Genomic DNA, 57,671 nt, shown 5'->3' on the forward strand with positions numbered 1-57,671 from the left:
TCCGCCACGACGACGAGATCGCGCGGCCGGACTTCTACCAGGTCACGCTGCAGAACGGCCTGATCGCGCAGATGTCGCCCACCGACCACGGCGGGATCATGGCGTTCACCTTCCCGCCCGGGCAGGCCACCGGAAGCCTCGTCTTCTACAACGGCACCTTCGCCATCGGTACGGACGGCACCTTCACCGGCTGGGTCGACAACGGAAGCGGCCTGTCGGCCGGTCGCAGCCGGATGTTCGTGTCCGGCACCTTCGACCGGGCGCCGACGACGTCCTCCGCCACGTCCGCCACCTTCGACACATCAGGGAACCGGCGGGTGACGCTGCGCATCGCGACGTCATTCATCTCGGTCGACCAGGCACGCCGGAACCTCGACCTGGAGGTCACCGGCAACACGCTCGACCAGGTCCAGGCGGCCGCCACCGCGGCATGGGAGGACCGGCTCGGCCGGATCGACGTCCAGGGCGCGACCGAGACGCAGCTGGTGACCCTGTACTCGAACCTGTACCGGCTGAACCTCTATCCGAACTCGCAGTCGGAGAACACCGGCACCGCAACCGCGCCGCACTGGCAGTACGCGAGCCCGGTGTCCCCGCCGACCGGTGCATCGACCGGAACCCGGACCGGTGCGAAGGTCGTCGACGGACAGCTCTACGTCAACAACGGGTTCTGGGACACCTACCGCACGGTCTGGCCCGCGTACTCGCTGTTGTACCCCGACGTCGCAGCCAGGATCGCCGACGGGTTCGTCCAGCAGTACCGCGACGGCGGGTGGATCGCCCGCTGGTCGTCGCCCGGCTACGCCGACCTGATGACCGGCACCAGCTCGGACGTCGCGATGGCCCAGGCCTACCTCAACGGCGTCGAGCTGCCCGACCCGCTCGGCGCGTACGACGCGGCGGCCAGGAACGCGACCGTCGCGTCCGGGCGCAGTGAGGTCGGCCGCAAGGGCATCGAGACCTCGCTGTTCCTCGGATACACGCCGACCTCCACCGGTGAGTCGGTGTCGTGGGCGCTGGAAGGCTTCATCAACGACTACGGCATCGGCAACTGGCCGCGGCCCTCGCCAAGGATCCGGCCACCCCGAAGTCGAGGCGTGACCGGCTCAACGAGGAGTCACGGTACTTCCTGCAGCGCGCTCGAAACTACGTGAACCTGTTCGATGCGAAGACGAAGTTCTTCCAGGGACGCGACGCGGCCGGAAACGTCCTCGCCGGCGACCCGCTGGACTGGGGTGGCGTCTACACCGAGACCAACGGGTGGAACTTCGCGTTCACCGCGCAGCAGGACGGTCAGGGGCTGGCCAACCTGTACGGCGGGCGGGCGGCGCTGGAGCAGCAGCTCGACCAGTTCTTCGCCACCCCGGAGAATGCCGACCGTCCGGGCGGGTACGGCGGAACGATCCACGAGATGCTCGAGGCGCGTGCGGTACGCATGGGCCAGCTCGGCATGAGCAACCAACCGTCGCACCACATCCCGTACATGTACGACTTCGTGGGCGCGCCGGCCAAGACGCAGGCGATCGTGCGGGAGATCCTGCAGCGCCTCTACGTCGGCAGTGAGATCGGCCAGGGCTACCTGGGCGACGAGGACAACGGCGAGCTGTCGTCGTGGTACATCCTCAGTTCGCTGGGCATCTACCCACTGCAGGCCGGCTCGGCCAACTGGGCCATCGGTTCGCCGCAGTTCACCCGGATGACCGTCCACCGGAGCAGTGGTGACATCGTCGTCAACGCGCCGAACAACAGCACCAGGAACGTCTATGTGCAGAGCGTGGAGGTCAACGGGAAGACCCAGCGCGGGGTGTCCATCGATTCGTCCGTGCTGGCCCACGGCGGCACGATCGACTTCCAGATGGGCGCTGACCCGTCGCCCTGGGGCACCGGCAACAACGATGCGCCGCCGTCGTTGACCAAGGGCAACGCGGTGCCCAGGCCGTTGCAGGACACCACCGGCCCTGGTCTCGGCACCGCGACAGCGGGTGGCGGGCAGGACGCGTCGAAGCTGTTCGACGACTCCTCGATCACGCAGCTGACCTTCAGCTCCGGAACACCGCAGATCAGCTGGGCTTTCCGCGGGGGCAAGCAGACACCGATGTACTACACCCTCACCTCGGGGGCGAGTACGGGCGACCCCGCGGAATGGCGGCTGCAAGGCTCCGACGACGGCTTCACCTGGACCACCGTCGACTCACGCAACGGTGAGGTGTTCACGTGGCGCAACCAGACCCGCCCATTCAAGATCAGCGATCCAGGACAGTTCGCGCAGTTCCGCCTCGTCGTGACGAAGACCGTCGGCGCCGCACAGACGAACCTCGCCGAGATCGAGTTGCTCGCCGGAGGCGACCTGCAGCTCGGCGGCGGCGCCATCACGGTGACCGCCGCGGACAACGTGCCCGCCACCTCCGGTGCTGCGGTGTCGGTGCCGCTGGCCACCGTCACCGGGGGCACCGCCACCGGCTACCGGGCCACGATCGACTGGGGTGACGGCTCGCCGGTCACCGCAGGCACCCTGACCCTGAGCTCGCGGGCCGTTTACCGCGTCAGCGGCTCGCACACCTACGGCACGCCGGGCTACCACCAGGCGAGCGTCACGGTGAGCGACGGCACCGGCCAGGGCTCGGCGACGGTCGGCGTCGACGTGGCCTACGCGCCGGGCTCCGGCCTCACCGCGGCATACGACACCGTCTGCATCGGCGACGACGGCGTGCTCGCGGCGAACTGCGACGCCAAGTCGTGGGCGTACTCGCGGGCCGCCCTGGCGGCAGCCGGCGTGACCCAGGGCCAGCGGCACCAGGTACCCGGAACGGCGCTGCACTTCACGCTGCCGACGATCCCGGCGGGGCAGCCGGACGACGCGACCGGCAACGGCAGGACGATCGTTCTCAACCTGCCGGCCGACGCCAGGAGCATCTCGTTCATCGGCGCCGGCACGCAGGGCAACCAGAGCACCACCGGCACGGCGACGTTCAGCGACGGCAGCACCGCCAGCATCCCGATCCAGATGAGCGACTGGACCCTGGGCGGCAACGCCAACGGCACCCCGTCCTACGGCAACATCGTCGTCGCCAAGGCCGCGTACCGCCTGAGCGGTACGAGCCGGGACGGCGCACAGCCGTTCCTGTTCGCCACCACGCCGTACCAGATCCCGGCGGGCAGGACGCTCGTCTCGGTGACCCTGCCGACCCAGACCGGCGACCCCGGCTCGTCAGGCAGGATCCACGTGTTCGCCATCGCCGACGACGGCACGCCGGCCGTCGCGCTGGCGACCACCGCCCCGACGGACCAGACGGCAACCGCCGGGCAGGTCCTCTCGGCGGACCTCGGCTCGGTGACCGGCGGCGTTCCCGACCCGGCGGGCTACCGCGCGCGCGTCCAATGGGGTGACGGCACGGTTCCGGACGACGTCACGATCGACTCGTCCGGTGCGATGAGCGGACAGCACACCTACGCGCAGGAGGGCACGTACACGGTCCACGTGACCGCCTGGGACACCCGGTCGAGCAGCACCAAAACCTTCACGGTGACCGTCGCGCGTGGTGATCTCCCACCGACGATCGCGGTGTCCTCGTCCGCCACCGTCGCCGCCGGCGACTCGATCACCGTCAAGGGCAGCGGGTTCGCCGCCGGCGAGCCGGTGACCGTGACGCTCGGCACCAGCCCGGCCCGGACCATGACGGTCACGGCCTCCGCGGCGGGCGGGGTGCAGGCCTCGATCGCGACGTCCGGTGACGCGCAGCATGGCCGGTACTCCGTCACCGCGACCGGCGCGTCCTCGCGGACACCGGCGACGGCGACCGTCCAGTTGACCGGGCAGCCGGAAGCGCCGACATACCAACCGGAGGTAGCGTTGTCGACCACGTCGGGACCGCCCGGTACGTCGATCACGATCGACGGCTCCGGATTCGCGCCGAATGAGGCGCTCACGGTCAGCTTCGGTGACGGCCTCGCACCCAGCACCGTACGCGCGAACGGTGACGGCGTCATCTCCGGCGTGACCGTCAGCGTTCCCGGGACGGCGAGGGCGGGCTCGACCAGCGTCACGCTGGCGGGTGCCAAGTCGGTGACGCGGGTTGCCCTGCCCTTCACCGTCATCGGCCCCAACTGAGCCGGGGGTAGCAAACCCAACCTGGGCGGGCCGTGATCACGGCCCGCCCAGGGCCGGGCAGATCTGCGTGAGCCAGCCGCCGATGTGGTTGGCCACGCGGGTGGCTCCACCGGCAATCGGTGCGCGACTATCGCGAGGTCGCGCGAAGCACGTCAACGACGAAGCGGTGGTCCTCCAGTTGCGGGAGCCCGGAGACGCCGAACCACCCCACCACGCCGGTGGCGCGAACGCGCAACGGCACGGCGCCCCCGGCGGCCGCATACCTTGAGGCCGGCAGTCCGAACTTCTCCGTCAGCGTCACCTGCTGGTCCCGGCAGAAGCGTGCCATGTACAGCGACGAGTGCTCGAACCGCATCACCACCCGGCCCTTGCGACGCAGCCATCCGTCGTTGTCCAGCGTCGAACCCGGCAGGCCGCAGTGGAACAACTGGCGCCCGGCCCGCCACACGCCCACCGCGATCGGTAGCCGCTGCTCGCCCGCGGCGGCCACGGCCCGCATCCCCAATTCGTACGCGTCCGACTCCGACAGGCCCGGAAGCTCCAGCTCGCCCTCCTCGAGCAGCAGCTCCTCCCGCGTCGGCCACTGGTCATGGTCGAGTGGCATGCGCACCTCCTCCTTGTCGAGTCGACGTCCCCGGCTTGGTTCACTCGCCTGGTGGAGCGCTTCAGGCCGCGTGTCCGCGGCTGTCGATTCTCGCAAACTCGAAGGGTGCGTCCTCCGCCGTATGAGGCCTCGCCTCAACGCGGGTGGGTGCCGTGGGGGGAGGCCGGCGCCGGGCGGTCAGTGGCCGCGGTAGAGGGCGTCGATGTCGGCGGCGCGATGCCGCTGCACCACCTCGCGTCTGATCTTCAAGGTGGGGGTGAGCTCACCGTTGGCCTCGGTGAAGTCGTCGGGCAGGATCCGGAAGGTCTTGATCGCCTCCGCGTGGGAGACCGACCGGTTCGCCCGGTCGATCGCGGTCTGGATCTCGCCGCGCAGGGCGGGGTCTTCGCGCAATTCCGCCACCGAGGCGCGCGGGTGACCGTGCGCGTCGCGCCACCGGGACCACGCCTGCGGGTCGATGGTGACCAGGGCGGCGACGTACGGCTTGCCGTTGCCGGCCAGCATGGACTGGCTGACCAGCGGGTGTGCGCGGATCCGGTCCTCGATGGGGGCGGGAGCGATGTTCTTTCCCTCCGCGGTCACCATGATCTCCTTGGTACGTCCGGTGATCCGCAGATAGCCGTCGTCGTCGAGACTGCCGAGGTCGCCGGTGCGGAACCAGCCGTCGGCGGTGAATGCCCCGCTGGTCGCGGCCGGGTTGTTCCAGTAGCCCTGGAACACGACGTCGCTGTGGACAAGGATCTCCCCACCGTCGGCGATGGCCAGCTCCACGCCGGGCAGCGGCTGGCCGACGGTGCCGATCCGCATCGCCGTGGGCCGGTTCGCCGCCAGCGCCGGGGACGTTTCCGTCAGCCCGTACCCCTCCAGGGTCGTGAGGCCAGCGCCACGGAAGAAGTGCCCGAGTCGCTCACCGAGGGGGGCCCCGCCGACGACGGCGACCCGGCAGCGGCCGCCGAACGCGGCCCGCAGCTTGCGGTAGACCAGCAGGTCGAGGAGGCCCCGCAGCAGCCGGAGGCCCACCCCGGGGCCGGACGGCGTGTCGAGCGCCCGGCTGTACCGCACCGCCACCCGGTCCGCGACGTCGAACAGCCACCCCCGATGCTGTTCGGAGGCCTTCTGCCGCGCCCCGTTGTACGCCTTCTCGAACACCCGCGGCACCGTGAGGACGAACGTCGGCCGGTACTGGCGTAGCTGCTTCAGCACGTCGTGCGCGCTCGGGCTGTGCACCATCGTCGCCCGGGTCTGCACCATGCCCACCTGGATCATTCTGGCGAAGGCGTGCGCCAGCGGCAGGAAGAGGACCGTCGACGCCGTCTGGTTGAACAACTCCGGCAGCGCCGCGACCGCGTTGCCGACGTCGAGGTGGATGTTGCGGTGGGTCAGCACGCAGCCCTTGGGCCGGCCCGTGGTCCCGCTGGTGTAGACAATCGTGGCCGGGTCCGCGCCCGACACCGCGGCACGCCGGCGCTCGACGGCCTCGTCGTCAATGGCCCGACCCTGCTCAGCCAGCTGGACCAGGTCGCGGGAGTCGATCTGCCACACCTGGCGCAGCTCCGGCAGCCCGTCGCGTACGCCGGCCAGCAGCGCGGCGTGGTCGGCCAGCTCCACCACGCACGCCACCGCACCCGAGTCGGCGAGGATCCAGGCCAGCTGCTCGGCGCTCGACGTGTCGTACACCGGAACGGTCACCGCGCCGATCGCCCACACCGCGTAGTCGACCAGGGTCCACTCATACCGGGTGCGGCTCATCAGTCCCACCCGGTTCCCCGGCGCCACGCCCGCCGCGACCAGTCCGCGCGCCACGGCCAGCACGTCGTCGCGGAACTGCCGGCAGGTCACCACGGACGGGTCACCGGACTGGTGCGGCCACGACCGGGCGTCCGGGTCCGGGCGCCGGAACTGCACCGCGCCCGGGTCCCGTCGCGCGTTGTCCCACACCACGTCGGCCAGCCCGACCGACTCCCCTCCGGTGATCTTCGGCTCCACCCTGACGTTGCGCCGCATCACGCCCCTCGGCTCTCCACCAATGCGAGGTCTCTGTTCGCGCCGACCGCGTACCGGTGGCGCCGGAGGCAGTCCTCCGGCGCTACCCGGACCCGGCCGGCAACGGGTCGAAACCCGATGTCCTACCGGCTTCTCTTGAGCTGGTCGCAGAGCCGTTCGGGATCACGGACGAAGTCGATCCCCTTGTCGCGCACGCGGGAGAAGTCGTCGATCATGTGCTGCACCTCGCCGGGGGTGAACCGTCGGTCTTCGTCGCCCGACTTCTTCAGCCAACCGATCACGTCGTCGTAGCTCTTCCAGTCCCGCTTGCCCATCAGGCGCTCGATGTCGGTGACGTCGTAGTCCTTCTGCATCGCCTGACTGGACGGGTCGTGGATCTTCATTACTGCTCCTCCCCGGGTGATGGTGGTCTGCCGCGCGATTGCCCGAGGCGTCCGGCGGCAAACGGCCTGCGACATGATCCGCAGCGCCGCCGTCAGACGCCCGACGGATACGTCTCGGGCTCGGCCAGGCTGGTGGGCCGCACGCGCAGCGGCCGGACCGCCTGGGTCTCGTCGATCCAGCAGAAGGCGTCGTAGCGGTCGCCGAGCACCGTCGGAACGTAGTTGCCGAAGCTCTCCCGCTCCGGGTGGTAGACGACTCCGATCGCCCGGTGGTCGAGTTCGGCGGTGAGCACGTCGGGCTTGCCGTCGGACGGGAAGACGAACAGGGCCTGCGCCGGCGCGGCACCGTGCAGGACCTCTTCCAGGGAGTGCCGGCGGCTCGGTGGCACCGGCATCACCTCCATCGGCGCGCCCCAGGCGTCACCGGCCACCACCGTGCCGTGGTGGGTGCCGAAGCCGACCAGCACGACCTGGTCCGGACCGTATCGCTCCCGGGCGAGTTGGCCGATGTTGACCTCTCCGGCGTCGGCCATGTCGGTGGCGCGGGCGTCCCCGACGTGGGTGTTGTGCGCCCAGACGACCGCCCTCGACCCCGGCCCGTAGTGCCGCAGCAGCCGGTCGAGGGTGTCGTCCATGTGCCGGTCGCGGACGTTCCACGACTCCCGGCCACCGCGCGCCATCGTCCGGTAGTAGCGCTCGGCCCCGGCGACGATTTCGGCGTTCTGCCAGGCCCCGAAGCGGCCCGCGCCGCCGGCCATGGCCCGCTCGCGCAGCCCGACGAGCAGGTCCACCACCTCGTTCTCGCAGTTGTTCGGCACGAATCGGGTCGCCAGCGCGTACTGCTGCGGGTCCTCGTCGTACGGTTGGAAGCAGCGGTACGCGGCCAGCGCCGCCGGCACCTGCTCCGGGTCGTGTTCCTGCAGCCAAGTGATGATCTCGCGCAGCGACTCCCACAGCGAGTACACGTCCAGACCGTGGAACCCGGCGCGGTCCGGCTCGTCCGCCCCCGCGTTGCGGGTACGCAGCCAGCGGGTGAAGTCGATGACCTCCTCGTTGGCCCACATCCAGGTCGGCCAGCGGTCGAAGGTGGCGAGCGCGTCCCGCGGGTCGCTGGGCGCGGCGCCCTGGCAGCGGACGCTGCGGTCCACCCGGTCGCAGTCGGGCCAGTCGCCCTCCACGGCGACGAACGAGAAGCCCTTCTCCTCGATCAGCCGCCGGCTGATCGCCGCGCGCCAGGTGTAGAACTCGTGCGTGCCGTGGCTCGCCTCGCCGAGCATCACCACCCGGGCGTCCCCGATCCGGTCCAGCAGCACGTCCAGGTCACCCGGGTCGGCCAGCGGCGCTGCCAGCCCGGTCACCTCGTCGTCGTAGCGCCCCATGTTCACCCCCGCCGCGTCAGGTCCCGGCCCGTGGTCACGCACTGGCGTACCCGGCCCGGCATCAGCCATGCGAGCCAGGGGAGCTGGTCGGGAAGCCCGCGTCACCTCGACATGCAACCAAAGGTTGCGCGCCGAGAGGCGGCTGTTGTACGTTGACGCAACCAAAGGTTGCGAAAGGTTGGTGGGCATGGAGCACGGATCCATCGAGCGCGACATCCACGTCGATGCTTCGCCCGAGGTGGTCTTCGAGGTGATCAGTCAGCCCGAGCACATGCGGGAATGGTGGCCTGACGACGCACGGTTCGAGCCGGTCGCGGGCGCACCCGGCGAGCTCGTGTGGCGCGACGCGGCGACCGGCGAGACGACGACCGTCGCACTCGCCGTCGTCGAGGTCGACCCCCCGAGGAGATTCTCCTTCCGGTGGTGCTTCTCGGAGCCTGACCGCAGCGGGCAATCGTTGCTCGTCACCTTCGACCTGGTGCCGACCGGTGAGGGGACCCGGATCCGCATGACCGAGACCGGGTTTCGCGAGATGGGATGGGAGATCGCTGTCCTCGAGGCGCAATACCACGACCACGAGAGTTCCTGGGACCACTACATCCCCGCGCTGGGCACCTACGTTGCGCGGCTGGTCTCCACCTCATGAGCGCGGCGGTCGATGACGACCTGTGGTCGGCGATCGGCGACCCCATCCGGCGCACGATGATCGACCTTCTTCTTGCCGGGGGACCAGGCACAGCCACGTCACTGAGCGAGCGACTGCCCGTCACCCGGCAGGCCGTCTCGAAGCACCTGGCCGTCCTGGACCGGGTCGGTCTGGTTCACGCCGCGCCGGCCGGTCGCGAGCGTCGCTACCAGGTCGACGAGGCGCAGCTCGCCCGAGCTGTCGCCCAGTTGTCAGCGGTCGGCGGCACCTGGGACGCCCGACTCCGCCGGATCAAGCGGATCGCCGAGGCGATCGAACGCAACCGCCACAACAACGAAGGAGAATGAAATGGTCGACATCCTGCACCGGGTCGGCGTCGTCGCTCCGCTCGACGACGTCTACCGCGCAGTGGCAACTCCAGAGGGCATCGCCGGCTGGTGGACGACCGACACCGTGGGCAAGAGCGAGGTCGGCGGGCAGTTGGCTTTCCGGTTCGGCGACGTCGGTGGCTTCGACATGGAGATCCTGGAGCTCGATCCCACCGGCCGCGTACGGTGGCGGGTCACCGGCGGCCCCGAGGAATGGATCGGAACCGAGATCGACTGGCGCCTCGACCAGCGCGGCGAGTACACGATCGTCCAGTTCAAGCACGAGGGTTGGCGCGAGCCGGTCGAGTTCATGCACCACTGCAGCACCAAGTGGGCGATGTTCCTGATGAGTCTCAAGGAGCTGGTGGAGACCGGGCGCGGCAGGCCGGCGCCGGACGACGTCAAGATCAGCGATTGGCACTGATCTCGGCGACAGGGCTCCCGATTGAGGCGAGGGCGAGCATCGATCGGGAGCCTTGTCACGACGTCTCAAGCCGCCAAGTCTGCTCGGTGACGCCTTCGGCGGGGCCGATGGGGTCACCGAGCAACCGACACCAGCCTTGAGCGGGGCAGCGCCAGCCAGGATGATCCACCAATGGATCTCGTCGCTGTGCTGCCTGCCTTCGTCGTTGCCGTTGTGCTGATCTCGGCATCTCCAGGTCCTGCGATGGCGCTGATCATGCGTCGGGCCGCGCTGCGTGGATTCGCCGGAGCGGTGCCGACCGTGCTGGGCCTGGAGGCCGGTCTCTACCTCTGGGCGTTGTTCGCCGCCGCAGGACTGGCAGCCATGGTTGCCGCTTCGGAAGCAGCCTTCATCGTACTGCGGGTGATCGGGGCGGGATTCCTGATCTATCTGGGAGTCAAGGCGTGGCGGACCGCGTGGCAGAGCCGGAAGCTGGGGTCGGTCCGGGAGCCGTCTGAGGACGTGCTGTCCGACCCGAAGCGGGGCTGGTGGAAGGCCTTCGGCGAGGGTGCGGTGGTGATGCTCGCCAACCCGAAGGCCGCCGTGTTCATGATCGCGTTCTACCCTCAGTTCGTGCCGGCCGACCGGCCGTTGTTCGCGACCACCGCTCTCCTCGCACTGCTCCAGGTAGCCGTCGAGATCGTCCTGTACCTCGCTCTGGCGGCCGTGGTCGGGCGAGCGGGCGCGTGGTTCCGTCGACCGGTGATCCGCCGCCGACTGGAAGCGGTTGGCGGCACGGTGCTCATCGCCCTGGGGCTTCGGGTAGCCGCCGCGACCCGCTGAGCGTCGCGAGCCGCCCGTAGCTCCAGCGGGTGGTCAGCGGTCGTGCTCGCACAGCCACCCCGCATAGTCGGCGACGGCCGCGTCGATGTCGTACCTGGGGGCGAAACATCTCGCGAGCACGCTTGAGAAGATCATCGAGCAGATGAGCTGAGCAAGGGTGAGTTCCCTATTGCCTGGTTGGGTCGACGGCGGCAACGCCATCGATCTCGACGCGTACGCCCTCGCGGACGAGTTGTGTGACGACCGTTGTCCGGGCCGGTAGCACCGGACAGTCCGCGAAGAAATCCTGGTACACGCGGTTGAACGTCGCGAAGTCCCGCCTGTCACCGAGGTAGCAGGTGCACTTGACGATCAGGTCCTTCCGGCTGCCCGCCGCGACGAAGACCGCGACGAGGTTCTGCAGCACCTGCCGCACCTGGGTGGCGAAGTCGTCCGATATCGCGTTCGTAACCGGGTCCAGGGGGCCTTGTCCGGACGTGAAGATCATGCCGTCGACCCTGATGGCCTGGGACAAGGGTGGCTCGGTGCCGTCAGGGAAACGCGCGAACGGGGCGTCCTCAGTGTGGATGGCTTTGATCACGCCCGTCATTCTCCTCGCACTGTTCCCTGGCCGGGGACCCTCGACGAGGCGCCGCCGGCGAAGGCGAAATCACGGTGCTTCAACTTCGCCCTCCGGCCGTCCGGATGGTGCCAGACGATGCCCTCGTACTGAGGGTGCGCCAGCAGCCAGTTACGCAGGCCGTCCAAGTCGCGCGGCACGTCCAGCTTCTCCGCGTCGTCGTGCGGCACGAGCTCGTGGGCCCGTACGCCCTCGGGGTTTCCGTTGATCTTCGGGCCGATCAGCTCGTAGGTGCCGGGGCGGCGCCGTTCGGGCGAGTCGGCGACGGCCTCGGCGTGGTACCTCGCGTACGGCGACTGCTCGATCGGTTCCCAACCTACGGTCTTGCCCGTGACCTCGTCCGTCATCACCGGCCGGTAGCCGGGCGGCCGCGTCCGGCCCGGCCGCACCTCGCGCCGTGCCCACCAGGTGCCGTTCTCGTCGAGCATCACGCAGGTGCCGTCGTACTTGCGCGTCGGCGTTCCCTCGCCGTCGAGGACCCACCGGCAGGCCGGGTTGGCCTCGGGTAGGACGCGTTTGCGATCGTCCGGGTCGCGGCGGAACACCGTGGGGATCTTGTTCACGCCCGCATGGTCTCACCGGCGCAAAACGGATATCTGCTTGCCCGTCCCCACCGGCACCCAGGCGTCCTCGATGGTCGTCGTCCTCAACGGACAGACATCCGGGTCACGAGACGTCGCTCAGAAAGGCGGCCAGTCCGAATCGGGGAGAGGTGTGCCCTGCACCCGTGTCCCGAAGACCCGCATCTCCAACGGCCAGCTCTGGTCGATCACCTCCGCGGCCTTCTTGCAGGCTTGGCAGGCATCTTCCCATTCGGGTACCCACGGGTAGGGCGAAGGCAGCATGCCGTCCTGCTGCATGCCGCAGAGGGTCCTACCGAAGTATCCGTAAGCATGGGGGACACCAGCGGGCAGCTTCCCCGAGTCTGCGCGTTCCCAGCGTAGGTTTACGGGCGCGTACTGAGGCCGTGAGACCTCGCCCAGGCTGGTCCCCAGCATGGTCCATGCATGGCACCAGCCACAAAACCACCGCTCCTTCTCCTGCGGGTCCGGTGGCACCCGCCGCATCTCGTGTCCACACACGTCACAGGTCACCGCCTGATCGTTCCAGGCGGCACTAACCATCCAGTCCAGCGGTACCGCTGGCAGCAGGCCCCTGAGCCGGATCTCAGACGGCGCCGCAATGACGCCAGCCCGCAGCCCGCGTCGTGCCCTCGACGGCCCCGAGAACTCTCCCGCTCGGGTACGCTGGTGCCGTCGCAGTGCGCGCCAAGCTGACCGGCTATTGCCCTGAGTCGCTAGTGCGTCCGGAGTAGGTTCCGCCCGTCATTGTCCGCGTTGGCTGGCCCGGTCGACGCCCTTGTGCACCCGCACCGTGCGGTCGATGAGTTCGCGGAGGGCGGATTCGTCGACGTCGTCGAGCCGCTTCAGATAGAGGCATCCCTTACCGGTCTTGTGTGGACCGAGCCGGGTGAGCACCGACGCGTGTCGTTCCTCGAACCCGCCCGCCAGGTAGACGACGAGCTGCTGCTTGCGCGGCGAGAAGCCCACCAGCGGCCAGTCGCCCGTGCGTCCGGTCTGATAGGTGTAGCGGTAGCTGCCGAAGCCGACGATGCTCGGGCCCCACATCACCGCGGGCTCGCCGGTCACGTCGCGCAGGATCGTGCAGAGGCGCTGCGCATCGGCCCGCCGGCGTTCGTCGGGGACCGCGGCCAGGAAGTCGTCGACGCTGGCGCCGGTCGGGACGGTCACCGGCTGCTTCGATGTCGCCATGGGGCCATGCTCCCACGGGCGTACGACGACCGGAGCCGGGCAGGCGGCTCTCCGCCTGCCCGGCTCCGACGTCACGGCTTGACGGCGAGGACGGGCCGGTCGGCGTCGAGCAGAATGCGCTGCGCGGCGCTGCCCAGGAACAGTTTGCCGACCGGTGAGCGGCGGCGCAGACCGATGACGATCACCGAGGCGTCCACCTCGTCGGCGACCCGGACCACCTCCTCGGCGACGTCCCCGGTGTGCGCGTCCTGGCGGATCTCGACCTCCACACCGGCCGTCGTCGCGCGCTGGACCAGGGTCTCGACCGCGGCCTCGCTGGCGACGACGGTGCTGACGGGTGCGCCCTCACGTGGGGTGTTGAGGACCACCAGCCGTTCGTTGCGGCGTCCGGCCTCCTCGACGGCGGCGGTGAACGCCGCGTCTCCCTCGGCCGTGGGGAGGTAGGCGACGAGAACGGTCACACGAGCTCCTTGGTGTCATGAGATGCGGTGGCGGGGTGGGACGTGGCCCGCCGGCGGGTGAGGGCGGCCCGGATCGGCGGAAGCAGGGCCACGAGCAGGAACACCACGAACAGGGTCCCGGAGATCGGCCGGGTGAGGAAGCCGGTGGCGTCGCCGTTGAAGATCAGCAGCGAGCGGCGCAGCGAGTCCTCCAACAGCGAGCCGAGGACGAAGGCCAGCACCAGCGGGCCGGGGTCGAAGCCGAGTTTCTTCATCAGGTAGCCGAGGGCGCCGAAGACGATCACCAGCACGATGTCGAAGACATCGTTGTTCACGGTGTAGACGCCGACCAACGTGATCAGCACCGTGATGGGCGCGAGGATCGTGGCCCGGACCCGCAGGATCTTCACGAACAGACCGACCAGCGGGATACTCATGATCAGCAACAGGATGTTGCCGATGTACATCGAGTTGACCACACCCCAGAACAGCTCCGGCTCCTGGCTGACCAGCTGCGGGCCGGGGCTCACGCCCTGGATGAGCAGCGCGCCGAAGATGACCGCCATGGTCGCGTTGGCCGGGATGCCGAGGGTCAGCAGCGGGATGAATGACGACGTGGCGGCCGCGTTGTTTGCCGTCTCCGGCGCGGCCACCCCTTCCACCGCGCCCTTGCCGAACCGCTCGGGGTGCTTGGCGCGGCGCTTCTCCAGCGCGTACGCGGCCAGTGAGGAGAGCGTGGCACCGCCGCCGGGCAGGATGCCCAGCACGAAGCCCAGTACGGATCCGCGGCCGATGGCCCCGGCCGACTCGCGCAGGTCCGCCCGCGATGGCCACACGTTCGCCACGGCCATCGGCGCCTGCACCGCGCGGTGGCGTTCCTCCAGGTTGTAGAGGATCTCGCCGAGGCCGAAGAGTCCCATGGCGATGGGCACGAAGTCGAGGCCGTCGGCCAGCGACAGGTTGTCGAAGGTGAACCGCTCGGCGCCGGTGAAGGCGTCCCGGCCGACCGTGGCGAGCAGCAGGCCCAGACACGCCGCGGTCACCGCCTTGAGGCGCCCGCCGCTGCTGACGGTGGCGACCAGGAGAATGCCGAGCAGGGCGAGTGCCGTGTACTCGGGCGGGCCGAAGTCGAGGGCGAAGCCGGCCACCACCGGGGCGACGAGCGTCAGCGCGATGATCGAGACGGTGCCGCCGATGAACGACCCGACGGCGGCGATGCCGAGGGCGGTGCCGGCCCGGCCCTGGCGAGCCAGCGCATGGCCGTCGAAGACGGTCACGACCGAGGACGCCTCGCCGGGGAGCCGGAGCAGGACTGAGGTGATGGTGCCGCCGTACTGGGCGCCGTAGAAGATGCCGGCGAGCATGATCACCGCGGTCACCGGCTCGATGCCGAAGGTGACCGGCAGCAGGATCGCGATGGTCGCCGCGGGACCGAGCCCGGGCAGGACGCCGATCAGCATGCCGATGACGACGCCGATCAGGCAGTAGAGCAGGTTGGTCGGTTCCAGTACGACACCGAAGCCGTCGAGCACCGGGGCGAAATCCACGGACCCTCCTAGAACAGGTGCGGGATGGGGACCGAGAGGGCCGCCACGAACAGGAGATAGAAGGCGACCACCACAGCCACGCTCGTGACGATCGACGTGCGCCAGCCCTCCCGGCCGAGGAACCGCAGCCAGACGAAGGCGAGCAGGGCGGCCGGGATCTCGAAGCCGATGACCTGGATGACCGCGACGAAGACGACCATGGTGGCCAGGCCACCGAGAACCAGCCAGCTGGCGGGGGAGAACCGCTCGGCGTCCGTGGTCCGCCGGGCCGTGGCGAGCAGGCCGAGGCCCAGCACGACGAGTGCGCCGCTGATCAGCAGCGGCCAGGTGCCGGACTCGGGGCTGCGGATGGTGCCGAGCCCGAGCCCGCTGGAGCCGACCAGCGCGGCGACGCCGAGCGCGACGACCGCGACGGCGGTCAGCACATTGCTCAGCGCCCCGGCAGCAGGCGGGCGCCCCTCGTGCTCGGCCGCTTCGACCTGGTGGATCGCCTCGTCGAGGCTGAGCGCCTCGTCGGCGGGAGCATTGCCCAGGGGGGTGGCCCCGGCGGCCGTGTCGCCGCCGGGGCTGCCCGTGTTTCGTGTCCCGTCGTGGACGGAGCTCACTTCGCGCCGCCGAGCTGGATGTTGTACTTCTGCACGACGCCGCGGTACTTGTCCAGGTTCGCGGTCCACTGCTTGCGCAGTTCCTCGCCGTCGACCTCGTTGGGGGTGAGCTGGTTGTCCGCGTTGAACTTCTTGTACGCCTCGGCCTGGAAGGCCTTCTGGAACGAGGCGTGGAGGGCGTCGAGGACCTCCTTCGGCGTACCCTTCGGGGCGAAGATCGCCCGCGACTGCTGCACCGGCACGTCGTGGCCGGCCTCGACCGCGGTCGGGGTGTCGGGCAGGTACGTCGGCCGCTTCTCGGCGAACGTCACGATCGGGGTGAGCTTGCCGGCCTGGATCTGCTCGATGGCCTCGCCCAGCTGGATCGAGCCGACGTCCACCTGCCCGCCGAGTACCGCGGTGAGGGTGGGCGAGCCGCCGCCGAACGGAACGGCCTTGGCCGGGATGTTCGCCTGGCGGAACAGCAGCTCCTGCGACAGCTGGCTGCCCGTGCCGACACCCGTGGTGCCGAAGGTGATCTGCCGCCCGGCCTTGGCCAGGTCGTCGACGGTCTTGAAGCCGGACTTGGGCGCCGTGACCAGCACGTAGTCGTCCTGGCTGATGCCGGTCACGATCTCGTAGTCGGCCATGTCGGGCGCCTGGCCGGCGGCGACGGCCAGCGGCGTGATGTACGCCAGGCTGCCGTTGTAGACCATCAGGGTGTGCCCGTCGGCCTTCTTGGCGGCCAGTTCCTTCGCGGCCAGGGCGCCGTTGGCGCCGGGCTTGTTCTCGACGGTCACCGGGACACCGAGGTCGTCGGAGACCTTGTCGGCGAGTGCCCGGGCGATGAGGTCCGTGCTGCCGCCCGGGTCCTGGCCGACGAGGATGGTGATCGGGGCCTTACCGGGGAACTTGCCGTCGGCGGAGGATCCGCCGCCGACGTTGCCGCCGCAGGCGGCGAGCGAGAGCGCCAGAGCGATGCCGGCGCCCGCCGTCGCCCAGCGGCGCATGCGGTGGTGGAGGGTCATGTCTTTCTCCTCAAGGAAAAGGCAATGTTGTGGCCGAGGACGGGGAAGCTGAATTCCGGCCGAGAGTGCTGTGAGTCGGGTCACTGACCCTGACGACGCAGCGTAGGAAGCTCCCCTCATGCCTGTCCAAATCCAATCCAGCATTGATTGATACCTTCCCGGCATGACGTTCACCCTCGAGCAGCTTCGTGGCTTCGTGGCGGTCGCCGACGAGCTGCACTTCGGCCGCGCCGCCGCGCGGCTGCAGATGACCCAGCCCCCCTTGAGCCGACAGATCCAGAAGCTGGAACGCGCGATCGGCGCACAACTGCTGGAGCGCGACAACCGGCGGGTCACCCTCACCGCCGCCGGCGAGGTGTTCCTCGGCGAGGCTCGCCGGCTGCTCACGCTCGCCGACTCCGCGCCGGAGCTGGCTCGCCGGGTGTCGTCCGGCGCCGCCGGCGTGGTGCGGATCGGCTTCACCGCTGCCTCCGCGTACGGAGTGCTCGGCACGTTGCTGAACGAACTTGCCCGGGCGCTGCCCGAGGTCGACGTCGAACTGGCCGAGCTGGTGACCCGCGAGCAGGTGGCCGGCCTGCTGACCGAGGAGGTCGACCTGGGCCTGGCCCGCCCGCCCTTCGACGAGCAGGCGTTCGGCTCCCGGCTGCTGCATCGGGAGGCGCTGCTCGTCGCCGCCCCGGTGGGCCACCGGCTACTGGCGCTGGGCCGACCCGCGGTGGCCGCGGACCTGGCGACCGAGCCGGTCATCATGCACTCGCCGGTCAAGGCCAAGTACTTCTACGACCTGGTCGCGGGCGTGGTCCCGATCGCCGCCGAGAACACCGTGCACACGGTGAGTCAGGTGCTGACCATGCTCTGGTTGGTGGCGGCCGGCCGGGGCGTCGCGTTCGTTCCCGAGTCGGCCGCCCGACTGCCGATCGAGGGCGTCGGGTTCGTCCGGCTGGAGACGCCCGTGCCGCAGCCGGTCGAGCTGCATCTGCTCTGGGCGAGGAACTCGAAGAATCCCGCGCTGTGGCGCACCCTCGCGGCGCTGGAGCGGCCGGACAGCGGCGAATGATACCGGCCGAGCATCGCTCGATGCGGAACTGCTCTTGGACATGCATCGTTCGTGGTTCCTACGGTGGCACCGACCACCCGCCCGCACGCCTGGACCAACCACGTGCGGGCCTCGGACCCAAGGACACGATCTCCGTGACGCTGCTGCCCCCGGACGTTCTCGCTGACCGGCTGAAGTCTGGCCTGCTCTCCTTCCCCGTCACCCACTTCGACGCCGAACTGCAGTTCGACGAGGCCCGGTACCGGGAGCACCTGAGCTGGCAGGCCAGCTTCGACGTCGCCGGCCTCTTCGCCGCCGGCGGCACCGGTGAGGGCTTCTCGCTGACCTCGGCGGAGATGGACCGCGTGGTTCGCGTCGCCGTCGACGAGGTCGCCGGCAAGGTGCCGGTGCTCGCGCCGGCCACCGGCGGCACCGCCGTCTCCATCGCTCAGGCGCAGGCCGCGCAGGCCGCCGGCGCCTCCGGCGTCCTGCTGTTCCCGCCCTACCTCACCGAGGCCGGTCAGAAGGGCCTCATCGAGCACATCAGCGCCGTCTGCCGCGCCGTCGACCTCGGCGTCATCGTCTACAGCCGGGCCAACGCCGTGCTCAACGACGTCACCGTGGCCGAACTCGCCGACCGTAACCCCAACCTGATCGGTCTCAAGGACGGCGTCGGCGACATCGAGCAGCTGACCCGTACCTACGCCCGGGTCGGCGATCGGCTGATCTACATCGGCGGGCTGCCCACCGCCGAGACGTTCGCCTTGCCGCTGCTGCAGCTCGGGGTGAGCACCTACTCCTCGGCGCTGTACAACTTCCTGCCCGAGTTCGCGCTCCGGTTCTACGCGGCCGTCCGCGCCCAGGACCGGGCGTCGGTCTACCAGATGATCACCGACTTCGTGATCCCGTACCTGGACATCCGGGACCGGGCCAGGGGGTACGCGGTCTCCATCATCAAGGCCGGCCTGACCGCGGTCGGGCGGGACGGCGGCCCGGTCCGGCCCCCGCTGTCCGACCTCAGCGCGACCGAGCTCGCCGAGCTGACCGCCCTGATCGAGAAGATCTCCTGACCGAGCCCACCGAGACCGAGAGGACGGCGATGACCGGCCGCACCCCGACCGTGGCCCGTGTCGAGGCCGTGCCCGTCGCCGGGCACGACAGCATGCTGCTCAACCTCAGCGGCGCGCACGGCCCCTTCTTCACCCGCAACATCGCCATCGTCACCGACAACGAGGGTCGGGTGGGCGTCGGTGAGGTGCCCGGCGGCGAGGCGATCCGGCGCACCATCTGCGACGCCGGCGAGCTGCTCACCGGGCAGCCGGTCGCCGAGTTCGGCCGGCTGCTGCGTACGGTGGCCGACACCTTCGCCGACCGCGACGCGGCTGGGCGCGGCCTGCAGACCTTCGACCTGCGGACGACGGTCCACGCGGTGACCGCGCTGGAGTCGGCGCTGCTGGACCTGCTGGGTCAGCACCTCGGCGTGCCGGTGGCCGAACTCCTCGGCGACGGGAAGCAGCGCGACAGCGTCCCGATGCTCGGCTACCTCTTCTACATCGGCGACCGTGACCGCACCGACCTGCCCTACCGCTCGGAGGCCGGCCCGGTCGACGACTGGGAGCGGCTGCGCCGGGAACCGGCGCTGACCCCCGAGGCGATCGTCGCGCTGGCCGAGGCGGCGCAGGCCCGCTACGGGTTCACCGACTTCAAGCTCAAGGGCGGCGTGCTGGCCGGCGAGCAGGAGGTCGCCGCCGTCCGTGCACTCGCCGAGCGGTTCCCCGACGCCCGTATCACGCTCGACCCCAACGGGGGCTGGCTGCTCGCCGAGGCCGTCGAGCTCTGCCGCGACCTGCACGGGGTGCTCGGCTACGCCGAGGACCCGGTCGGCGCCGAGGGCGGCTACTCGGGCCGCGAGATGATGGCGGAGTTCCGGCGGGCCACCGGACTACCGACGGCCACCAACATGATCGCGACCGACTGGCGCCAACTGGCCCACGCGGTCCGCTCGGACGCCGTCGACATCCCGCTCGCCGACCCGCACTTCTGGACCATGCGTGGCTCGGTGCGGGTCGCCCAGCTGTGCCACGACTTCGGCCTCACCTGGGGTTCGCACTCGAACAATCACTTCGACATCTCGCTGGCGATGTTCACCCACGTGGGCGCGGCCGCCCCCGGGCAGATCACCGCCCTGGACACGCACTGGATCTGGCAGGACGGGCAGGCCCTCACCCGCACGCCGGTGCGGATCCGGGACGGGCGCATCGCCGTCCCCACCGCGCCCGGACTGGGCGTCGAGCTCGACCGCGATGCCCTGGCGGCGGCGCACGAGCTGTACCGGGAGCACGGCCTCGGCGCCCGCGACGACGCCGTGGCGATGCAGTACCTCGTCCCCGGCTGGGCGTTCGACCCCAAGCGCCCCTGCCTGGTCCGCTGACCGCCACCCCGGCACCAAGGAGAGAAATGACCAGCGCCAGCGCCCCCGCCGTCCTCGACCGGATCGAGTCGGTGACCCTCTCGTCAATCACCCTGCCGCTGCCCACCGGGATCAGCGACGCGAAGGTGCTCACCGGCCGGCAACGGCCGATGACCGAGGTGGCGTTCCTCTTCGCCGAGATCCGCACCGAGGCCGGCTTCGAGGGCATCGGCTTCAGCTACTCGAAGCGGGCCGGCGGGCCGGCGCAGTTCGCGCACGCCCGGGAGGTCGCCCCCGACCTGATCGGCGAGGACCCCAGCGACATCGGCCGGCTGTGGACCAAGCTCGTCTGGTCCGGCGCCTCCGTCGGGCGCAGCGGCGCGTCGACCCAGGCGCTCGCCGCGATCGACGTGGCGCTGTGGGACCTCAAGGCCAAGCGCGCCGAGCTGCCCCTGGCCAAGCTGCTGGGTGCATACCGCGACTCGGTGCGCTGCTACAACACCTCCGGCGGCTTCCTGCACGAGTCCATCGACCAGGTGCTGGACAACGCCACCCGCACCCTCGAATCGGGTGTCGGCGGCATCAAGATCAAGGTCGGTCAGCCGGACTGGGCGGAGGACCTGCGCCGGGTCCGCGCGGTCCGCGAACACATCGGCGACGCGGTGCCGTTCATGGTGGACGCCAACCAGCAGTGGGACCGGCCCACCGCGATGCGCGTCGGCCGGGCGCTGGAGGAGTTCGGCCTGGTGTGGATCGAGGAGCCGCTGGACGCGTACGACGCCGAGGGCCACGCCCAGCTCGCCCGGTCGCTGGACACCGCGGTGGCCACCGGGGAGATGCTGACCAGCGTCGCGGAGCACTACGAGCTGATCCGTGCCGGCGCGGTGGACATCCTCCAGCCCGACGCCCCCCGCATCGGCGGCATCACCCAGTTCCTCAAGCTCGCCACGCTGGCCGACCACAGCAACCTGCAGCTGGCTCCCCACTTCGCGATGGAGATCCACGTGCACCTGGCGGCCGCCTACCCGCACGAGCCGTGGGTCGAGCACTTCGACTGGCTGTACCCGCTGTTCAACGAGCGCCTGGAAACGCGCGGCGGGCGGATGTACCTCTCGGACCGTCCCGGGCTGGGCATCACGCTGAGCGAGCAGGCCCGCGCCTGGACCGTGGACCAGGCCCACCTGGGCGCCTCGCGCTGAACCAGCCACCGCACCATTGGAGGAACCCCTCATGGCCACAGTCGTCAGCACCGACCCCCGTACCGGCCGGCCGGTCGAGGAGGTGGCGCAGGAGACCACCACCGCCGAGGTGGACCGCCGCTGCGCCGCCGCCCTCGCCGCGGCCCCCGGCCTGGAGGCGCTCGGCCGCGCCGGGCGGGCCGCGCTGCTGCGTGGCCTCGCGGACGCCGTGGAGGACCGGCGGGCCGACATCGTCGCCGTCGCCGACCGGGAGACGGCGCTCGGGCCGGTCCGGCTGAACGGGGAACTCACCCGCACCTGCTACCAGCTGCGGCTGTTCGCCGAGGTGCTGGAGGAGGGCAGCTATCTCGAGGCGGCGATCGACCACCCGGGCGAGACCCCGATGGGTCCCCGTCCCGACCTGCGCCGGATGCTCGTCCCGATCGGCCCGGTCGCGGTGTTCGGCGCGAGCAACTTCCCGCTGGCCTTCTCCGTACCCGGCGGCGACACCGCCTCGGCGCTCGCGGCCGGCTGCCCGGTGGTCGTCAAGGCACACGGGTCCCACCCCGCGACGTCGCAGCTGGTGTTCGACATCCTCGTGTCGGCCGCGCACAAGGCCGGTGCCCCGGACGGCACCCTGGGCCTGGTCCACGGTGTCCAGGCCGGCGCGGACCTCGTCGCCCACCCGGCGATCCGGGCCGTCGGCTTCACCGGCTCGGTGACCGGCGGGCGCGCGCTGATGCGGATCATCGAGCAGCGCCCCGACCCCGTGCCGTTCTTCGGGGAGCTCAGCAGCCTCAACCCGGTCGTCGTGACGCCGCGGGCCGCCGCCGAGCGCGGGCCGGCGATCGGCGCCGAGCTCGTCGGCTCGTTCACCCTCGGCGCCGGCCAGTTCTGCACCAAGCCCGGCCTGGTGTTCGTGCCGGTCGGCTCCGACGGCGACGCGGTGGTCGCCGCCATGGCCGAGGCGGTTCGGGGCGCGGACGCCCCGGTGCTGCTCAACGAGGGCATCGCCACCGCGTACGACCACATCGCCGGCGGCCTCGTCGAGGCGCCCGGCGTCCAGGTGCTGGCCCGGGGCGCCGAGCCGGCGGGAGACGGCTTCCGGGCCGCGCCGCTGCTCCTGGCGACGTCGACGGGCCAGCTGCCTCGGCAGGTCACCGAGGAGTGCTTCGGGCCGGTGTCGGTCGTGGCCCGCTACGACGGTGCGGCCGAACTGTTCGCCGCGCTGGCGGCGATGCCCTCGTCGCTGACCGCGACCGTGCTGCGCGGCCGGGGCGAGACCGAACTGCCGCTGGCGGTCTCCGAGCAGCTGCGCCCACGGGCCGGCCGGCTGATCTACGACGCCTACCCGACGGGCGTGGCCGTCTCCTGGGCGCAGCACCACGGTGGGCCGTGGCCGTCGACCAATTCCCAGCACACGTCCGTCGGCAGCACCGCGATCCGGCGGTTCCTGCGCCCGATCACCTGGCAGGGTGCGCCCGCCGACCTGCTCCCGCTGGAACTCACCGACGATTACCACGCCGTCCCGCGGCGGGTCGACGGAGTCCTGGAGCTGCCCCGATGACCAAGGGGGCAGTTCTGTTCCCGCCGGCGGCCGGCGTGCCCGACCCGGTCAGGTGAGCGGCGCGGCCGGGTGAGCGCGATCATCGGCGGGTTCGCCGCCCTGATCGCGGTGATCGCCGTGGGCTGGGTCATCGGCCGGACCGGCGCGCTGGGGGCCGAAGCCGGTGGGGTGCTGTCACGGTTGTCGTACTTCGTGGCGACGCCCGCCCTGCTGCTGCTCACGCTCGCGGACGCCGATCCGACCGCGCTGCTGTCGGCCGCCCTCGTGGCGACCGCCGGCAGCGCCGTGCTCAGCGCCCTGCTGTACGTGTGCCTGGGCCGGTGGCGGTGGCGGCTGTCGCCGGCCCGGCTGGCCGTCGGTGGGCTCGCCTCGTCCTACGTCAACGCCGGCAACCTGGGCATACCCATCTCCGTCTACGTCCTCGGCGACGCGTCGTTCGTGGCCCCGGTGCTGCTGTTCCAGCTGCTGGTCCTGGCGCCGGTCGGGCTGGCCGTGCTGGCCGGCTCGCACCCGGCGGGCGACGCCGCACCCCGCTGGCGGCCGCTCACCCAGCCGCTGCGCACACCGGTCGTGGTCGGCTGCGGCCTGGGTGTGCTGGTGGCGGCCACCGGCGTCGACCTGCCGTCGCTCGTGCGGGCGCCGGTCGAACTCACCGCCGCGCTCGCGGTTCCCGCAGCGCTGCTCGCGTACGGGATGAGCCTGCACGGCGCACCCCGCCCCGCGTCCGGCGACGGAGCCGCCCAGGTCTGGCTGGCCGTGGCGGTCAAGACCATCGCCCAGCCGGCGCTGGCCTACGCGCTCGGCCGGTGGGTCGCCGGCCTGTCGGGGGTGGCGTTGCTGGCAGTCACGGTCACCTCGGCCCTGCCGACGGCGCAGAACGTCTTCGTCTATGCCTCGTCCTACGACCGCGGCACGTTGCTGGCGCGGGACACCGTGCTGCTCACCACGGTGCTGTCCGTTCCCCTGCTCGCCGGGATCGCCGTGGTCCTCGGCTGACTGCCATGCCGCGGCGGTATCCCGCCATGCCGGGCTGGACTTGGACAGGCATCGTCACGGGCTTCTAGCGTGACGACGTGATCATGTCGGGGCAGTACACCGAACGAGGTGAACACGACGGGCCGCGGAACGGGAGGGGCGTCGTGACCGCGGACCTCATGGGCCGGTTGCGGCAGGTGGTCGGGCCCGCCGGGGTGATCGACGACCCGGGCGAGATGGCCGGGTACGCCAGCGACTGGCGCAACGCGTATTCGGGGACACCCGCGGCTGTCGTGCGGCCGGGTGGCACCGAGGAGGTGGCCGCGGTCGTCGCGCTCTGCGCCGAGGCGGGCGTCGCGATGGTGCCACAGGGCGGCAACACCGGCTTGTGCGGCGGCGCTGTCCCGGACCACTCCGGACGCCAGGTGGTGCTCTCGCTGACGCGGATGCGACGCATCCGCGACCTCGACCTCGGCAACCAGACGATCACGGTGGAGGCCGGGGCGGTCCTGCAATCGGTGCAAGCGGCCGCGGCGGCTGCCGGCTGGCTCTTCCCGCTGTCCCTGGGCGCGGAGGGAAGCTGCACGATCGGCGGCAACCTCGCGACCAACGCCGGCGGGACAGGCGTGCTCCGCTACGGCACGATGCGCGACCTGACCCTCGGGCTGGAGGTCGTGCTCCCGAACGGGCGGATCTGGCACGGGCTGCGGGGACTGCGGAAGGACAACACGGGCTACGACCTGAAGCAGCTGTTCATCGGCGCGGAGGGCACCCTCGGCGTGATCACCGCTGCCGTCCTGAAGCTGTTTCCCGGCGTCCAGAGCCGAGCGGCGGCGTGGGTGGCCCTGCCCGGCCCGCAGGCGGCGGTCGACCTGATCGGAGTCCTCCGGGAACTGGCCGGCGACCGGCTGACCGGCTTCGAGATCATGTCGCGGCAGAGCGTCGAATTCGTGCTGCGACACTCGACCGGCGCCCGCGACCCGTTCGGTGACCGTCATCCCTGGTACGCCCTCGTCGAGCTGGGCGACACGCTGCCCGCCGCCGGCCTCGACGGCGTACTCGAGTCGTCGCTGGGGGAGGCGTTCGAGCGGGGCGTGGTGGTGGACGCTGTCGTCGCCTCCAGCCCGGCGCAGGCCGCCGCCCTCTGGGCGCTGCGCGAAGGAATCTCCGAGGCGCAGAACCACGAGGGCCCCAGCCTCAAGCACGACGTCAGCGTCCCGGTCAGTCGCATTCCGGCATTCCTGGAACGCACCGACCGGGCACTCGGGCAGGTTGTTCCGGGCATCCGGATCGTGGCGTACGGCCACGTCGGCGACGGCAACCTGCATTACAACCTCAGCAAACCCGACGGCAGCGACGACGACGAGTTCCGGGCCCGAGCAGGTGACCTCGCGCGCGTCATCTACGACTCGACCAGCGCGTTCGACGGCAGCATCAGCGCGGAGCACGGGCTGGGGCAGTCGAAGCGCGGGATCATCGCGGACTACAAGGACAGCCACGAGCTGGAGCTGATGCGGGGGCTCAAGCAGCTGATCGACCCGCAGGGGTTGATGAACCCCGGGAAGCTCCTGCCGGGCTAGGTTGCGCTCCGTCGGGTGGTGGGGGAGGGAGGGACGCCATCGCCACCGGCCATGCCGGGCGCCGCGACCTGACCGTGGACCGGTTCGTGCCCAACCTGTTCACCGGTCCAGGCAGCCAGTGTGGTGGGGCGGACCGACCAGGCCGCCCCAACCAGAGGCCCGTCAAGTGACGGTGATCGTGTAGCTGAGCGTCAGTGCGTTGCCCGCGATGTCGTGTGCTGTCGTGACAAGGCTGTGCAGGCCCCTGGGCAGGGGCTTCACGATGACAAGGTAGCCGTCGGCGACGGCCGGCTGTGCGGTTCCGGTGATACAAGGATCGATCGCGTGCATGGTTGGATCGCCGGCGAAGGTGAACAGTTGGGTCGCTGTGCGGTATTCGAAGAGCCCCGTTACCTGGACACCGTCAATCGTCAGTGTCAGTCCGTCGATGCCGTCAGCGGCGCGCCTGGCTCCGGCGGCCAGGAAGTCCTCGAGGGTCTGCCCCGGTGCCGGTTCGAACCCGGGGAACGGACATGGATAGTCGTTCAGAGTGCCGGACAGGTTGACCAGAATGGCCGCGTCCTCCGGCACCGAGCACGAGCGCGTTGCGCTCGCCGCGTTGAAGGTGCTGCCCAGATACCAGACGGGACCTCCCGGCTGGGCGACGGCACAGTCGGCGCCCGTCTGATCAAGGCTTGGATTGTGAGCGAACGGTACGCCCATGGTCCACTGCCACCATTGCTCGGTCCACGTCGCCATGCTCTGTCCGTAGGGGTGAGCCTGGTGGTTGAAAACCAACGAATGGCCCTGACCGGGGGAGACGGTCTCGGTGGCCTGGGCCGGCGCCACGCCGATCATCGTGAGGGCGAGTACGGAAACCGTGGCGAGCACTAGCCGAACTTGTCTGCGCACAGGTGCCTCCTAGATGGCTGTGCGCACACCTTCCGACAGACCTGGCCCGCCCACCAGATCCAGTTCGGGCTACGTAGACCAGGCCAGTAGTCGATCACCGGGCCGGCAGCGCGGCCGCCATCCGGCGTACGGCCATGGCAAGTTCCTCCTCGGTGTGCAGGGTGAATCCCAGCCGCAGGTGGTTGACCTGGACATCATCGAACGCGTACGCACGTCCGCCTCGGAATATGACCTGGTGCTGTTCCCCGCGTCGCGCCCAGCCGGCTATGTCGATCGGTTGGCCTTCGCTGCCGATTCGGGCCCAGACAGCCGTTCCACCGGCCGGCGCCTCAACCTGCACGGTGTCGCCAAGCTCCCAGCGCAAGGCCGCGACCAGAGCATCTCGCCGACTCCGATAGATCCGCCTCATCCTGCCGACATGGCGGGTCAGTTCGCCGGTGGCGAACAGTTCGGCGACCGCGGCCTCCATGACGAGATCGCCTTGTATGTCGGTCACCGCGCGAATGCTGGCAATCCGGTCAACAAACGGTCGCGGCGCTGCCACGTAGCCCAGCCGCAGGCCCGGTGCGAGAACCTTCGACAGGGTACCCACGTAGATGACCACGCCCGCGTCGTCGGCGCTGGCCAGCGGCAGGACGGGCCGTCCTTCGTAGTGGAACTCGTGGTCATAGTCGTCCTCGATGATCGCTATCCGGTGCCGGGCCGCGACGTGCAGCAGTTGCATCCGGCGGGCGGCAGGCATCACCGCCGTCGTCGGGAACTGATGGTGGGGCGTGACCACGAATGCCCGTATCTGGTGATTCCCCGCCAGGTGCTCGAGAACATCTACGCTCGCGCCATGCCTGTCGACCGGGATGGCCTTCAGCTGCGCGCCGGCTAGCCGAAAGGCAGCGCGGACCACCGGGTGGCCAAGAGCCTCTACCGCCACGACATCGCCGGGCGTGACCAGGGCTCGGGCAATCAGGTCCAGTGCGCTCTGGCTGCCGCGGGTGACCAGGAGGTCGTCTGCCGTCACCGTCAACCCTCGAGCGCTGGCGAGCATTTCCGCCAGTTCTAGCCGCAACCCGGGATGCCCGCGGTGGTCGCCATAGACCAGGAGCCGGCGGCCGTCTTTTTGCAACACCCGGCGATATGCGCGGGCGAGCTCGATCGTCGGGAGCAGCCGGGGATCCGGCGTGCCCCTGGTCAGCACGTACACGTCGGACGGGTGGCTGGGGAACGTATCGTGCTCGATCGGCGGTGCCGTCGCAAAGCCGACCGTTGCCGTGGTCGCTGCCTTTGCTAGGCGCGGACGAGGCAGGCTGGGCAGGTCGTCGGCGACGAACGTACCGGATGCCCTGCGTCCGACCACCCAGCCCTCAGCGGCCAGCTCCTGATAGGCCGAAAGCACGGTGTTGCGGTTGACCCCGAGCGAGCTGGCCATCGTCCTGCTGCCTGGCAATGCGTCGCCCGCCCGCAAGCGGCCCGCCCGGATCGCATCTGCGATACCGCGTGCCAGTTGGAGGTAGAGCGGCAGCTCCTCTGCGGGATCGACGGCGAGCCCGAAGGGCCGACGCAGCGCCATGTTGGGCATGCTAGTCGTGCAACGGCAGTTGTGGATGCCCCGCCCGACAGGTTCGTAGATCCGGAATGCTCGGGCAAGATCGTGTCGGCACGACTGGTCAGCAGGACGCCGACAATTATGATCGCCGCGAGCGGGACGCTTGTTCTGATTGGCCACTGTCGGAGCTACGACATTTTGGCCAGTCCCGGCCGCCAGGCTTTCGATACTGATTGCGGAGGCGTCATCAAACATCCGGTGTGAAGACGCCGTGCCCCATGCCTGGGAGGGCGGAGGTGCGCCATGGGACGAGCAACCTTGTGGCGACGGGGAAGCGTTTCGACTGTTGTGTTGGGACCGATCGTGGGGATTGTCGGCGCCCTGGCCCTGCCCAATGCCGCGTCCGCCGCGCCGATCACTCCCACGCCATCGGCGGGCGCCAGCTCGGAGATCGCGCCGGCGCCGACTCCGTCACCTGCGATGCCCGAGGTTCCGCTGGTGGACGTCGGGGGGACCCAGGCGCTCTGGTTCATCGGGCTGGTGACCGGCGCCGTCGCTCTCCTCTGGATCATTCCACTGATGTACGACACATGGCAGGCCAACAAATGGCGAAAAGATCACCAGGGTAAATTGCTGAGAACAATGATCGACGGGGCCGGCACCCTGACCGTCGAGGAGATCCGCCAGATCGTTTCCGCCATGAACGCGCCCGCCCGGGGCACTCTTGGTCTGACCCAGACCCTGCTGGGTCTCATTATTTCGACGTTCGTCGGCGTGGCGATGATCTCCACATTGGTGTCGACGGCGGCCGACTCCAGCGACCTGCGTAAGACCCTCGTGACGGCTCTGCTCAGCATCCTCGCCACGATCGCCGGGTTCTATTTCGGGGCACGCACTGCGCAAACGTCCACGGAGCAGGCGACTCGCCCACCGCCGCCGGTGCGCAGTGACGGCCCCCTACCGAACGGACCGGACAGTGCCAAGACCGGCGGCGCCGAGGTTGGCATCGAAACCGGCAAGGCCGGGACCGCCCAGACCGAGACTGCCGGGGCCGAGCCTCTCGTGCCGGCTGGTGCCCCGATGGACGAGGCGCAGCAGGCAGCTCCCGGACAGGTAGTAGTCGCTGAGGATCTGGCTGAGGACGGCGTGGTCGGCGACGACGACGTCACCCACCAGGAGGAGGACGAGGACGCCGAGGAGCTTGCGGGCGACCGTGTCGAGTATGACCTTGGCGACGAGAAGCAAGGGGGTGCGTGATGGCCGTGCTCGCCGCGAACCTCGCCACGCTGCGCCAGGAGATCTACCGACGGTGGCCGAATCACCAGAAGCGCCGCGACGGATGGATCGGCGACGTCCGCCATCAGCGTCGGAAGTCCGACCACAACCCCGACGTGCGAGGAGTCGTGCACGCCATCGACGTCGACGTGAATGGAATCGAGCCGAACGCGCTGGTCCGACGGGCCATCCGCCACCCGAGTACCGAATACGTGATCTTCAATCGCACGATCTGGAGCCGCGTCCGCGACTTTCAGCCACGCAGATACACCGGGACGGATCCGCACACCGGCCATGTACACATCTCCGGACGCCATGGCAGCACACATGAGAACAACCGCAGCGTCTGGGGGGTAGCCGCGACCTCTGCCGTGAAGCCCGCGAAACCTGCCCCGCGCGCCCCTGCGGGCGCACCGCTGCCGGTGCAGCCGGGCAAGCCCGGCTCGCGGTCGCTGCGACTTACCCGGCCGCCGATGCACGGCTACGATGTCCTGTTCGTGCAGCGGTTCATCGGCGCCAAGCAGTGCGGAGTGGCCGATGGATTCTACGGTCCACAGACGGAAGCCGGCGTTCGTTGGTACCAGCACATGCGCGGCATCAAGGCCACCGGCGTCTGTGATGCCGCCACCTTCCGGGAGATGGGTGTCAAGGCGTGAACAAGATTGGCGGTTTTCCTGCGCGCCGCTGACCACCGTCCCCAAGCGACGAACGACCGCCGCCGTCCGTGGCGAGGTATGCGGTGACCGCGCCGCCCACTACGCCGTCGTCACGGCCGCCGGTTCCGGTGGGGCGTGCGGTCCGCTGGCCGGCCGCTCGTCGCCGTGGCCGGGCCACCACGCCTTGTGCCCGATCAGGGCGGTCAGGGCGGGGACGAAGAACATCGACATGACGAAGGCCGACAGCACGATGCCGATCGCCACCGCGAAGCCCATCTGCTGCAGGAACGAGATCGGCGCGAGCATCAGCACCCCGAACGTCCCGGCCAGGATCAGCCCGGCCGCCGCGACCGTCGGGCCGGCGTGTTCCACGCCGATGGCGGCGGCCTGGTGCGGCTCGTTGCCCTCCCGGGCTTCCTCGCGTAGTCGGGCGATCATCAGGATGTTGTAGTCGGTCCCGATCGCCACCACGAAGAGGTAGAGGATGATCGGCAGCTGAAAGGTGATTCCGGGCTTGTCCTGTAGCCCTTGGAAGAGATAGACCGTGGCGCCCAGCGTGGCGGCGAAGTTGAGCAGCACGGCTATCACGAGGTAGATCGGGGCGACCAGGCTGCGCAGCAGCAGCGCGAGGATGAGCGCGATCAGCCCGGCCGCGACCGGCAGGATCACCGACAGGTCGCGGTTGTTCGCCGAGTTGATGTCCGCGAAGATCGCGGTCGGTCCGCCGACCAGCGCCCGGGTGCCGGGCGGGGCCGCGGCGTGCAGGGCGTCGCGCAGGTCGTCGCGGACGAGCGTGATCGCCTCGTTCGAGACCGGGTTTTCGTTGAGCAGCAGGTTGACCCGGGCGACGCTCGGGTCGCTGCTGCGTTCCGGGGGCTGCGCCCGGCCCACCCCCGGGGCGCCCGACGCGGCGGCCGCGAAGTCGCTGACCTGTTGCTCGGTCAGCGGCGACCCGTTGGCGGTGGTCAGGTAGACCTCGGTGGGGGCGAGGGCACCGGCGGCGAACCCGCGCTGCAGGTCCTTGGCGGCCTTCGCCGACTCGGTGTCCTGCGGGAAGCCGGCGCTGAAGTCGTAGTCGGCCTTGTAGCCGAGCACCCCGGCGGCGAGCGCGACCAGCAGGGCGCCGGAGGCCGCCGCGACGAGCGCCGGCCGGCGCCCGATGGCGGTGCCGAGACGGTGCGACATGGTGCCCTTGGGGGCGCGCTGCCACGCCTTGGACGGCCAGAAGACGTACCGGCCGAGCAACGAGACGACCGCCGGGATGAGCGTGAGGGAGGTGACCAGCATGACGCCGACGGCGATCGCGAGCGCCGGGCCGAGCGAGCCGAAGAAGCCCAGGGAAGCGAGGAGCAGCACGAGGAACGCGACGATGACCGCTCCCGCGGCCGAGGTGATGACCTCGCCGACCCGCTCGACCGAGACCATCATCGCGGTGCGCTTGTCGTCACCGGCGCGCAGCCGCTCGCGGTAGCGGAAGAGCAGGAACAGGATGTAGTCGGTGCCGATGCCGAACAGCACGATCAGCAGCACCGTCTGCAGATCCTGACTCACATTGAGATCGAACGCCTTACCCGCCGCGGCGACGAGCCCGCTCGTGACGGCCATGACCACGCCGATGACCACCACGGGCAGCAGCGCGGCGATGGGGCTGCGGAAGATGAGCAGGATCAGCCCGATGATCAGGATGATGGTGGCGAAGCCGACCACCGCGAAGGCCTTGTTGAAGGTGTCCTCGTTGTCGACGAAGCTCGCCACGTCGCCGGCCACGCCCGCGGTCAGCCCGCTGCCCGCCAGCTCCGGACCGATGGCCGCCCGCAGATCGCGTACGGCGTCGAGCAGCGCCGGGTCATCCGGGGCGACCGCGGTGAGCCCGACGTTGACCACCTGCACCGACTTGTCCGGCGCCACGGCCGGCGGACCGGTCAGGTAGCCGGAGGTGTGCGAGATGTTCCTGGCCTTGAGCGCCTGGGCGAGCTGGCCCACCCTCGCCTCGTCCGCCGATGTGAGCGACTGCCCGTCGGCCCGCTTGACCACGATGGTCGCCGTGGCGGTGGCCTGCTGCGGGAACGCCTTCTTCCCGAGTTCGGTGGCTTGCACGGACTCGTAGGAGTGGGGCAGGAAGCTCTCCTGATCGGCGGAGGTGATGTCGCCCAGCGACGGTGTGGTGAGCACGATGGCGACCGCCGCGAGCACCCAGCCGCCGATCACCCACCACGCCCTGCCGACGACGAATCTGCCCAGCCGCTCGAACATGGTTTCCCCCGTTGTCCGGCACCACCGACGTCTGGAGTCCCGATCGGTGCCCGCCCGTCACGCTGCCGGCCGCCGTCGCTACTCCCGGTGCATCGTACCGTCGACCGACACTCCTGTTGGGACGGCTCGACGTGCGGGTCAAGAGTCCTGCCGGCAGATGGCGCGCAGGACGTACGGCATGATGCCGCCGTGCCGGTAGTACGCGACCTCCCGTGCCGTGTCCAGGCGCACGGTCACGTCGAAGGCCGTGTCGTCGGCGGTGACGGTGACCGTGGTGGGTGTTCGTCCGTCGGTGGTGGTGGCCAACCCGGAGATGGTGTAGATCTCCTCCCCGGTGAGGCCGAGGGAGTCAGCACTGTCGCCCGGTAGGAACTGCAGTGGCAGGATGCCCATGCCCACGAGATTGGCTCGGTGGATCCGTTCGAAGGATTCGGCGAGAACCGCCCGAACACCGAGCAGGGCCGGTCCCTTCGCCGCCCAGTCCCTCGACGATCCGCTGCCGTAGTCCTTGCCGGCGATGACGAGCAGCGGCGTAGCCGCTTCCCGGTAGGCCATGGCGGCCTCTCGGCCGACTGCCAAAGCTGGCAAACCCCGCCGACGGACCCGCGCGAGCGCCTAGCATCGGCCGGGTAGCTGGTAGTAACCGACGGTAATCGGCGACTGGTGCAGAGTCGGGAGGCCGGGCACGATGGGCATCAAACAGGCGGTAACCACGGAGCAGCGAAACATGGAACTCATGCAGACGCTCGACGACGCCTGGAACGCCCAGGACCTTGCGACGTTCAACAGCCGCCACCACGAGAACGTGGTGGTGCGGTGGCCGGGCAAGCCGGAGACACACGGCCAGCACGACCACGAGGCCGAGTCCCGCCAGGTCTTCATGGCGTTCCCCGACCAGCACCTGGACAACCGGCCGTACAAGGTGCTCTTCGCCTCGGGCGAGTGGACCTGCTCGGTCGCCCGGTGGACCGGCACCATGACCGGTCCGATGATGGGCCCGGACGGCAAGGAGATGCCGCCGACCGGCAGGTCCTTCGAGGTCGACTTCTGCACGGTCGCTCGCTGGGTCGACGGCAGGATCGTCGAGGAGAACCTCTTCTACGACCTGACCACCTTCATGAAGCAGATCGGGTTGGCCTGATCGCCACGCCCGGTTCCCGTTCGCACGCGGCAGCGCGTTGGGCGACCACCCCGCGCCTGGCGTGATGGTCGCCCCTCGGGCCGGCTAACGCAGATCAGACACCGATGGCCGCGATGATGCGCGGACGGAGTTCGGCTGCCCGGATGACGGCGTCCACGGAGCCGACCTCGACAGCGCGCTGGATGTTGTGCACGCGGTCGAACTCCGTAGCCACCTCGCCGAGCTTCTCCGCGCGGACCGACGAGCGGAGCTCGTCGAGTTCTGCGGTCAACGCGGCGCGGTCGGCGCCGGAGGCGGCCGCGGCGCGGGCCTCCAGGTCCCGCACCCGCGGGTCGGCCGCGGTGCGGGCGTCGACGTCGCCGGAGAACACCACGGCAGCGGCGGGAGCGCCGCCGAGCACCGAGGCGAACGAGCCTTCCAGCGCCAGCACGGTCATGTTGGGGTTCAGCGCCTTCGAGAACACCACGAACGCGCCGCCGTGATACCGCGAGATCACGCAGAACACGATGGGCCCGCGGAAGTTCACGATCGCGCGGCCGATCTCGGCGCCGTACTCCAGTTGCAGCTTGCGCATCGACTCGGGCGAGCCGTCGAAGCCCGACAGGTTCGCCAGCACCACCAGCGGCCGGTTGCCGCTGGCCGCGTTGATCGCCCGCGCGGCCTTCTTCGACGACCGCGGGAACAGCGTGCCCGCGGTGTAGGTGTCCGGGCCGTCGGTGGGCGGGAAGCCACGCCGCGGCACCGCCCGTGACTCGATGCCGAGCAGGCACACCGGGATGCCGCCGAGATGCACGTCCTGCACCACCGCGGTTTCCGCGTCGGCCATGCCCGCCCAGCGTTCCAGCACCGGGTGGTCCTGGTCGGAGAGCGCCCGCATCACGGTCCGGATGTCGAACGGCTTCTTGCGGTCCGGGTTGGCCTCGGCGGAGAAGATCTCGCCGACGGTGGTGAAGTCGCTGCCGGCCACGGCATGCGGGAAGGCGGAGATGTCGCGGTCGACGGGGTCGGTGGTGGTCGCCCGCCGCGGCGCGTCCTCGCCGGGTGCGACGTACGTGTGGTCGTAGTGCGACATCAGCACGTCCCGTGCGGCGGGAAGGTTCGGCGCCCAGTACTGCGCCTGCCCGTTCGGGCCCATCACCCGGTCGTAGCCGCCGATGCCGAAGTTGTCCTCGGCCGACACGCCACCGGAGAAGTCGAGCGACTGCTTGCCGGTGAGCACCATCGCCGAGTCCGGCGTCATCACCAGGACGCCCTTGGTGTGCATGAGCATCGTCGCCTCGGCGTTCCAGTACGGCTGCGCGCCGACGTTGATGCCCGCGACGACGATGTTGATCTCGCCGCCGTCCTGAGTGAACTCGACGATCCGCTTGAGTGCCGCGGCCACCCAGTCCATGTTCTCCGTGCCCGACTTCATGGAGATCCGGGCGCCGGCGGACAGCGCGTACCACTCCAGCGGCACCCGCATCCGCTCGGCCAGGTCCAGTGCGGCGATCACCCGGCGGCACTCCGGCTCCGACAGGGCGCCGAGCGCCTTCGTGGGGTCACCGAGCAGCACGACCCGGGTGACGCCCTGCGGGTGCCGCGGGGTCGGCGTGGTGACGACGCCGGCGACGATCGCCGCGGTGTTGCGCCCCTTGGGCCGGTCGACCGGCACCAGGGCGTGGTCGCCGTCGAGGTCGTGCTCGACGAAGTCGCCGAGCAGGCCGGTCAGCTCGTACGGGTACACCGTGTTGCGGCTGCTGGCCCGCAGCACCTTCAGCCGGTAGTCGTCGAGCGGCTCGACCGGCTCGACCGGCGGCTCGCCGACGGTCAGCTCGGCGCCGCCGGTGGCGTCGAAGGAGATCCGTACGGCGATCTTGGCCAGCTCGCCGGTCTCGCGGTCGCGCTGCCGCGCGATGAAGAGGATCTCCTCCAGCCCGGCGCCCGCGGTCGTCGGGCGCACGCGCCCGGCGATCATCTCCATCTCCTCCCGGGTGAGCTCGCTCGGCGGCCAGACGTAGATCACGATCCGGTTGGTGTTGAAGCGGGTCTTCGACGGTCGCCGGGACTGCGCGCGGCGGATCGAGTCGAGGCAGGCGGCGACGGTGTCCTCGGTCGTCGGCAGCGCGACCAGCCGGCCGTCGTGCTCGCGCAGCTCGGTCAGGTCGCGCACCTGCGCGAACGCGACGAGGCGCTCGTCGGACGGGTTCTCCCGCGCCACGCACTGGAAGAGGTAGACCTCCTCGTCCGACGACGGCAGCCGGGTCAGGTCGAACTCGCGCAGCCGCTCCAGCTGCATCCGCTGCGCGATGTACGGGTGCAGGCCGCGGATCAGCCGCTCCTCGGTCATCCCGGCACCAGACGGGCGGAACGTGAGGTGGTGGTGCATCACCGCTCCGGCACGGCCCGCGACGGTGGTGGTGACTCGGCGGACCTGATGCGGCAGCGGGTGCGCGTTGATGACCTCGAACAGCGCGGCCGCCGTCGCGTCGAAGTCCTCCGGCTGATTCTCCCAGGCGAGGTAGATGTCGGCGTCGACGGCGTCCTCGCCGCCGGCCAGTTCGGCGAGCCCGCGCAGCGCGCCGCCCAGCGCGTCGAAGCGCACCGCGGCGGAGACCACGCTCGAGTCCGCGCGCTCGGCCACCACGAACGTGCAGCCCGCGGTCTCGTGGGTGCGGACGCTGGTGAGCGCCTTGTTGCCGTAGTACCGGCGGGTCAGCACTTCGAGCATGACCGCGTTGTCGAGGTGGTCACGCACGAGCCGCTGGCCGAGCAGCCGCACCAGTGGCTCGGTGCTGCGTACCATCTCGGCGACGCGCTCGGCGCGGTCCGGCGCGTCCGGCTGCGTGTCCAGGTGGCGCAGGTGGTTGCGGACCTCGGCGTAGACGCGGGCGCGGTTGCGGCGCAGCAGCGGCTGGGCGAACCAGGCGAACACCACGCCGCGGGCGAGGTCGGCGACCACGGGGAAGCGGACCTGCGTCGCAGCCACCAACCGCTCCAGCGCGAGACCGGCGGGCTCGCGCAGCGTCTCGTCCGGCGGGGCCTCCCGCAGCCACGCGCGCAGCAGCGCCGCGACGACCGTGACGTCGGCGGACGCGCGTTGCTGGGCGAGGAAGATCCGGAACACGGCGGCGTCGAGCTCGGGGCAGCGCTCCAGGTCGCTGACACCGTAGTGCCCGAGCGCCTTGGCGAGCTTGGCCTGGAACGAACTCGGCAGTCCGGCCCGCTCGACGTCGAGGCTCTGCAGGTAGGTGTGGAAGTACTCGCGGGCGCTGTGCACGTGGGCGTCGCCGCCGCCGTCCTCGCCCGTGGGCCGGTTGCGGCTCAGCTCGGCGAGGTCGGCGAACACGTTGACGAGTTCGAGCTCCTCGGCCAGCGGTCGGTAGCCGTCCTCGGTGGCCGCCCGCCGCGCGGCGAGGTAGTCGTCGAGCACCCGACGGTCGTCGTGCGGGTCCACGTCGAAGCCGAGCAGCAGGCCGCGCAGGTCCTCCTGACCGCGCCGGGTGCGCTTCCGCGCCGGAATCTCCTCGGGCGCGGCGGGCAGGTCCAGCTCGACCGACCCGCCGGCCGGGCGGTCCGCGGGCTCGTCGGCCTCGTCGGCCTCGTCGGCGAGTGGCTCCAGCCGCAGCAGCGGCGCGCCGGCCTCCACCTGGGTGCCCACGGCGACGGCGCATTCCTTCAGCCGCGCCTTGAACGGCGCCCGCAGCACCGTCTCCATCTTCATGGCTTCCAGCACCAGCACCGGCGCGCCCGCCTCGACCTCGGCGCCGACCTCCAGCGGCGTGGCGACGACCAGGGCGGGCATGGGCGAGCGGACGACGCCGCCCTCGTCACGGCTGACCCGGTGCGTCACGCCGTCCACCTCGACCAGGTGGATCGGCCCGTGCGTCCCGGTGAGCAGGCGGTATCGGGCGCCGTTGACGAGGATCTGCCCGGTGTGCCGGTCGAAGCGGTCGAGTTCGACGTCGGCGGTGCGGACGGCGCCGCCCGCCTCGATGCCGACGCGGAACCGGTGCGCGCCGACCCGCGCCACGCGCATGCGGTACCCGACGCCACGCAGCTTGAGGTCCAGCGGTCGGCCGCTCTTGTGCTGCACCTGCGGGCGTCCGCCGAACGCCGTCGACAGCAGCCGCTGCCGCTCGACGCGTTCCTCGTCCTCGTATGCCTCGATGGCGGCGGCCGCCAGCGCGACGGCGGAGTGCCGGTGCCCGACGAGCCTGCCCTCGCCGCGGACGCGGTCGATCCAGCCGGTGTCCGCGCTGGCGTCGATCACTTCGGGCTGGTCGAGCAGGTCGAGCACGAAGCTCTTGTTCGTCGCGCCGCCCTCGATGATCACCGTGGTGTTCGCCATCGCCCGGCGCAGCTTGCCGAGCGCCTCGTCGCGGTCGCGACCGTAGGCGATGATCTTCGCGATCATCGAGTCGAAGTCGGCGGGGATGGTGTCACCCTCGCTGACGCCGGTGTCCACCCGGATGCCCGGCCCAGCGGGCAGGTCCAGCCGCGCGATACGGCCCGGCGAGGGCGCGAAGTCGCGGTCGGGGTCCTCGGCGTTCAGCCGGGCCTCGATGGCGTGCCCGCGCTCCACCGGCGGCTCGCCTTCGAGCCGCCCACCCGAAGCCACGTGCAGCTGCGCCTTGACCAGGTCGAACCCGGTGGTCAACTCGGTGATCGGGTGCTCGACCTGCAGGCGGGTGTTGACCTCGAGGAACGCGAACAGCCGGTCGCCCGGGTGGTAGAGGAACTCGACGGTCGCCGCGCCCCGGTAACCGACCGCTACGGCAAGCCGCTCGGCCGACGCCTTGAGCTCGGCGGCCTGCGCCGGGCTGAGCACCGGCGACGCCGACTCCTCGATGACCTTCTGGTTGCGCCGCTGCACCGAACAGTCGCGGACACCGAGCGCCCACGCGGTGCCCTGGCCGTCGGCGATCACCTGGACCTCGACGTGCCGGGCACCGGTGACCAGGCGCTCCAGGAACACGATGCCGCTGCCGAACGCCCGTGCCGCCTCCTGGCTGGTGCGCTCGTACGCGTCGACGAGCTCGGCATCCTTCGTGATCACGCGGATGCCGCGCCCGCCGCCGCCCGCGGTCGCCTTCAGCATCAGCGGGTAGCCGATCTCGGTCGCTGCCGACAGGGCCGCGTCCAGGGTCTCGACCGCGCCGCGACTCCACGGCGCGACCGGCACGCCGACCTCCTCGGCGATCAGCTTCGCGCCGATCTTGTCGCCGAGCTTGCGCATGGCCTCCGCGCTCGGCCCGACGAAGGTCACGCCGACCTTCTCGCACAACTCCGCGAACGCCGGGTCCTCTGCGACGAAGCCCCAACCGACCCACGCGGCGTCGGCGCCGGTCTCCACCAGCGCGCGCTCGAGCACCGCCAGGTCGAGGTACGGGCGTGCGGACGCGGGACCGAGGTCGTAGGCGATGTCCGCCTCACGCACGAACGTGGCGGTGCGGTCGACGTCGGTGTACAGGGCGACGGTCTCGATCCGGGACCCGGTCTCCGCGGCCAGCTCTCGGACCGCGTGGATGAGCCGCATCGCGGCCTCACCACGGTTGACGATGGCGACACGGCTGAACACCCGACCGACCCCTCCGGTAGACACACGATGTACGCGCCGCGAGACCCCGGGCCTCCGGCAGTGATCACCTTTCCGCCTGCCGGCTGGCAGCGCCATGTCGTAACCACCGAACCCTTCGCGGCACCTTTGTAGGAACCGAACAAAACTTTTTGGCTGCCCCGCTCCTGGTTGGGGCGGGTGCGAACGGCAGCGGCGGGTGTCGGTCAGCCCTGACCCGGCTGCCCACGGAAACGCCCAGACATGGTGATCGCGGACAACTCCACCGGAGCCCCGCTGCTACTGCTGCGGACGATGCTCGGCCTGGAGCCGCACGGTGACCGGCTGACCGTCAAACGGTCACACTGTGATGGCCCGCGACGGCGCGACCATCGGCCGGAGCCTGATCAGCGGCGCCGCCAGTGGATCGGCAGGCGCTTCACGCCGCGCTGGAAGTTCGAGCGCAGGTATGCGGGTGGGCCCTCGTACGCGATGCTGGCGGTGCGCGCCAGCAACGCCTCGAACAGCGCACGGAGCTGGCACCGGGCCAGGTGCGCGCCGAGGCAGAAATGCGGCCCGTGGCCGAAGACGACGTGCGGGTTCGGGTGGCGGGCGAGGTCGAGCCGGTCGGGGTCGGCGAAGACGCGCTCGTCGCGGTTGGCCGAGGCGAACGAGACCACCACCTTGTCCCCGGCCCGCACGGGCACCCCGGCTACGGCGGTGTCCGTGGTGGCCGTGCGCCGGAACAGCATCACCGGCGTCCACCAGCGCAGCAGTTCGTCGGCGGCGGTGTCGAACAGCGTCGGGTTCCGGCGCAGCCGTGCCATCTCCGCCGGGTGCTCCAGCAGGGCGATCATCGCGCCCGGCAGGCCGTTGCGGATCGTCTCGTTGCCCGCCACGGCGAACAGCCAGAACATGTTCTCGAACTCTTCCACCGAGAGCCGGTCGTCGCCCTGCCGGGCCAGCAGGATGGACATGACGTCCGGTCCCGGGCTGCGGCGCTTCGACTCGGCCAGCAGGTGCGCGTACGCGTAGAGGTCGGCCATGCCGGCTCGGGTGCGCGGATCCGGCATCCTGCCGTCGGCGTCCGGTACCGGTCGGTGCCGCAGCGCTTCGCGGGCCGCGGTGGTCCCCGCCTGCGCGTCGAATGCGGCCGACCCGGCGTAGTCCGGGTCCTGGAAGCCGATCACCCGGTTCGACCAGTCGTACAGCAGCCAGCGGTCGGGCTCCGGTACCCCGAGCACGTCCGCGAGCGTGAGCAGCGGCAGGTCGGCGGCGAGGTCGCGGGCGAAGTCGCAGGTTCCCTCGTCCGCGTCGCCCAGCGCGCGCTCGACGAGGGCTGCCGCGTTCGCGCGGATCGACGCCTCCAGCGCGGCGACCGCGCGCGGGGTGAACGAGCGAGCCATCGGCCGGCGCAGCCGCCCGTGTTCCGGCGGGTCCATGTTGAGCATCATCCGCCGCACGTAGCCCAGGTCCTCCGGGGTGGCCGGGTCGCGGATCTGGGTGGCACCGAGCCAGGACGAGAAGAGCCGTGGTTGCTTGAGCGTGTCCGTCACGTCGGCGTGCCGGAGCACCAGCCAGAAGCCCGGACCGCCGGGTAGCCCGAGCAGCGGCGGCTCCTCGACCCACACCACCGGGCCGGCCGCGCGCAGCGCGGCGAGCAGGTCGTACGGGACGCCGTCGACGTAGGTGCGGGGGTCGACCAGGGGTGCCGGATCGACGGTCACTGCCCGGCGCTGACCGGACCGGCGCCGGAGTCACCGACGCTGAGGTGGCTGATCGTCATGACGGCGACCCCTTCCGCTGTCGCGGTGCCGCGACAGACGCGAATGCCAACACGGTGAACCTGGGCGATGTGGAAGCGACCGTAGTCCGCACGCGGACCGAACGGAAGCGCGACCAGCTCTCCTGGCCGCCGCCGGGTCCGCGGTGTCAGAACAGCGCCAACGGTCCGACCGGCGTCGGCTCGGGCAGCGGCTCGACCCGGGGCAGCACCGCCCGCACCTCGTCGTGGAACCTGCGGGCGAGGTCGGGCGCGTCGGCGTTGTCCGGGGTGTGCACGAACACGGTCGGCGAGCGGCCCTCGCGCAGCCAGCCGGTCACCACGTCGACCCACGGTTGCCAGCCCTCGACCGTCCGCGCGGAGTCGTCGCGGCCGAGGTACCGGACGATCGGCCGGTCGGTCAGCGCGTGCGTGCGCAGCGGGGTACGCGGCTTCCTGGTCCACGCCTCCCGTTCCGCGTCGCTGGTCGGCGGGGTGCGGAAGAACGCGGTGGTGTCGAACGGGATCCACTCCGCGCCGACCATGACGAGCGTCTCCTCCAACGTCCGCACCGCCCGGGGATCGTCGAAGAACGCGGGGTGGCGGACCTCCACGGCGTACCGGTGGGCGGCGGGCAGCCCGCGCAGGAAGCGGGCGAGCGCGGGTACGTCGGCCGGACCGAACGAGCCCGGCAACTGGATCCAGAGGGCGTGGGCTCGGCGGCCGAGCGGTTCGATCGCGTCCAGGAAGACCCGCAGCTCCTCCTCGGCGTTGCTGAGCCGGCGTTCGTGCGTGACGACCTTCGGCAGCTTGAGCACGAAGCGGAAATCAGGGTCGGTCTGCCGCGCCCACGAGGCCACCGTCTCCCGACTCGGGGTCGCGTAGAAGGTGGTGTTCCCCTCGACCGCGGTGCACCAGCCGGCGTAGGCGCGCAGCCGCTCGTGGGCCGGCAACGGGTGCGCCAGGAAGCGTCCCTGCCAGGATCGGTGTGCCCACATCGCGCACCCCACGTGCAGGCGCATTCGATCCTCCCACCCTTCGACGCCCCGGCCCGGGACGACCCGCGCCGTGCGTACGGTATCCGGCCCGGACGACCGGACCCCGGACGCACCTCGCGGTGGCGCTGCGGACGGTCGAGATCAGTTGAGGGACCCGGGTGGGCCGTACGGTGCACCGACCGTTGCGCCACCTGGCCGGCTCGACCGAGGCGTGGCTCACCGCACTAGCTTCGGCTGCGGATCATCGACATCAGCAGCCCGTGGGTCTCGGCGTCGCCGGCCACCACCAGCCCGCGGCCGGCCTGCCCGATCGGGGCGCCGTCGATCCCGGTGACGACGCAGCCGGCAGCCCGGCACACGGCGATGCCGGCGGCGAAATGCACGCTTCCGGACAGGTCACCGCCGTCGGTGACGTACGCGGCGCGCTTGCCGGCCGCGACCCAGGCCAACGCCAGGGTCGTGGACACGACCCGCGGCCGGAACCGTTCGACGAACCCGGGGTGGGCCAGCAGGTCGACGGCCCGGAATCCGGGCGCGCTCGGAAACGGCGGATCCAGGTTGACGTCCACCAGCTGGGTGGCGGGCGTGGGCCTCAGCCGCTCATCGACACCGTCATGCCGCACCCAGGCGGTCGCACCGTCGGTGAAGAACACCTCGCCGCTGAACGGGTCGGCCACCGCCGCCGCCCCATCGCGCAGCGCCACGTTGACGGCCACCAGCATGTTGCCGACGGCGTAGTTCAGCGTGCCGCAGAGGGGATCCACCAACCACTGGCGCACGGCGTCGGCCGCGCCCCGCTGCCCACCTTCCTCACCGAGCACGGCGTCATCAGGTCGAGCAGCCCGGATGACGCCGAGGATCGTCTGCTCAGCCGCCACATCGGCGGCGGTGGCGAAGTCTCCGGCGCCCTTGTCGATGCGGGTGAGCCGCTGGCCGTACATGTTGCGCACCACGTCCGCGCCGGCTCGGGCCGCCGCTACCGCAACCCCGGCATCGTCAAGGCTCACGTACGAGTTGATCATATCTGGCAGATTATCGGGCGAAGCCGGCGGGCTCTCGCGGGCTGCCGTCGGCCCGGCGGGACCGGACCGGCGCGCGGTACGCCTGGGGCGAGCTGCCCACCGTACACCTCAACCAGCCCTGGACGGGCCTTGCCTGCGACGGGGAATCGAGGTGACGCTGGGCTGCACCCCGGGTCGGATCATGCGGGACCGCTGACGACCGCGGCTCCCCGGCCGGTCGGGATGCGTACGCTGATCCGACGACCGTCCTGACCCGGGAGACCCGCCGATGACCAGCCCTGGATCCTGCACCGTCCGGACCGCCCGTTCCGGCGACGTGGACGCCCTCGTCGACCTGGTCGAGTCGGCGTACCGGGGGGAGCGCAGCCGGGCCGGCTGGACCCACGAGGCGGACCTGCTCGGCGGCCAGCGCGCCGACGCGGACATGGTGGGCGCCGCGGTGCGGCAACCGGACGGCACGGTGCTGGTCGCCGAGGACGGGACGGGCATCGTCGCCTGCTGCCACCTGGAGCGCCGCGACGACCACGTCTACTTCGGCATGTTCGCGGTGTCGCCAGGCCGGCAGGGTGGCGGCCTCGGCCGGGCGCTGCTGGCGGAGGCCGAGCGGTTCGCCCGGGAGGAATGGGGCGCCGGCGAGATGCGGATGACGGTGATCACGCAGCGGGACGACCTGATCGCCTGGTATGAACGCCGTGGCTACACCCGCACGGGCGAGCTGACTCCGTTCCCGTACGGCGACGAGCGGTTCGGGGTGCCGCGGCGGCCCGACCTGGCGTTCGAGACGCTGACCAGGAAGCTCGGCTGACCGCGGAACGGGGTCCCGGGGCCGTCGTTGATCATGCCCACCCCGACCGATGATTCCGGCATCCCGGTACGTACGGTCGAGGACGTGGAAACCGATGTGATCGTGGTCGGGGCCGGGTTGGCGGGCCTGGTCGCCGCCGCCGAGGCGGCCGACGCCGGCCGCCGGGTGCTGCTGCTGGACCAGGAACCCGAGCAGAACCTCGGCGGCCAGGCGTGGTGGTCGTTCGGCGGGCTCTTCCTGGTCGACTCGCCCGAGCAGCGGCGGATGGGCATCCGGGACTCGGTCGAGCTGGCCTGGCAGGACTGGACCGGTAGCGCCGCCTTCGACCGCCCGGAGGACCACTGGCCGCGCCGGTGGGCCGAGGCGTACGTGCACTTCGCGGCCGGGGAGAAGCGGGCCTGGCTGCGCGGGCTGGGTCACCGGATCTTCCCGGTGGTCAGCTGGGCCGAACGGGGCGGGGGAGCGGCGCACGGGCACGGCAACTCGGTGCCCCGCTTCCATGTCACCTGGGGCACCGGCCCGGGCGTGGTCGAGCCGTTCGCCCGGCGGGTGCGGGCCGCCGCCGACGAGGGCCGGATCCGGCTGCTGTTCCGGCACCGCGTCGACGAGCTGGTCACCAGCGGTGGCGTGGTCACCGGCGTGCGCGGCGCGATCCTGGAGCCCGACGACGCCCCCCGCGGTCGCCCCACCTCCCGCACCGTGGTCGGCGACTTCGCGTACGACGCGCAGGCCGTGATCATCACCTCCGGCGGGATCGGCGGCGACCACGACCTGGTCCGGCGGGCCTGGCCGGCGCGCCTGGGCACCCCGCCGACCCGAATGGTGACCGGGGTGCCCGCGTACGTCGACGGGCGGATGCTCGCCATCACTGAGGCCGCCGGCGGGCGGATCGTCAACCCCGACCGGATGTGGCACTACACCGAGGGGCTGCGCAACTGGGACCCGATCTGGCCCGGGCACGGCATCCGGATCCTGCCCGGCCCCTCCTCCCTCTGGCTCGACGCCACCGGGCAGCGGCTGCCGGCGCCGCTCTTCCCCGGCTTCGACACCCTGGCCACGCTGCGCCACCTGCGAACCACCGGGTACGACTACAGCTGGTTCCTGCTCACCCAGAAGATCCTGGAGAAGGAGTTCGCGTTGTCGGGCTCCGAGCAGAACCCCGACCTGACCAACCGCAGCATCCGGCAGGTGCTGCGACGGGTACGCCCCGGCGCGCCGGGCCCGGTGGAGGCGTTCAAGCGGCACGGCGCGGACTTCGTCGTCGCCGACGGCCTGCCGGAGCTGGTCGACGGGATGAACAGGCTGGCCGCCGAGACCGGCGGGCCGCAGCTCGACGCCGTCGAGCTGCGTCGGGTCGTCGAGGCCCGGGACCGGGACAGCGCCCACCCGTTCGGCAAGGACGCCCAACTGCACGCCGTCCGCGGCGCCCGGGCGTACCGGGGGGATCGGCTCATCCGGGTCGCCACCCCGCACCGGCTGCTCGACCCGGCGGCCGGGCCGCTGATCGCCGTCCAGTTGCACGTGCTCACCCGCAAGACCCTCGGCGGGCTGCACACCGACCTGTCCGGCCGGGTGCTGCGTCCCGACGGCGAGCCGCTCGGCGGGGTGTACGCCGCCGGCGAGGTCGCCGGCTTCGGTGGTGGCGGCATGCACGGCTACAACGCGCTGGAGGGGACCTTCCTCGGCGGCTGCCTCTTCTCGGGGCGGACCGCCGGCCGGGCCGCCGCGGCCGCCGTCGGCTGACGCGCGGCCCGGGCGGACCGGTCAGCGCAGGGCGGCCACGGCGGCGTCGCTGCCGTTGCGCCACAGCACGCCGGCCTCGGTGAAACCGGCGGCGCGCAGGGCGTCGAGGTGCCAGCCGGCGGGCGGGGTCCACTCGGGGCTGTGGCCGGTCGGGTAGATCTGCTGCCGCTTATCCACCAGCGGCGCCAGGACGGGGTCGGCGGCGGCCTGCGCCCACCAGCCCTCCCAGGACAGGGCGGCACCGGCCTGGTGGCGGGCGGCCCGCCGCTGCCGGGCCCGGTCGGACAGCCGGGTGGTGAGGGTGGGCAGCGCGTCGTCCGGCATGTGGTCGGCGTTGACGAGGACTCCACCCGGCCGCAGGACGTCGCGGATCTCGCGGTAGAGCTCGGCCAGCCGTGGGCCGTCGAGCCAGTGCAGGGCGGTGGCGGTGAGCACCGCGTCGTACGCGCGGTGGGGCAGCGCCTCCGGCCAGTCGGCGCGGTTGAGGTCGGCGGTGACGACGGTGGCGCGTCCGGACAGGGACGCCTCGGCGATGGTGAGCAGGACCGGGTCGAGGTCGAGCACGGTGACCTGCGCGTCGGGGTGGCGGGCCAGGGCGCGCAGGCTGATCGATCCGGTGCCACCGGCGAGATCCAGCAGTTGAAGCGGTCGGGCGTCGGTGGCCGCTTCGGCGGCGTCGAGCAGCGCGGCGAAGCGGTGTTCCCGGTCCGGCAGGTACGCCTCCTGCTGCCGGTCCCAGCTCTCCTGCCATGCCCGCGCGTCCAGTGCGTAAGGAGTCATGCGGCTGACGATAGTTACCTCGCCGGCTGCCCGTCGAGACCTTGTTGCCACTACTTTGCAACTACCTGATGCTGGTGATAGTGGCCCGCGGTCCAGGGGTGCGATGATCCGACCGGACAAACTGGACGCAGCTTGTCATCTTAGGTTGACGCCCTGCGGCCGGTGCTCATAATCTGGCGGCATGGAAGTGACTCGGCTGGTGAGCCTCGTGCACGCCACCGACGACGACGACCCCCGGGTCGCGCTCGCCGCGACCGCGGAGGCGGCGAAGGAATTCGAGCGGATCCAGGCGGTCCTGGTCCGTCGGGCGCGGGCCCAGGGCGTGACCTGGGCGGAGATCGCCGCTGCACTCGGCGTCAGCAAGCAGGCCGTGCACAAGAAGTACGGCGGTCGAGGGCTTTTCCGCAAGGAAGACTGAATTCGGTTTCCCGAACCATTCCCTGCATCGACGGTTCTCCCCGCGCCGACCTGGCGGGGACGGTGGTTCCTGCCCAGGACGAGGAACGTCCGCCCGTTCGGCGGCCGCCGGAGTGGGGCGCGGATGGTGGTCCTCGGGTCCACGCCCGCCACCAGGTGAGGCGCGGAACCCGTCCCCACGGCGTCAACCGTCACAGACTTCGCCGGGGTATCCCGTGACGGGCGGGTGACGCGACCTTCGGCAGGGTCGCAGGGCGACGGCATCCGTCGTCCCGCCCAGGCCGTCCGAGGAGACTTCATGATCAGGACGATGCTCCGGATCCGCGCGCGCCCGGGGTGTGAACCCGCGGTGGAAGCCGCCTGGCGGGTGGTCGCCGAGCAGGCTCGCGGCGCCGCCGGCAGCCTCGGGCAGGACCTGCTCCTGGACGCCGCTGATCCGCGTACCTTCGTCCTGGTCACCGAGTGGACCGACGAGGCCGCGTGGCGCGACTACGTCGCGGGGCCGGCCGCCGCCCGCTTCGCCGACGCCGTCCGCCCGCTCTGCGAATCGTTCCCGGCGGACGGCTACCAGCTGATGCGCGACCGGGCGGACGGCGACCCGCGGATCTTCGTGGACGTCGAGCTCACCGTGCCGGCCGGGCGCCGCGCGGAGTTCGACCGCGGGTACGTCGAGGTCCTCGACCGGATGGCGACGGTGCCCGGTTACCTGCGCGAGAACCTGCTGCGCGAGCCGGGTTCCGACATCCACCACATCTTCGCCGAATGGCGCAGCGCGGCGGAGTTCCACCGCTGGATCGGCGATCCGGCGCACGCGGAGCAGGAGGCCGGGCCGATCGCGCCCTTCCTCCTCGACATCCGCCGCCGCCTCTTCCACGCCGTGGCCGATCCACGAGACAGCCGAAAACCACGTACGGGCAGGGAGGTCGACGTGCACAGGACAACGGACGTACTCGTCGTCGGAGCGGGGCCCACCGGGCTGACCGCCGCCGTCGAGCTGGCCCGGCGGGGCATCGACTGCCGGGTGATCGACAAGCTGGCCACCCCGGCCGGACAGGCCGACAAGGCGATCGGCGTGCACTGCCGCACGATGGAGCTCTGGGAGGAGCAGGGCATCGTCCGGGAGGCGATGGACGCCGGCATCTGGCTGACCGGGAACATGGTGTTCGTCAACGGCCAGGAGACGCACCGGATGAGCTGGGAGCTGCCGGGCCTGCCGTACGCGCACCTCGGTCTGCCGCAGTACGAGACCGAACGCCTCCTCGCCGAACGGCTCGCCACGCTCGGCGTACACCCGCGGCGCGGCACCGAGCTGGTCGGGTTCACCCAGGATGACGACGGCGTGACGGCCACCGTCGCGACCGCCGACGGCGGCACCGAGACGGTACGCGCGAAGTATCTGGTCGGCTGCGACGGCGCGCACAGCCGGGTCCGCGAGCTGCTCGGGTTGACGTTCACCGGCGGGCTGGGCCGCTTCCCGCAGCTGTTCATGCTCGGCGACGTGGACGTCGACTGGGACATGCCGGACGGCCACCTGCTCCGGTTCCTGCACGAGACCGACGGCCGGATGGACGGCATGCTGGTCTGCGTACCGCTGCGCGGTGAGCGCCGGTACCGGATCGCGACGCTGGCCCCGCCCCGGTTCTTCGCCCAGACCGGCGGGCAGGACGCCCCGCCCGGGTTCAGCGAGGAACTCGCCGAACCCGCCCTGGCCGACGTCCAGGCCGCCCTCGACCGCCTCGCCCCGCCCGGCACCCGGGCGTCGAACCTGCGCTGGTCGTCGGTGTTCCGGATCAGCCACGGGATCGTGGACCGGTACCGCGACGGCCGGGTGTTCGTGGTCGGCGACGCCGCGCACCTGCACCCGCCCGCCGGCGGCCAGGGCATGAACACCGGGATCCAGGACGCGTGGAACCTGGCCTGGAAGCTGGCCCTGGCGGTGCGCGGGATCGCGGCGCCCGGGCTGCTGGACAGCTACGAGACCGAACGGCGGCCCGAGGGCGAGGAGATCGTCGGGCGCGCGGTACGGATGGCCTTCACCGACGAGCTGGACCGCGCGGACCTCGAGCGCCAGTTCCTCCAGGAGATGTCCATGCTGCTCAGCTACGCGAACAGCCCGCTCGTCGGCGAGTCGGTGTCCGACCCCGACGCGTTGCGGAACGGCCCCGGGCCCGGCGACCGTACCCCCGATGTGGGCGGCCTGCGCCGGCGCGGCGTCGGCCACGCGCTGCGGCTGCGCGACCTGACCCGCGGCGGCCGGCACACCCTGCTGGTCTACGCCGACGCCTCGGCGGACGACGCGGCGCTGACCGCGGTGGCGGAGCTCTGCGCCGACCTGCACGGGCAGGCGTCCGGGGAGATCGACGTGTACCTGCTGCTCAGCCCGGACGCCCCGACGCCGCGGCTGCCCGCGCCGCCCGTCGTGGTGGACGCCGACAACGGGTTCCGCGCCACCTACGGCGTCGCCGGAACCGCGCTGTACCTGGTCCGCCCGGACGGGCACGTGGGTTTCCGCAGCCAGCCGATCGACGGCGACGGCCTGCGCAAGCACCTGCACCTGGTGTTCGGGGGCACGCGATGAGCCGGGTACGCACCGTGCTCGCGATGCGGACCCGGGAGGGCTGCGAGGAACGGTTCGAGGCCGAGTGGCTCTCGGCGGCCACGGAGATCCGCACGCTGGACGGCTGTCTGCATCAGGACCTGGTCCGCGACGCCGACGACCCGCGCAGCTACCTGATCATCAGCGACTGGGCGGACCGCGAACGGTTGGACGCCTTCGGCCGCAGCGAACACCGCGACCGGCTGCTGCGCATCATCCGTGAGCTGCGCGAATCCGCGCACCGTCACACCTACCAGGTGCTGCACAGCGTGGGCAGCGAAGCCGAGGAGTCGAGATGACCGAGGACGCCGTACCCGCGGGCGAGTTCTACACCGACGAGTTCGCCGCCGACCCCTATCCGTCCTTCGCCCGGCTGCGCACGGACCGGCCGGTGTGCCCGGTCAGCTCGCCCCGCTTCGACCAGTACCTGATCACGGGGTACGACGACGCCAAGGCGGCGCTGACCGACCCCCGGCTGTCCAAGGACCTCTACGGCCCCGGCCAGCACTACCTGCGGCTGTTCGGGCCGAACTCCGAGGGGCTGAACAAGAACATGCTCAACTCGGACCCGCCGGAACACACCCGGCTGCGCCGGATCGTGTCGCAGGCGTTCGCGCCGCGCCGGATCGAGGCGCTTCGACCGCGCGTGGCGCAGATCGTGGACGGTCTGCTCGACAAGATCGTCCCGCAGGGCCAGGCCGAGCTGATGCACGACTTCGCGATCCCGCTGCCGATGACGGTGATCTGCGAGCTGCTCGGCATCCCGGAGGCCGACCACGGGCGGGTGCTCGACTGGACCCAGGTGATCAGGACCTCGGGGTCTTCCCGCCGCCCTCCACAGGAGGAGCGGGCGGCCGTGCAGGAGGCCCAGCTCAAGCTGCACGACTACCTCGCCGACCTGGTGCAGGCCAAGCGCGACCACCCCGCCGACGACATCATCGGCGCGCTGATCGGGTCCTGCGACCAGGACGGGGCGCTGTCCGAAGCGGAACTGGTCACCACCACGTTCCTGCTGCTGTTCGCCGGGCACCAGACGACCGCGGACTTCCTCGGAAACGCCACGCTGGCCCTGCTGTCCCACCCCGAGCAGCTCGAACTGCTGCGCACCTCGCCGCAGCTGCTGCCGTCCGCGATCGAGGAACTGCTCCGGTTCGACGGTCCGTTGCCGGTGGCCAGCCCCAGGATCGCCACCGAGGAGGTCGAGTACCAGGGGGTGTGCATCCCGCAGGGCTCGATCGTCGGCGTGGTGATCAACTCAGCCAACCACGACCCGGCGCACTTCGCCGATCCGGACCGGCTGGACCTCCGCCGCGTACGCGGCCCGCACCTCGGCTTCGGGCACGGCGTCCACTACTGCCTCGGGGTCTCCCTGGCCCGGATGGAGGCACAGATCGGCCTCGGGGCGCTACTGCGCCGGCTGCCGGGTCTGCGGCTCGCGGTGCCGGTCGCCGAGGTGCGCCGGCTGCCGGCGGCGTCACCGTTCCGGGGCCTGCTGGAGCTTCCGGTCACCTTCGCCGCTTGACAGCTCCAGGGCCCTTCCTCACCCGCCAATCAGATCCCACTCAAGGAGCACAGCCATGGTCTTCCGGAACGTGATCGTCTGCCACATGGTTCCCGGCAGCGACAACATCGTCGGCGACGTCTTCGGCTACTACGACCGGACCACCCGACCCCAGGACCTCGGGGTCATCGGGCGGATCCTGTTGTCCCACGACGACCTCTACATCCACGTCATCGAACGCGAGCAGGACCCCAAGGTGTCGGGCCAGACCCGCGGGCTGCCCGCGTTCCAGAAGATCGCCGAAGCCATCGCCCCGTACGTGACGCCGTACCCGAGGTACTGGAAGAACCCGTCCGACTCGGTGGCGAAGGAGTTCTACCGGTGGGCCCCGGAGGGCGGCGCGGAACCCACGAACACCACGCTGACCGTCATCATCCAGCGGATCAAGCCCGGCGCCGAGCCGGACGTGGCGCGGATCTTCGCCGAGTCCGACGCCGGCTCGCTGCCGACCGACCTGGGCGTCACCGGGCGGTGGCTGTACTCGATCGACGACGTCTTCGTGCACCTGGTGGAACAGGACACGTCGGTCGCCGAGGCCCTCCGGCACAACCACCGGAAGCCGGCCTTCGGCAAGCTCATGGAGGAACTCGCCCCGTACGTCGCCCCGTACCGCCCGGAGCACACGCGCGGCCCGCAGGACTCGGTGGCGAAGCCGTTCTACCGCTGGCGCGCCGAGGACTGACCACCGCCTACCCCGACCCCGACCCCGGCCCATCCTGCCAGCCAGGCTGGCTGGGCCGGTGACGGGTGCCACGGAACCCCGCGGGGCCGCCGAGCCCGGCTGGTACGCGGTGCGCTGCGTCTTGTAGGAATCGGCTGACCCGCCGCCGGCGCTGCTATCGTCGGCGTCCGGCCGGCGGCGGGCCGGTCCGTCCCACCAGGAACAGGCGGTCACCGGTGCCCCGAGTACGCAGCATCCTCCCGCAGGCGCTCCTGGGCCTGGTGCTCGTCGCGCTGGTCGTCTCCGGCATCCGGCCGTACGACCGGCTCACCTGGCTGCTGGAGACGGTGTGGGTGATCGTCGGTGTCCCGGTGGTGCTGCTCACCTGGCGCCGGTTCCCGCTGACCACGCTGCTCTGCTGCCTGCTCGCCGGCCACGCGCTGATTCTCATCGTCGGCGGTCACTACAGCTACGCGCGTACGCCGCTGGGGGACTGGGTGCGGGACCTGCTCGACCTGTCCCGCAACCCGTACGACCGGCTCGGCCACTTCGCGCAGGGCTTCGTGCCGGCCATCCTGGTCCGCGAGATCCTGGTCCGCCGCTCGCCCTTGGGCGGCAGCCGCTGGCTCGCCCCGCTGGTGGTCTGCGCCTGCCTGGCGTTCAGCGCCTTCTTCGAAATGATCGAGTGGTGGGCCGCCGTGGCCGGCGGGTCGGCCGCCGACGACTTCCTCGCCACCCAGGGCGACGTCTGGGACACCCAGTGGGACATGTTCCTGGCGCTGATCGGCGCGATCACCTCACTGGCCCTGCTCAGCCGCCTGCACGAACGCGAGTTGTCCGCGTTCACCCCACCCGCCCCCGCGCGGTAGGGATTTACTCGTCGCCGACGGTCTCCGTCTCGCCGTCGTGCTGGAACTGCACGGGCAGGTGTTCGTCGGGCTGCGGGGCCTGCGCCATCCTGTGATGGGGGTCCCCGTCGGTGGAGAAGAGGACGTCGTCGGTCTTCCGGCTCTTCTCCTCACCCTCTTCGGGCTCCGTCACGTCGGGCTCCTCGTCAGTCGCCGTCGCCGGTGATGACCGCCGCCCGGTCGCGGGCGGCCCGGTCGTACCCACCCTAGGCCGCGGTGGCGCACCGCCGCAGGCGTTCGGCGCCTCCGCCCGCCCTGCCTGAAACGGGCGAAACGGGCCCGAGGGCGGCGGACTATGCGCGATGGTGGGTTCTGCCGGCCCCGCCCTAGGGCGGTCGGCCGGGGCGGGAGTCGGGTACGGGGGTGTCGGGTGCCGACGAAGGAGATCATCCAGCGGGTCGGGGAGCTTCTGGACCTGGCCGGGGTGCTGGTGATCGGGCTCGGCGTCACCGTTGCCACGGTCGTCTTCCTGCTGAGCTGGTGGCGGACCCGGCAGGTGGTCGACCACTACCGGGCGTACCGGCAGGGCGTCGGCCGGGCCATCCTGCTGGGGCTGGAGTTCCTGGTCGGCGGCGACATCATCCGTACCGTCGCGGTCTCGCCCACCTTCGCCAGCGTCGGCGTGCTGGCCCTGATCGTGCTGGTCCGGACCTTCCTCAGCTTCTCGCTGGAGGTGGAACTCGATGGCCGCTGGCCGTGGCAGGCGAAGGGACCGGTGGGCGGGCCGAGTGTCGGCGCGCGATGAAGCCGGGTCGCGCCGCTGATCAGCCGCACCCGCCGTGCGCGGTCAGATGTTGGCCGAGTCCGGCGGCACGTCGGTGGGCAGCGAGGGCGCCCCGGTCGCGGGCTCCGCGCCGGGGCAGCTCAGCCCGAGGGTGTACGCGGTCATCGACAGGGACCCGTACGCGTACCCGTCGACCAGCACCTCGGGCCGGCCGCCGTCGCTGGCGGCCAGCCCGGCCAGGTAGAGCAGCGGGATGAAGTGGTCCGGGGTCGGTACGGCCAGGTCGTAGTCGCGGTGTGCGTCGAGCCGGGCCGCCTCGGTCGGGGTGTCCACGATGATCTCCCGGGCCGCGTCGTCGAACCGCCTGGCCCAGTCGAAGCCCTCGTCGGTCAGGCGCGGGTCCACGCCACCCAGGTTGTGCACCACGTTGCCGCTGGTCACCACGAGGACGCCGCGCTCGCGCAGCGGCGCGAGCCGGGCGCCGAGGTCGAGGTGGTAGTCCAGCGGCTTGAACGCGTTGATGCTCAGCTGCACCACCGGGATGTCCGCGTCGGGGAAGGCGTGGGTCAGCACCGACCAGGTGCCGTGGTCGATGCCCCAGGAGTCCAGGTCGGCGCCGACCCAGGTGGGGTGCACCACGTCGCTGATCTCCTCGGCCAGCTCGGGCAGGCCGGGCGCGGGGTACTGCACGTCGAACAGTTGCTGCGGGAAGCCGTAGAAGTCGTGGATGGTGGGCGGCCGGGGCATGGCGGTGACGGCGGTGGCGCCGATGTACCAGTGCGCGGAGACCACCAGGATCGCCCGGGGGCGCGGCACCGCCTGCCCGAACTGCCGCCAGGCGGCGGTGTAGCGGTTGACCTCCAGGGCGTTCATCGGGTTGCCGTGGCCGAAGAACGCCGCCGGTATCACCGTCTGGGTCGTCTGCTCGCTCATCCCGCTCCCCGTCGCCGGCCGTGTCCCGAGGCTAACCCCGGGGACCGGCCGATGTCCGGACGACCGCCGCGCGGCGTGGTACGCGTGGGGGAAGCCGGTTTGCGCCGGCAGGTCTGGTGCCCATACCCCCTACGGGTATAGGGTGATCGTGGAGGTGGAGTTCGATGGAGCACCAACACGCGGCCGGGCATCACGGCGGGCACCCCGGACCCGGCGGGGGACACGACAAGCACGCCGGGCACGACCCGGAACAGTTCCGGCGGAAGTTCTGGCTCAGCCTGGCGCTGACCGTGCCGATCGTGGCGACCAGCCACATGGTGATGGACTGGTTCGGCTACTCGCTCGACTTCCCGGGCATCAAGTTGGTCGGCCCCGTCCTGGGCTCGGTCGTGTTCTGGTACGGCGGTTGGCCGTTCCTGGTCGGCGGCGTCCGTGAGCTGCGGGACCGGGCGCCCGGCATGATGCTGCTGATCTCGATGGCGATCACCGTCGCGTACGCCGCCTCCGTCGCGACCAGCCTGGGCCTGTTCGACCTGGACTTCTGGTGGGAGTTGGCCGCGCTGGTCACCATCATGCTGCTCGGGCACTGGCAGGAGATGAAGGCGATCGGGCAGGCGCAGGGGGCGCTCGCCGCCCTGGCCGCCCTGCTCCCCGACGACGCCGAACGCCTCGACGAGGCGGGACAGCCGCACCGGGCGTCGATCGGTGACCTGCGCGTCGGCGACCTGGTGCTGGTCCGCTCCGGCGGCCGGGTGCCCGCCGACGGGCGGATCGAGGAGGGCGCCGCCGAGCTGGACGAGTCGATGATCACGGGGGAGTCCCGGCCGGTGCCGCGCTCCGTCGGGGACCGGGTGGTTGCCGGCACCGTGGCCACCGACTCCGCCCTGCGGGTACGCGTCGACGCCGTCGGCGAGGACACCGCGCTGGCCGGCATCGGCCGGCTCGTCGCCCAGGCGCAGGCTTCGGGCGGGCGCGCCCAGGTGCTCGCCGACCGGTTCGCCGCCCTGCTGTTCTACATCGCGACCGTCGCCGGGCTGGCCACCTTCGTCGCCTGGCTCGTCCTCGGCAACACCGGCCAGGCCGTGATCCGTACCGTGACGGTCCTGGTGATCGCCTGCCCGCACGCCCTCGGGCTGGCCATCCCGCTGGTGGTGGCGCTCTCCACCGCGCTCTCGGCGCGCGCCGGCATCCTGGTGAAGGACCGCCTCGCCCTGGAGCGGATGCGCACCATCGACGCGGTCCTGCTCGACAAGACCGGCACCCTGACCAAGGGAAAGCACACCCTCGCCGGCGTGGCCGCGGCCGGCGGCCTGGACGAGGACGACGCGCTGCGCGTCGCCGGCGCGGTCGAGGCCGACAGCGAGCACCCGCTCGCCCGGGCTCTGGTCGCCGCCGCCCGGGACCGTGGCCTGCGGGCCGAGGCGCGGGACTTCCGGTCGCTGCCGGGCCGGGGCGTACGCGCGGTGGTCGACGGGACGGACTGGGCGGTCGGCGGCCCGGCCCTGCTGCGCGAACTGGGCGCCGACGTCCCCGACGAGCTGACCCGGGCGACGGAGGGCTGGGCCCGGCGGGGCGCCGCGGTGCTGCACCTCGTCCGGTCGCCGGAGGGCGGCGACGCGCAGGTGGTCGCCGCGTTCGCTCTCGAGGACGAGGTCCGGCCGGAGGCCCGCGAGGCGATCGCCCAGCTGCGCGAGCAGGGCGTGAAGAAGATCGTGATGATCACGGGGGACGCCCGGCCGGTGGCCGAGGCGGTCGCCGCCGACCTGGGCTTCCGCCCGGGCCTCGACGAGGTCTTCGCCGAGGTGCTCCCCGCCGACAAGGACAAGGCGGTGACTGATCTGCAGTCCCGGGGGCTGACCGTGGCGATGGTCGGCGACGGGGTGAACGACGCCCCGGCCCTGGCCCGCGCCGATGTGGGCATCGCGATCGGGGCCGGCACCGACGTGGCCATCGAGTCCGCCGGGGTGGTGTTGGCCAGCGACGACCCGCGCGGCGTCACCGGCGTCATCCGGCTGTCCCGGGCGTCGTACCGGAAGATGCGGCAGAACCTGGCCTGGGCTGCCGGCTACAACGTGGTGGCGATCCCGCTCGCCGCCGGGGTGCTGGCCTGGGCCGGCGTCGCGCTGAGCCCGGCGATCGCCGCGGTGCTGATGTCCGCCTCCACCATCGTGGTGGCGCTCAACGCGCAGCTGCTCCGCCGGGTCCGTCTCACCCCGGAGCAGGGGTGACGGTGGCTCAGCGGCTCGGGGCGTGCGCCCCCAGGTCGCCGCTGGCGTGGTCGGGCAGGTTGCGGTCGGTGTGGTCTGGCGTGGAAGAGCGCCTCGTCGAGCAAGCCGGTCGTCGGGCCTTCGGCCGCAGACCGCAACTGCGACACGTCTCGGGCTGTCGGGCTCGCGACTACCAGCGTGAAACTGTCTTCCGCATCGCAACTGCGGCCCGCTAGGGTGACCGGGTGACGGTGTTCCGGATCGGCGAGGCCGCCGAGCTGCTCGGGGTCAGCGCGGACACGGTGCGTCGCTGGATCGACGCCGGGCGGCTTCCGGCCGGTCGCGACGAGCACGGCCACCGGGTCATCGACGGGACCGACCTGGCCGCGTTCGTCCGCGCCCCCGGCCACCCGGAGCTGTCGTCCGCCCGCAACCGGCTGCGCGGCATCGTCACCGCCGTCGTCAAGGACACCGTGATGGCCCAGGTCGACATCCAGGCCGGACCGTTCCGGATCGTGTCGCTGATGAGCCGCGAGGCGGTCGACGACCTCGACCTCCAGGTCGGCTCGGTGGCCGTCGCCGTGATCAAGTCGACCACCGTCGTGGTGGAACGCGCCCCCGCCCCGAAGGGAAGGACCAGCCCGTGACCGTACGGTGGATCCGCGCCGCCCTCGCCGGGGTGGCCGCACTGACCCTGGGCCTGACCGGCTGCGGCGGCGACGAGCCGGCCGCGACGGACGGCGGCGGGCGGGTGACCGTCTTCGCCGCCGCCTCGCTCACCGAGTCCTTCACGAAGCTTGGCAAGGACTTCGAGGCCACGCATCCCGGCACGAGCGTCACGTTCAACTTCGCCGGCAGCTCCGCGCTCGCCACCCAGGTCACCCAGGGCGCCCCGGCCGACGTCTTCGCCGCCGCCTCACCGGCCACCATGAAGACGGTCACCGACGCCGGCGACGCCGCCGGCAACCCGGTCACCCTGGTGCGCAACCAGCTCGTCATCGCCGTGCCCAAGGGCAACCCGGGCAAGGTCACCGGCCTGGCCGACCTGGCCCGGCCGGGGGTGAAGGTGGCGCTCTGCGCCGAGCAGGTGCCGTGCGGCGCGGCGGCGCGCACCGCCCTCGGCGCGGCCGGCGTCCAGCTCACCCCGGCCACCCTGGAGCAGGACGTCAAGGGCGCGCTGGCCAAGGTGAAGCTCGGCGAGGTCGACGCCGCGCTGGTCTACCGCACCGACGCCCGGTCGGCCGCCGCCGACCTGGACGGCGTCGAGTTCCCCGAGTCGGCCCGCGCGGTCAACGACTACCCGATCGTCGTGCTGAAGCACGCCGGCAACCCGGACGGCGCCCGGGCCTTTGTCGACTACGTGCGCTCCGACGCCGGCCGCGCGGTGCTCACCGCCGCGGGCTTCCAGGCGCCGCCGACCCAGTGATCGCGCGCCCCCGGCAGCGGGTGCCGCTCGCCCTGCTGCTCCCCGCCGGCCTCGGGCTGCTGGTCCTCGTCCTGCCGCTGCTCGGGCTCCTGGTCCGGGCGCCGTGGACCAGCCTGCCCCGGCGGCTGGCCGAGCCGGGCGTGCTCACCGCGCTGCGGCTCTCGCTGGAGACGGCCACCCTGGCCACCGTGCTCTGCGTCGCCCTCGGCGTACCCCTGGCGTGGCTGCTCGCCCGGGTCGAGTTCCCCGGCCGGCGGCTGGTCCGGGCCCTGGTCACCGTGCCGCTGGTGCTGCCCCCGGTGGTCGGCGGGGTGGCGCTGCTGCTGGTCTTCGGCCGGCGCGGCCTGCTCGGGTCCTGGCTG

49 protein-coding genes and 2 pseudogenes (2 of these 51 running past the window's edge) are annotated in these 57,671 nt (G+C 71.3%); 28 read left to right on the top strand and 23 right to left on the bottom strand.

The features are described from left to right. Positions 1-4,108, top strand: a pseudogene (locus tag ACFYOS_RS05300) (GH92 family glycosyl hydrolase); it begins 1,516 nt to the left of the window's first position. 127 nt (positions 4,109-4,235) lie between these two features. Here ACFYOS_RS05300 and ACFYOS_RS05305 read toward each other — a convergent pair. The 4 genes from ACFYOS_RS05305 to ACFYOS_RS05320 form a co-directional block, all read right to left on the bottom strand. Continuing rightward, entirely contained in the window at positions 4,236-4,712 is a 477-nt protein-coding gene (locus tag ACFYOS_RS05305; RefSeq protein ID WP_387136156.1) for a heme-degrading domain-containing protein, read from the bottom strand. A 177-nt stretch (positions 4,713-4,889) separates the two neighbouring features. Next, positions 4,890-6,716, bottom strand: a complete 1,827-nt coding sequence (locus ACFYOS_RS05310; protein ID WP_387136157.1) for an AMP-dependent synthetase/ligase — start codon at positions 6,714-6,716, stop codon at positions 4,890-4,892. Positions 6,717-6,838: 122 nt separating this feature from the next. Beyond that, positions 6,839-7,099, bottom strand: coding sequence for a hypothetical protein (locus tag ACFYOS_RS05315; protein WP_387136158.1), 261 nt, complete (start codon positions 7,097-7,099; stop codon positions 6,839-6,841). A 92-nt stretch (positions 7,100-7,191) separates the two neighbouring features. Further along, on the bottom strand, positions 7,192-8,478 hold the full coding sequence (locus tag ACFYOS_RS05320; protein WP_387136354.1) for an erythromycin esterase family protein: 1,287 nt from the start codon (positions 8,476-8,478) through the stop codon (positions 7,192-7,194). A 187-nt stretch (positions 8,479-8,665) separates the two neighbouring features. Between ACFYOS_RS05320 and ACFYOS_RS05325 the strand changes: the two genes are divergently transcribed. The 4 genes from ACFYOS_RS05325 to ACFYOS_RS05340 all read left to right on the top strand — a co-directional run bounded on the left by ACFYOS_RS05325 (position 8,666) and on the right by ACFYOS_RS05340 (position 10,738). Then, a complete protein-coding gene (locus ACFYOS_RS05325; protein ID WP_387136355.1) occupies positions 8,666-9,124 on the top strand; it encodes an SRPBCC domain-containing protein in 459 nt (152 codons plus the stop codon). Beyond that, positions 9,121-9,471, top strand: a complete 351-nt coding sequence (locus ACFYOS_RS05330) for an ArsR/SmtB family transcription factor (RefSeq protein WP_387136159.1) — start codon at positions 9,121-9,123, stop codon at positions 9,469-9,471. The genes ACFYOS_RS05325 and ACFYOS_RS05330 overlap by 4 nt, the downstream gene beginning before the upstream one ends. 1 nt (position 9,472) lies before the next feature. Continuing rightward, a complete protein-coding gene (locus tag ACFYOS_RS05335; RefSeq protein WP_387136160.1) occupies positions 9,473-9,916 on the top strand; it encodes an SRPBCC domain-containing protein in 444 nt (147 codons plus the stop codon). A 171-nt stretch (positions 9,917-10,087) separates the two neighbouring features. Then, on the top strand, positions 10,088-10,738 hold the full coding sequence (locus ACFYOS_RS05340; protein ID WP_387136161.1) for a LysE family translocator: 651 nt from the start codon (positions 10,088-10,090) through the stop codon (positions 10,736-10,738). Between the two features lie 166 nt (positions 10,739-10,904). On the opposite strand, the gene ACFYOS_RS05345 is transcribed toward ACFYOS_RS05340, so the two are convergent. From ACFYOS_RS05345 to ACFYOS_RS05380, 8 genes are all read right to left on the bottom strand, one after another. Further along, a complete protein-coding gene (locus ACFYOS_RS05345) occupies positions 10,905-11,318 on the bottom strand; it encodes a RidA family protein (RefSeq protein ID WP_387136162.1) in 414 nt (137 codons plus the stop codon). Between the two features lie 5 nt (positions 11,319-11,323). Further along, positions 11,324-11,920, bottom strand: a complete 597-nt coding sequence (locus tag ACFYOS_RS05350) for a hypothetical protein (RefSeq protein WP_387136163.1) — start codon at positions 11,918-11,920, stop codon at positions 11,324-11,326. 117 nt (positions 11,921-12,037) lie between these two features. Continuing rightward, complete coding sequence (locus tag ACFYOS_RS05355) at positions 12,038-12,217, bottom strand: hypothetical protein (RefSeq protein ID WP_387136164.1); 180 nt, start codon at positions 12,215-12,217, stop codon at positions 12,038-12,040. Positions 12,218-12,682: 465 nt separating this feature from the next. Continuing rightward, entirely contained in the window at positions 12,683-13,129 is a 447-nt protein-coding gene (locus ACFYOS_RS05360; protein ID WP_387136165.1) for a DUF1801 domain-containing protein, read from the bottom strand. Positions 13,130-13,200: 71 nt separating this feature from the next. Further along, positions 13,201-13,590 (bottom strand): universal stress protein, encoded by a 390-nt coding sequence (locus tag ACFYOS_RS05365; RefSeq protein WP_387136166.1) that lies wholly within the window; start codon positions 13,588-13,590, stop codon positions 13,201-13,203. Beyond that, positions 13,587-15,116 carry a tripartite tricarboxylate transporter permease gene (locus tag ACFYOS_RS05370; RefSeq protein ID WP_387136167.1) on the bottom strand — a complete coding sequence of 510 codons (1,530 nt, stop codon included), beginning with the start codon at positions 15,114-15,116 and terminating at the stop codon, positions 13,587-13,589. Before ACFYOS_RS05370 ends, ACFYOS_RS05365 begins: the two co-directional genes overlap by 4 nt. A gap of 8 nt (positions 15,117-15,124) precedes the next feature. Further along, the gene (locus ACFYOS_RS05375) at positions 15,125-15,721 is read right to left on the bottom strand and encodes a tripartite tricarboxylate transporter TctB family protein (protein WP_387136168.1); all 597 of its coding nucleotides are present in this window, start codon (positions 15,719-15,721) and stop codon (positions 15,125-15,127) included. Beyond that, positions 15,718-16,728, bottom strand: coding sequence for a Bug family tripartite tricarboxylate transporter substrate binding protein (locus tag ACFYOS_RS05380; protein ID WP_387136169.1), 1,011 nt, complete (start codon positions 16,726-16,728; stop codon positions 15,718-15,720). Before ACFYOS_RS05380 ends, ACFYOS_RS05375 begins: the two co-directional genes overlap by 4 nt. A 163-nt stretch (positions 16,729-16,891) precedes the next feature. Between ACFYOS_RS05380 and ACFYOS_RS05385 the strand changes: the two genes are divergently transcribed. The 7 genes from ACFYOS_RS05385 to ACFYOS_RS05415 all read left to right on the top strand — a co-directional run bounded on the left by ACFYOS_RS05385 (position 16,892) and on the right by ACFYOS_RS05415 (position 25,474). Further along, positions 16,892-17,785, top strand: a complete 894-nt coding sequence (locus ACFYOS_RS05385) for a LysR substrate-binding domain-containing protein (protein ID WP_387136170.1) — start codon at positions 16,892-16,894, stop codon at positions 17,783-17,785. Between the two features lie 134 nt (positions 17,786-17,919). Beyond that, positions 17,920-18,834 carry a 5-dehydro-4-deoxyglucarate dehydratase gene (kdgD, locus tag ACFYOS_RS05390; RefSeq protein ID WP_387136171.1) on the top strand — a complete coding sequence of 305 codons (915 nt, stop codon included), beginning with the start codon at positions 17,920-17,922 and terminating at the stop codon, positions 18,832-18,834. A gap of 29 nt (positions 18,835-18,863) precedes the next feature. Beyond that, positions 18,864-20,195, top strand: a complete 1,332-nt coding sequence (locus ACFYOS_RS05395; protein ID WP_387136172.1) for an enolase C-terminal domain-like protein — start codon at positions 18,864-18,866, stop codon at positions 20,193-20,195. A 26-nt stretch (positions 20,196-20,221) separates the two neighbouring features. After that, positions 20,222-21,373, top strand: a complete 1,152-nt coding sequence (locus ACFYOS_RS05400; RefSeq protein ID WP_387136173.1) for a mandelate racemase/muconate lactonizing enzyme family protein — start codon at positions 20,222-20,224, stop codon at positions 21,371-21,373. Between the two features lie 31 nt (positions 21,374-21,404). Beyond that, complete coding sequence (locus ACFYOS_RS05405; RefSeq protein WP_387136174.1) at positions 21,405-22,919, top strand: aldehyde dehydrogenase (NADP(+)); 1,515 nt, start codon at positions 21,405-21,407, stop codon at positions 22,917-22,919. A gap of 69 nt (positions 22,920-22,988) precedes the next feature. Continuing rightward, a complete protein-coding gene (locus tag ACFYOS_RS05410; protein WP_387136175.1) occupies positions 22,989-23,915 on the top strand; it encodes an AEC family transporter in 927 nt (308 codons plus the stop codon). A 143-nt stretch (positions 23,916-24,058) separates the two neighbouring features. Beyond that, positions 24,059-25,474 carry an FAD-binding oxidoreductase gene (locus tag ACFYOS_RS05415; RefSeq protein WP_387136176.1) on the top strand — a complete coding sequence of 472 codons (1,416 nt, stop codon included), beginning with the start codon at positions 24,059-24,061 and terminating at the stop codon, positions 25,472-25,474. A gap of 162 nt (positions 25,475-25,636) precedes the next feature. Here ACFYOS_RS05415 and ACFYOS_RS05420 read toward each other — a convergent pair whose 3' ends face one another. Together ACFYOS_RS05420 and ACFYOS_RS05425 are read right to left on the bottom strand one after the other, a co-directional pair. Beyond that, complete coding sequence (locus tag ACFYOS_RS05420) at positions 25,637-26,344, bottom strand: hypothetical protein (RefSeq protein ID WP_387136177.1); 708 nt, start codon at positions 26,342-26,344, stop codon at positions 25,637-25,639. 115 nt (positions 26,345-26,459) lie between these two features. Continuing rightward, positions 26,460-27,929 carry a PLP-dependent aminotransferase family protein gene (locus ACFYOS_RS05425; protein WP_387136178.1) on the bottom strand — a complete coding sequence of 490 codons (1,470 nt, stop codon included), beginning with the start codon at positions 27,927-27,929 and terminating at the stop codon, positions 26,460-26,462. Positions 27,930-28,256: 327 nt separating this feature from the next. Here ACFYOS_RS05425 and ACFYOS_RS05430 point away from each other — a divergent pair, with 327 nt between their 5' ends. Then, positions 28,257-29,162 (top strand): hypothetical protein, encoded by a 906-nt coding sequence (locus ACFYOS_RS05430; protein ID WP_387136179.1) that lies wholly within the window; start codon positions 28,257-28,259, stop codon positions 29,160-29,162. Further along, on the top strand, positions 29,162-29,836 hold the full coding sequence (locus ACFYOS_RS05435; RefSeq protein ID WP_387136180.1) for a peptidoglycan-binding protein: 675 nt from the start codon (positions 29,162-29,164) through the stop codon (positions 29,834-29,836). The genes ACFYOS_RS05430 and ACFYOS_RS05435 overlap by 1 nt, the downstream gene beginning before the upstream one ends. A 99-nt stretch (positions 29,837-29,935) precedes the next feature. Here the strand turns inward: ACFYOS_RS05435 and ACFYOS_RS05440 are convergent, their stop codons facing one another. Then, positions 29,936-32,089, bottom strand: coding sequence for an MMPL family transporter (locus tag ACFYOS_RS05440; protein ID WP_387136181.1), 2,154 nt, complete (start codon positions 32,087-32,089; stop codon positions 29,936-29,938). A 138-nt stretch (positions 32,090-32,227) separates the two neighbouring features. Continuing rightward, positions 32,228-32,653 (bottom strand): annotated as a pseudogene (gene acnA, locus ACFYOS_RS05445) (aconitate hydratase); the annotation flags it as partial. A 163-nt stretch (positions 32,654-32,816) separates the two neighbouring features. Here acnA and ACFYOS_RS05450 point away from each other — a divergent pair. Continuing rightward, positions 32,817-33,230, top strand: a complete 414-nt coding sequence (locus ACFYOS_RS05450) for an ester cyclase (RefSeq protein ID WP_387136182.1) — start codon at positions 32,817-32,819, stop codon at positions 33,228-33,230. A gap of 94 nt (positions 33,231-33,324) precedes the next feature. On the opposite strand, the gene ACFYOS_RS05455 is transcribed toward ACFYOS_RS05450, so the two are convergent. The 4 genes from ACFYOS_RS05455 to ACFYOS_RS05470 form a co-directional block, all read right to left on the bottom strand. Next, positions 33,325-38,790: a carboxyl transferase domain-containing protein gene (locus ACFYOS_RS05455; protein ID WP_387136183.1), complete on the bottom strand. Its 5,466-nt coding sequence runs from the start codon at positions 38,788-38,790 to the stop codon at positions 33,325-33,327. Between the two features lie 383 nt (positions 38,791-39,173). Continuing rightward, entirely contained in the window at positions 39,174-40,493 is a 1,320-nt protein-coding gene (locus tag ACFYOS_RS05460; RefSeq protein ID WP_387136184.1) for a cytochrome P450, read from the bottom strand. Between the two features lie 205 nt (positions 40,494-40,698). Next, complete coding sequence (locus tag ACFYOS_RS05465) at positions 40,699-41,526, bottom strand: DUF72 domain-containing protein (RefSeq protein WP_387136185.1); 828 nt, start codon at positions 41,524-41,526, stop codon at positions 40,699-40,701. A gap of 224 nt (positions 41,527-41,750) precedes the next feature. Further along, complete coding sequence (locus ACFYOS_RS05470; RefSeq protein ID WP_387136186.1) at positions 41,751-42,533, bottom strand: inositol monophosphatase family protein; 783 nt, start codon at positions 42,531-42,533, stop codon at positions 41,751-41,753. Positions 42,534-42,816: 283 nt separating this feature from the next. Between ACFYOS_RS05470 and ACFYOS_RS05475 the strand changes: the two genes are divergently transcribed. Together ACFYOS_RS05475 and ACFYOS_RS05480 are read left to right on the top strand one after the other, a co-directional pair. Next, positions 42,817-43,353, top strand: a complete 537-nt coding sequence (locus ACFYOS_RS05475; RefSeq protein ID WP_387136187.1) for a GNAT family N-acetyltransferase — start codon at positions 42,817-42,819, stop codon at positions 43,351-43,353. Positions 43,354-43,437: 84 nt separating this feature from the next. Next, positions 43,438-45,096: an FAD-binding dehydrogenase gene (locus ACFYOS_RS05480; RefSeq protein ID WP_387136188.1), complete on the top strand. Its 1,659-nt coding sequence runs from the start codon at positions 43,438-43,440 to the stop codon at positions 45,094-45,096. Positions 45,097-45,117: 21 nt separating this feature from the next. On the opposite strand, the gene ACFYOS_RS05485 is transcribed toward ACFYOS_RS05480, so the two are convergent. Beyond that, the gene (locus ACFYOS_RS05485; protein WP_387136189.1) at positions 45,118-45,876 is read right to left on the bottom strand and encodes a class I SAM-dependent methyltransferase; all 759 of its coding nucleotides are present in this window, start codon (positions 45,874-45,876) and stop codon (positions 45,118-45,120) included. A 181-nt stretch (positions 45,877-46,057) separates the two neighbouring features. On the opposite strand from ACFYOS_RS05485, the gene ACFYOS_RS05490 reads away from it, so the two are divergent. From ACFYOS_RS05490 to ACFYOS_RS05515, 6 genes are all read left to right on the top strand, one after another. After that, positions 46,058-46,294: a helix-turn-helix domain-containing protein gene (locus ACFYOS_RS05490; protein WP_387136190.1), complete on the top strand. Its 237-nt coding sequence runs from the start codon at positions 46,058-46,060 to the stop codon at positions 46,292-46,294. Between the two features lie 297 nt (positions 46,295-46,591). Then, a complete protein-coding gene (locus ACFYOS_RS05495) occupies positions 46,592-48,871 on the top strand; it encodes an FAD-dependent oxidoreductase (RefSeq protein ID WP_387136191.1) in 2,280 nt (759 codons plus the stop codon). After that, positions 48,868-49,188 carry a putative quinol monooxygenase gene (locus ACFYOS_RS05500; protein ID WP_387136192.1) on the top strand — a complete coding sequence of 107 codons (321 nt, stop codon included), beginning with the start codon at positions 48,868-48,870 and terminating at the stop codon, positions 49,186-49,188. The genes ACFYOS_RS05495 and ACFYOS_RS05500 overlap by 4 nt, the downstream gene beginning before the upstream one ends. Further along, positions 49,185-50,411 (top strand): cytochrome P450, encoded by a 1,227-nt coding sequence (locus ACFYOS_RS05505; RefSeq protein ID WP_387136193.1) that lies wholly within the window; start codon positions 49,185-49,187, stop codon positions 50,409-50,411. Before ACFYOS_RS05500 ends, ACFYOS_RS05505 begins: the two co-directional genes overlap by 4 nt. A 55-nt stretch (positions 50,412-50,466) precedes the next feature. Next, positions 50,467-51,132 (top strand): TcmI family type II polyketide cyclase, encoded by a 666-nt coding sequence (locus tag ACFYOS_RS05510; RefSeq protein WP_387136194.1) that lies wholly within the window; start codon positions 50,467-50,469, stop codon positions 51,130-51,132. A gap of 215 nt (positions 51,133-51,347) precedes the next feature. Next, positions 51,348-51,980, top strand: coding sequence for a DUF2238 domain-containing protein (locus ACFYOS_RS05515; protein ID WP_387136195.1), 633 nt, complete (start codon positions 51,348-51,350; stop codon positions 51,978-51,980). A 4-nt stretch (positions 51,981-51,984) separates the two neighbouring features. Here ACFYOS_RS05515 and ACFYOS_RS05520 read toward each other — a convergent pair whose 3' ends face one another. Next, complete coding sequence (locus ACFYOS_RS05520; RefSeq protein ID WP_387136196.1) at positions 51,985-52,152, bottom strand: hypothetical protein; 168 nt, start codon at positions 52,150-52,152, stop codon at positions 51,985-51,987. Positions 52,153-52,389: 237 nt separating this feature from the next. Between ACFYOS_RS05520 and ACFYOS_RS05525 the strand changes: the two genes are divergently transcribed. Then, on the top strand, positions 52,390-52,764 hold the full coding sequence (locus ACFYOS_RS05525) for a DUF1622 domain-containing protein (RefSeq protein ID WP_387136197.1): 375 nt from the start codon (positions 52,390-52,392) through the stop codon (positions 52,762-52,764). Positions 52,765-52,806: 42 nt separating this feature from the next. Here the strand turns inward: ACFYOS_RS05525 and ygiD are convergent, their stop codons facing one another. Continuing rightward, on the bottom strand, positions 52,807-53,676 hold the full coding sequence (gene ygiD / locus ACFYOS_RS05530; RefSeq protein ID WP_387136198.1) for a 4,5-DOPA dioxygenase extradiol: 870 nt from the start codon (positions 53,674-53,676) through the stop codon (positions 52,807-52,809). Positions 53,677-53,840: 164 nt separating this feature from the next. Between ygiD and ACFYOS_RS05535 the strand changes: the two genes are divergently transcribed. From ACFYOS_RS05535 to ACFYOS_RS05550, 4 genes are all read left to right on the top strand, one after another. Next, positions 53,841-55,904, top strand: a complete 2,064-nt coding sequence (locus ACFYOS_RS05535) for a heavy metal translocating P-type ATPase (protein WP_387136199.1) — start codon at positions 53,841-53,843, stop codon at positions 55,902-55,904. A gap of 224 nt (positions 55,905-56,128) precedes the next feature. Beyond that, complete coding sequence (locus tag ACFYOS_RS05540; RefSeq protein WP_387136200.1) at positions 56,129-56,530, top strand: molybdopterin-binding protein; 402 nt, start codon at positions 56,129-56,131, stop codon at positions 56,528-56,530. Further along, positions 56,527-57,309, top strand: a complete 783-nt coding sequence (gene modA / locus ACFYOS_RS05545) for a molybdate ABC transporter substrate-binding protein (RefSeq protein WP_387136201.1) — start codon at positions 56,527-56,529, stop codon at positions 57,307-57,309. The genes ACFYOS_RS05540 and modA overlap by 4 nt, the downstream gene beginning before the upstream one ends. Beyond that, on the top strand, positions 57,306-57,671 hold the beginning of the coding sequence (locus ACFYOS_RS05550; RefSeq protein WP_387136202.1) for an ABC transporter permease. 429 nt of this gene lie beyond the right edge of the window; only the first 366 of its 795 coding nucleotides appear in the window; the start codon lies at positions 57,306-57,308; the stop codon falls past the right edge of the window. The genes modA and ACFYOS_RS05550 overlap by 4 nt, the downstream gene beginning before the upstream one ends.

It is taken from the genome of Micromonospora sp. NPDC005806, from assembly GCF_042871425.1.
Taxonomy (GTDB): Bacteria; Actinomycetota; Actinomycetes; order Mycobacteriales; family Micromonosporaceae; genus Micromonospora.

Excerpts from the sequence above, each read along its gene's own strand:
- ACFYOS_RS05305 (WP_387136156.1), bottom strand. The coding sequence starts at position 4,712 with ATGCCACTCGACCATGACCAGTGGCCGACGCGGGAGGAGCTGCTGCTC.
- ACFYOS_RS05310 (WP_387136157.1), bottom strand. The coding sequence starts at position 6,716 with ATGCGGCGCAACGTCAGGGTGGAGCCGAAGATCACCGGAGGGGAGTCG.
- ACFYOS_RS05315 (WP_387136158.1), bottom strand. The coding sequence starts at position 7,099 with ATGAAGATCCACGACCCGTCCAGTCAGGCGATGCAGAAGGACTACGAC.
- ACFYOS_RS05320 (WP_387136354.1), bottom strand. The coding sequence starts at position 8,478 with ATGGGGCGCTACGACGACGAGGTGACCGGGCTGGCAGCGCCGCTGGCC.
- ACFYOS_RS05325 (WP_387136355.1), top strand. The coding sequence starts at position 8,666 with ATGGAGCACGGATCCATCGAGCGCGACATCCACGTCGATGCTTCGCCC.
- ACFYOS_RS05330 (WP_387136159.1), top strand. The coding sequence starts at position 9,121 with ATGAGCGCGGCGGTCGATGACGACCTGTGGTCGGCGATCGGCGACCCC.
- ACFYOS_RS05335 (WP_387136160.1), top strand. The coding sequence starts at position 9,473 with ATGGTCGACATCCTGCACCGGGTCGGCGTCGTCGCTCCGCTCGACGAC.
- ACFYOS_RS05340 (WP_387136161.1), top strand. The coding sequence starts at position 10,088 with ATGGATCTCGTCGCTGTGCTGCCTGCCTTCGTCGTTGCCGTTGTGCTG.
- ACFYOS_RS05355 (WP_387136164.1), bottom strand. The coding sequence starts at position 12,217 with ATGCAGCAGGACGGCATGCTGCCTTCGCCCTACCCGTGGGTACCCGAA.
- ACFYOS_RS05360 (WP_387136165.1), bottom strand. The coding sequence starts at position 13,129 with ATGGCGACATCGAAGCAGCCGGTGACCGTCCCGACCGGCGCCAGCGTC.
- ACFYOS_RS05380 (WP_387136169.1), bottom strand. The coding sequence starts at position 16,728 with ATGACCCTCCACCACCGCATGCGCCGCTGGGCGACGGCGGGCGCCGGC.
- ACFYOS_RS05385 (WP_387136170.1), top strand. The coding sequence starts at position 16,892 with ATGACGTTCACCCTCGAGCAGCTTCGTGGCTTCGTGGCGGTCGCCGAC.
- ACFYOS_RS05395 (WP_387136172.1), top strand. The coding sequence starts at position 18,864 with ATGACCGGCCGCACCCCGACCGTGGCCCGTGTCGAGGCCGTGCCCGTC.
- ACFYOS_RS05400 (WP_387136173.1), top strand. The coding sequence starts at position 20,222 with ATGACCAGCGCCAGCGCCCCCGCCGTCCTCGACCGGATCGAGTCGGTG.
- ACFYOS_RS05405 (WP_387136174.1), top strand. The coding sequence starts at position 21,405 with ATGGCCACAGTCGTCAGCACCGACCCCCGTACCGGCCGGCCGGTCGAG.
- ACFYOS_RS05425 (WP_387136178.1), bottom strand. The coding sequence starts at position 27,929 with ATGGCGCTGCGTCGGCCCTTCGGGCTCGCCGTCGATCCCGCAGAGGAG.
- ACFYOS_RS05435 (WP_387136180.1), top strand. The coding sequence starts at position 29,162 with ATGGCCGTGCTCGCCGCGAACCTCGCCACGCTGCGCCAGGAGATCTAC.
- ACFYOS_RS05440 (WP_387136181.1), bottom strand. The coding sequence starts at position 32,089 with ATGTTCGAGCGGCTGGGCAGATTCGTCGTCGGCAGGGCGTGGTGGGTG.
- ACFYOS_RS05450 (WP_387136182.1), top strand. The coding sequence starts at position 32,817 with ATGGAACTCATGCAGACGCTCGACGACGCCTGGAACGCCCAGGACCTT.
- ACFYOS_RS05465 (WP_387136185.1), bottom strand. The coding sequence starts at position 41,526 with ATGTGGGCACACCGATCCTGGCAGGGACGCTTCCTGGCGCACCCGTTG.
- ACFYOS_RS05475 (WP_387136187.1), top strand. The coding sequence starts at position 42,817 with ATGACCAGCCCTGGATCCTGCACCGTCCGGACCGCCCGTTCCGGCGAC.
- ACFYOS_RS05485 (WP_387136189.1), bottom strand. The coding sequence starts at position 45,876 with ATGACTCCTTACGCACTGGACGCGCGGGCATGGCAGGAGAGCTGGGAC.
- ACFYOS_RS05490 (WP_387136190.1), top strand. The coding sequence starts at position 46,058 with ATGGAAGTGACTCGGCTGGTGAGCCTCGTGCACGCCACCGACGACGAC.
- ACFYOS_RS05495 (WP_387136191.1), top strand. The coding sequence starts at position 46,592 with ATGATCAGGACGATGCTCCGGATCCGCGCGCGCCCGGGGTGTGAACCC.
- ACFYOS_RS05500 (WP_387136192.1), top strand. The coding sequence starts at position 48,868 with ATGAGCCGGGTACGCACCGTGCTCGCGATGCGGACCCGGGAGGGCTGC.
- ACFYOS_RS05505 (WP_387136193.1), top strand. The coding sequence starts at position 49,185 with ATGACCGAGGACGCCGTACCCGCGGGCGAGTTCTACACCGACGAGTTC.
- ACFYOS_RS05510 (WP_387136194.1), top strand. The coding sequence starts at position 50,467 with ATGGTCTTCCGGAACGTGATCGTCTGCCACATGGTTCCCGGCAGCGAC.
- ygiD (WP_387136198.1), bottom strand. The coding sequence starts at position 53,676 with ATGAGCGAGCAGACGACCCAGACGGTGATACCGGCGGCGTTCTTCGGC.
- ACFYOS_RS05535 (WP_387136199.1), top strand. The coding sequence starts at position 53,841 with ATGGAGCACCAACACGCGGCCGGGCATCACGGCGGGCACCCCGGACCC.